This window comes from Pseudonocardia zijingensis, assembly GCF_042657305.1.
Lineage (GTDB): Bacteria > Actinomycetota > Actinomycetes > Mycobacteriales > Pseudonocardiaceae > Pseudonocardia > Pseudonocardia zijingensis.
This window is the reverse complement of the sequence record NZ_JBHSKO010000006.1, coordinates 171,601-227,660: the sequence shown is the minus strand read 5'-3', so window position 1 is coordinate 227,660 and position 56,060 is coordinate 171,601. Positions and strand designations below refer to the sequence as shown.

Genomic DNA, 56,060 nt, shown 5'->3' with positions numbered 1-56,060 from the left:
CCTTGGTGGCGAGCGGGTACTTGTCCACCGACGAGATCGGCGCGCATGCGTCGACCGCGACGATGTCGGCGCCCTCCTGCGCCAACCGCACCGCGTGGCTGCGCCCCTGCCCCCGCGCCGCCCCGGTGATGAACGCGACCTTTCCCTCGACCCGCCCGGTCATCGCGCGCCTCCTCATCCACCGGCTCATCTACCGGCCGTTTGGTTGCCGAAACGTAGCACCGCCGCGATCGACGCGACAAGGCCGCGTCGGCCTCACCCCCACTTGCCCGCACACCAGCAACGGCGCTCACACACCGACTGCAACCGGTGTGCGAGCCCCACAGCCGGTGCGTGAGGCGATCCGGGGCGCCGTCACCCCCACCTGCTCGCACACCAGCAGTGGTGCTCACACACCGACTGCGATCGGTGTGTGAGCACTCGAGGTGGTGTGTGAGCGCGCCGCCGCGGCCCGCGCGCGTGCGAGCCACGCGGCCTCAGTCCGGCGGCTCCTGCGACGCCGCCCTCCGGGCCGCCGACCGCGCGTTGCAGACCTTCGGCGGCAGCGGGTTCACCGCCGAGACCCTGGTGTTCGAGCGGTTCGGGTACCTGCGGCTGTTGCAGACCGCGCCCGGGACCCGCGAGATGGCGCTGAACCACATCGCGATGGCTGGGCTGGTGACCGGCGCCGCGCTCAGAGCAGCTCGAGGACGGTGGCGTTGGCCTGCCCGCCGCCCTCGCACATCGTCTGGAGCCCGTAGCGGATCCCGTTGTCGCGCATGTGGTGCACGAGCGTGGTCATCAGCCGGGCACCGGACCCGCCGAGGGGGTGGCCCAGTGCGATCGCGCCGCCGTTCGGGTTGAGCGCCTTCGGGTCCGCCTCGAGGTCGTGCAGCCACGCCAGCGGCACCGGCGCGAACGCCTCGTTGACCTCGTACGCGCCGATGTCGGCCGGCCGCAGACCCGAGCGCTGCAGCGCCTTCTGCGTGGCGGGGATCGGCGCCGTCAGCATGATCACGGGATCAGCGCCCGCCAGCACGGCCGTGTGCACCCGGGCGATCGGGGTGAGCCCGAGCTCGCGGGCCTTGTCCGACGTGGTCATCAGCAGCGCGGCCGACCCGTCGGAGATCTGCGAACTGTTGGCCGCGGTGATCACGCCGCCCGGCTTGAAGGCAGGCTTCAGCTGCGCCAGCCCGTCGACGCTGCCGCCGCGGCGGATGCCCTCGTCCTCCGCGACGACCGTGCCGTCCGGCAGGGGCACCGGGGCGATCTGGGCGTCGAACCGGCCGTCGTCCTGCGCGGCGGCGGCCTTCTCGTGGCTGGCGAGGGAGAACTCGTCGAGCTGCGTCCGCGAGAACCCCCACTGCTCGGCAATCATCTCCGCGCCGATCCCCTGGTTCGGGAACACGCCGTCGTAGCGCGCCATGAACCGCGGGCCGAACGGGTCGGCGTCGCCGATCGAGCTGCCCATCGGCACCCGGCTCATCGACTCGACCCCGCCGGCCACCACGACGTCGTACTGGCCCGCGACGAGGCCGGCCGCGGCGAAGTGCACCGACTGCTGCGACGAGCCGCACTGCCGGTCGACGGTGACCCCGGTGACGGTCTCGGGCCAGCCCGCGGCGAGCAGCGCGGTGCGGGCGATGTCGAAGGTCTGCTCCCCCACCTGGGACACGCAGCCCCAGACGACGTCGTCGACCACCGCGGGGTCGATCCCGGTCCGCTCGACCAGGCTGCCCAGCACGTGGGCCGACAGGTCCGCCGGGTGGATCCCGGCCAGCCCGCCGCCTCGCTTCCCCACCGGCGTCCGGACGGCTTCCACGATCACTGCATCGCGCACGCTCGCGCTCCTGTCCCGGCGCCCCGGGCGCCGCTGCTCGTCCCGTTTCCGCGGTAGCAGTCTACCGATCGTTTGATAGTGTTCGCTAGCCCGGCCGGTGACGACGAGGAGGACGGCGTGTTGGTCGACGGTTCGGTAGCGGTGATCACCGGCGGAGCCTCCGGTCTCGGCGCAGGTGCCGCGCGGCACCTGGCCGAGCGCGGCGGCCGCGTCGCGATCTTCGACCTGCCCACGTCGGACGGCGCCGCGCTCGCGGCGGAGCTCGGCGACGCGGGCGCGTTCTTCCCGGTCGACGTGGCCGACTCCGACCAGGTCGAGGCCGCCGTGGACGGGGCGGCGTCCACCTTCGGCCGCATCGACGTCTGCGTGAACGCCGCGGGCATCAGCCCCGCGGCCCGGGTGCTGTCGCGCAAGGGCGAGCTGCACCCGATGGACGTGTTCCGCAGGACGGTGGAGGTCAACCTCCTCGGCAGCTTCGACGTGCTGCGCCGCGCGGTGGCCGTGATGGCGCGCAACGAGCCCTCGGCCGAGGGCGAGCGCGGCCTGATCGTCAACGTCTCGTCGGCGGCGGCGCTCGAGGGCCAGGCCGGCCAGGCCGCCTACTCCGCCTCCAAGGGCGGGCTGGTCGCCCTCACCCTGCCGCTGGCCCGCGACCTGGCGCTGTGGGGGATCCGGGTGATGACGGTCTGCCCGGGGATCATGGACACCGCGATGCTCGCGGGCGTCGACGAGAAGCGCCGCGCGGCGCTGGTCGACCTGCACGTGTTCCCCAAGCGGCTCGGCACGCCCCGCGACTTCGCCCAGCTCGTGGCGAGCTTCATGGAGAACACCCTCCTCAACGGCGACGTCGTGCGCCTCGACGCCGCAACCCGGCTGTAAAGGAGGCGTCCGTGCGCCGCACGCTCTACGGCCGCGAGCACGAGGACTTCCGCTCGGCGTTCCGGCAGTTCCTCGAGCGCGAGGCCGTGCCGCACACCGACCGGTGGGAGGAGGCCGGGCTGGTGGACCGCTCGTTCTTCGAGGCGGCCGGCCGGGCGGGGTTCCTCGGCTTCGAGGCGCCGGAGGAGTTCGGCGGACTCGGCGTCGACGACTTCCGCTACAACGCGGTGATGAGCGAGGAGATCGTCGCCACCGGCACGGCGGGCGACGGCTTCACCCTCGGCAACGACATCCTCGCGCCGTACCTGATCGAGCTGACCACCCCCGAGCAGCGGGCGCGCTGGCTCCCCGGGTTCACCGCGGGCACGCTGATCCCCGCGATCGCGATGACCGAGCCCACCACCGGGTCGGACCTGCGTGCGATCCGCACCACCGCGCGCCGCGACGGCGACGAGTACGTGCTCGACGGCGCCAAGACGTTCATCACCAACGGCGCCCAGGCCGACCTCGTGCTCGTCCTGGCCCGCACCGGGGAGCGCGACGGTCGGGGCATGAGCCTGCTCGCCGTGGAGGCCGGCACCCCCGGCTTCACCCGCGGCCGCCCGCTGCACAAGATCGGCCGCAAGGCGCAGGACACGGCCGAACTGTTCTTCGACGGCTGCAGGGTGCCCGCCGCAAACCTCGTCGGCGAGCCGGGCGCCGGACTCCGACTCGTGCTGGGCAACCTGCCGCGCGAGCGGCTGTCGATGGCGGTGCTCGCCGTCGCCGCCGCGGAGCGGGCCCTCGACCTCGCCCTCACGCACTGCCGGGAGCGCACCACCTTCGGCGTGCCGCTCGGCTCACATCAGGCCGTCCGGTTCGAGCTCGCGGACGTGCACACCCAGGTCGGCGTCGCGCGCGTCTACGTCGACCGCTGCGTGCAGGCCCTCGTCGACGGCGAGCTCACCGCCGAGGAGGCCGCGGCCGCCAAGTACTGGACCACCGACCTGCAGTGCTCGGTGATCGACCGCTGCCTGCAACTGTTCGGCGGCTACGGCTACATGGAGGAGTACCCCATCGCGCGCATGTGGCGCGACGCCCGCGTCCAGCGCATCTACGGCGGCACCAACGAGATCATGAAGGAGGTCGTCGGACGCGCCGTCGTCGCGGATCCTTCATGACTGCCCGGCGTTGATCGAGGTCAGAGCGCGAGCGCCGCGTCCGCCCCGGAGTTGATCGCGCGGACGAAGTCCGCGGGGTGCTCGGCGTCCCCGAGCACCCGCACCTCAACCCCGGGCGGCGCCGCCAGTGCCGCGCCGGTGGGGCGCCAGCCGATCGCGAGCGCGACGACGCCGGCAGGCACCTCGTGCGCCGCGCCGTCGGCGTCGGTGTGGACGACCGCGCCCGGCTCGATCGCGATCACCGTCGCCCGGGTGCGGATCTCGACGCCGTCGTGGCGCAGCTGGCGCACCAACTGGCGGCGGGTGATCGCCTCGATGCCCCGCCCGATGCTGCCGCGCATCTCGATGATCGTGACGTGCGCGCCCCGGGCAGCGAGCAGCTCGGCGGTCTCGCAGCCGGTGGCGCTGCCCCCGATCACGACGACGCGCTGCCCCATCTCCACCGCGACCTCGCCGCGGAGCAGCTCCTGCGCGTCGTGCACGTGCGGGGAGTCGATGCCGGGCAGCGGCGGCACCAGCGGCTCCGCGCCGGTGGCGACGACGAGCACGTCCGGCGCCTCCCGCGCCACCACGGCGGTGTCCACCTCGACGCCGGTGCGGATCACCACCCCGAGCTCGGCCAGCCGCTCAGCCTGGTACGCGCGGAACCGCAGCACCTCGCGCTTGCTCGGCGCCAGCCCCGCGACCTCCAGCTTGCCGCCGAGCCGGTCGTCGCGCTCCCAGATCGACACGTCGTGCCCGCGCAGGCGCGCGATCCGCGCGGCCTCCATCCCGGCCGGACCGCTGCCCACGACCATCACCCGCCGGGGCGTGGCCGCGGGCTTCAGCTCCCAGGTGAGCTCCCGACCGGCCTCCGGGTTGACCGAGCACCGGGCCCGCTCGCCGCGCCCGACCAGGTCGACGCAGGCGTTGCAGGCGATGCACGGGCGCAGCTCGTCGAGCCGGCCTTCGCGCACCTTGTCCGGCCAGTCCGGCTCGGCGATCAGCGCCCGCCCGAGCAGCACCAGGTCAGCGTCGCCGGACGCGACGACGGCGGCCGCGTCGTCCGGGTCGTCGAGCCGCCCGACGGCCATCACGGGCACGTCGACGGCCCGCTTCACCGCGGCGGCGAGCGGGCGCATGTGCCCGCGGGGCACCGCCATCGGTGCGAGCGTGACCTGCAGCGACAGCCAGGTGCCCGCCGAGACGCTGATCGCCGACGCCCCGGCCGCGACGACCATGGCGGCCACCCGCGCGGCCTCCTCGATCGTCAGCCCACCGCTCGGGCCGTCGTCGCCGTTGAGCCGCCACACCAGCGGCAGCCCGGTCTGCTCGGTGATCGCGCGGGCGACCTCCACCGAGAAGCGGGCACGGTTCTCCAGCGACCCGCCGTACTCGTCGCAGCGCTGGTTGAACTGCGGGGACAGGAAGTTGGACGGCAGGTAGCCGTGTGCCCCGTGCACCTCGACGAAGTCGAACCCGGCCTCGGCCGCGAGCGCGGCGGCCGCGCCATAGTCGGCCACGATCCCGGCGATCTCGTCGGCGGTCAGCTCGTGGGGCACGGGTGCGGCGGAGTTCAGCGGGATCGGCGACGGCGCCACCGACGGCCCCTCGACCACCTGCCGCCCCGGGTGCATGAGCTGCACCCCGACCGTCACGTCGTAGGGGCGCAACGCCTCCACCAGCCGGCGCAACCCCGGCAGGTACTCCCGCCCGCAGATCTTCGGCTCCGGCCCCACCGTGTCGGCCGAGACGAGGCAGCCCTCCACCGTGATCGTGCCGACGCCACCGCGCGCCCGGCGCAGGTAGTAGGCGATCGTGTCGTCGGTGATGCGGCCACCGGCGTCGAGGCAGGTGCCCATCGGTGCCATCACGAGGCGGTTGCGCAGGGTGAGCCCACCCAGGCGCAGCGGCTCGAAGAGCACCTCGTGGCCGGTCATTCCGACAGCACCCGCAGCGCGCGCACCGGACAGGCGTCGACGCCGATCCGCGCCGTCCCCTCCTCGCCCGCCGGCACCTCGCGGTCCGGGCCGACCGCGCTGTAACCGTCGTCGTCGAGCGGGAAGAGCTCGAAGTCCACCACGGAGCACTGGCCGTGCGCCTCGCACACGTCCGGGTCGACGCCGATCCTCATCGGCCCACCTCGACGCGCAGCTCCTCCAGCGACCGCGACGCCAGGCTCGGCTTCCACCGCGGCTCGGCGGCGAGCGCGAGCCCCGGCAGCCGCTCGACGATCCGGGCGACCGCGATCCGCGTCTCCATCCGCGCCAGCTGCGCACCGATGCAGGCGTGGATCCCCTTGCCGAAGGCGATCTGCGGGTTGGGGCGCCGCGACAGGTCGAGGGTGTCGGGGTCGGCGAACTTCTCCGGGTCACGGTTGGCGGCCGACAGCACGAGGTGCACCCGCTCCCCCGGCGAGATGCGGCGCCCACGGATCTCGGTCTCCGCCACCACCCACCGGTTCAGGACCTTGATCGGCCCGTCGAAGCGCAGCAGCTCCTCCACGGCGGGCGCGATCAGCTCGGGCTCGGCACGCAGCCGGGCCAGCTGATCGGGGTGGCGCAGCAGCGCCAGCGTGGCGTTCGCGATCGAGTTCGTGGTGGTCTCGTGTCCGGCGAACAGCAGCAGCGCGCACATCGACACGAGCTCGTCGTCGGAGAGGCGGTCACCCTCCTCGGCTGCCATCAGCGCGGTGAGCATGTCCTCCCGGGGTTCCCGGCGGCGCAGCGCGATCAGCTCCCGGAAGTAGCCGTCCATCTCCCGCAGGCCGCGCAGCGCGCGCTCGTGCCGCTCGGCCCGCGCGTCGCCACCGGTGCCGAACGCGACCAGCGCGAGCTCGTCGGACCACTCGCGGAACCGGTCGCGGTCGGCCACCGGCGCGCCGAGCATCGTCGCGATCACGGTGGCCGGGAGCGGGTAGGCGATCTCGGAGATCAGGTCGCCACCGGTGAACCCCTCCACCAGCTCGTCGACCAGTTCCGTGATCTGCTCGCCCATCGCGGAGATCCGCTGGCCCTTGAACGCGCCCGCGGCGAGCCTGCGCAGCCGGGTGTGCGCGGGCGGATCGGAGACGACCATCCACTCACCGATGAGCTCGAGCACCCGGTCGGCGGCCGGGCGGCCACCCGACCCGCTCCCCTGCGCCCGGCGCGCGGCGAGCAGCGGCCGCACGCGGTCGTTGGACAGCGCCTTGTTCTGGAACGCCGCCGAGACGTCGTCGTAGCGGGTGAGCAGCCAGGCCCGGTGGCGCGCGCTCCAGCGCACCGGGTCGTGCTCGCGCAGCCGCGCGAACAGCCCGTACGGGTCGGCGGTGGCCTCCGGGGTGAGCAGGTCGTCCTCGATCTCCACGGACGTCACGCCGTCACCCCCACGGACTTCAGGCTGCGGGCCATGCCCAGCCGATCGCGGATGATCTGCCCGCTCGCCACCCGCCCGCCGGCCACGTGCACGATCCCGACGAGGTGCAGCGTGGAGCTCGTGCCGATCAGCGCGGGGTCGACGCCGTCGAGGCCACCGGCGTAGCGGCCACGGCGGGTGAGCCGGAACGCGACGGCCGAGCCTGCGGAGAACAGGTCGTCGACCTCGTCGGACGCCTCCTCCTGGGGCACCGACCGGTCGCCGTCGTCGACCCGCACCGCGCCACCCGGGGTGCCGGCGGCGATCCAGTCGCGCACCACCTGCTCGGCGGCCGGGTCGGGAGGCACCGCCGCCGTGTCCCACGGCGCGAGCGCGGGCGGGGCGACCGGGTCGGGCCTGCCGTCGGCCAGCTGGCGGCGGCGGGCCTGGTAGTCCTGCTCCACCAGGTTCGCGACGAGCCTCGTGCCGTTCCACCGGTAGAGCCCGATGCCCTGCCAGGACGCGACGGCGCCACCGTGGCGCAGGGAGGCGCCGTGCTCGGAGAACCGCATCGCCAGCCGCTCACCGTTGGTGACGATCTCGTGCACCGTCAGGCAGAGCCCGGGGAACTGGTCGAACTGCTTCCTCGCCGCCGGCACGTACTGCTCGTCCCGGCCGGCCACCACATGCGGGCCCATCCGCAGCGTGTAGTCCGGCTCCATCAGCTCCGCGCACACGCTCGTGTCGTGCCGGTTCGTGTAGTCGACGACGTAACGGCGCATCAGCGCGACGAACGGGTCCATCTCCTCGCCCCTAACGGCCGCGGAAGACCGGCGGGCGCTTCTCGGTGAACGCCCGGATGCCTTCCCCGACATCGGCGGATCCCTGCAACGTGGTGAGCGCGGCGGTCGAGTGGTCGAACTCGCCGCGGTCGACGCCGCGGTTGACCAGCCCCTTGCCCGCGGCGATGGCCAGCGGCGCCTGCGCCGCGATCCGCTCGGCCAGCGCGCGGGCGGTGGCCAGCAGCTCGGCGGCGGGCACGACCTTCTGCACGAGCCCGATCCGCAGCGCGGTCTCGGCGTCCACCCGCTCACCGGCGAACACCATCAGCTTCGTCCAGTGCCTGCCGATCACCGACGGCGCGCGCAGCACCCCGAACCCGGGCACCAGCCCCACCGCGGCCTCCGGCATCCCGAACACGGCGTTCTCGGCGGCGACGACGATGTCGCACGCCAGGGTCAGCTCGCAGCCACCGCCCATCGCGTAGCCGTTGACCGCCGCGATCACGGGGAGGCTGCACTCCTCGACGGCGGCGAACGTGCGCATGCACTCGCGCTGGAAGTCGCGCTTGGCCTGCACGGTGTCCAGCTGCGCGAAGCCGGCGATGTCCCCGCCCGCGGAGAACGCCTTCTCCCCCGCCCCGGTGACGATCACCGCGCGCGTGTGCCCGTCGGCCTCCAGCGAGGCCAGTGCGTCGCGCATCTCGGGCCAGAACGTGCGGCCCATCGCGTTGAGCTTCGCCGGGGCGTCGATCGTGATCACGGCGACGGGCCCGTCGGCGTCCACCCTGATGTTGCGCGGTGCGGCACCGTTGCGGCGCGCCGTGACCGTCTCGTCCATCCCGACCCCTTGCTCCAGTTCGCGTCGCATGCGCCGCTCAGCCGCCGAACCGGCCGTGCGCGGCGATCGCGATCGCGGTCGCCACCACGCGGCGGGTGTCGGCGGGCTCGATGACGTCGTCCAGCGACAGGTGCGCCGCCGCCTCCCAGGGCTCGGCGTCGGCGTTCCACTCCGCGGTGAGCTCTGAAACCAGCGCGGCGTGCGCCTCCGGGCCCTGCTCGGCGAGCACCGCCTCCAGCTTCCGCCGGTGGATGGTGCGGATGCCCGTCTCCGGGGCCATGAAGCCCAGCTCGGCCGACGGCCAGGCGAACAGGAAGTCCGGCTTCGTGGGGCGCCCGCCCATCGCGAAGTGCCCGCCGCCGTACGCCTTGCGCAGCACGACACCGACCTTCGGCACCGTGGCCTCGGCGATCCGCGACACCAGCGCCTCGTAGCCGTGCAGGATGCCGCCCCGCTCGGCCGCCCTGCCGATCATCAGGCCGGGCACGTCGTGGAGGAACACCAGCGGCAGCCCGAACGTGTCGCAGAGGTCGACGAACGCGCGCTCCTTCGCGAGCGCGGCCGGGTCCAGCGCGCCCGCGCGCACGATCGGCTGGTTGCCGATCAGCCCGACCGGGCGGCCCTCGATGCGGCCCAGCGCGCAGAGCACCGAGCCGGCCCACCCGTCGGCCCAGGGCAGGATCGAGGCCTCGTCCGCGATGCAGGCGAACACGTCGCGCATGTCGTAGCCGCTGCGCGGCCCCAGCGGGACGATCTCCTCCAGGTCCTTCGGGTCGCGCGCGGGTGCCAGCGGCGGCCCCCACGGCGGCTCCTGTGTGGAGTTGGGCGGCAGGTAGGACAGGAAGGCGGCGATGGCGTCCATCGCGTCGGCCTCGGTCTCGACGACGAGGTGCGCGTTGCCCGCCTCCGTGGCCGCGGCCGGGCCGCCCAGCTCCTCGTCGGTGACCTTCTCCCCGATCGCGGGCTCCACGACCGACGGGCCGGAGAGCGCGATCGACGAGCTCTGCAACATGACGACGAAGTGCGCCGTGGAGGCGTGCAGCGCAGAGTCGCCGTAGCTGGGCCCGAGCACCGCGGCCGCCCGCGGCACGACCGGCGCACCCGGCGGCGGCTTGAGGAAGGTCGTGAAGTCGAGGGGGAGACCGGAGAACCGCCAGCCGGAGACGTCCGGCATCCGGCCGCCGTCGGCGTCGCAGAGCAGCACGAGCGGGAAGCCGTGCCGCTGGGCGTGCTCGATCAGGCGGCCCTGCTTGCGCATGCTGATCGGGGCCGTGGTGCCGGCGAGCACGCTCGCGTCGATGCCGATCACGCCGACGCGCCTGCCGTCGAGCAGCCCGAAACCGGTCACGACGGCGTCGCCGGGGACGTGCTTGGCCGTGCGCCGCTCGGGCAGGGCGAGCGCGCCGATCTCGAACCAGGAACCCGGGTCCACGAGCATGTCGATGCGCTCCCGCACGGGCAGCCGGCCCGACTCGCGGTGCTTGCGCAGACCCTCCGCGCCACCCATCTCGAGCGAGTGCTCCTTGCGGGCGCGCAGTTGGGCGATCCGCTCCGCCATCGAAGCCGCGCCGGGCTCGGCGACCGACACCGGGCCTCCCTCGTCGTGGGGTGGAATGGTCTCCTGGGCTGACGCTAGACTACCAGACGGCCGATTGGTAGACAGGCGTCGGCGGAACGGTTTCGATCCCAGCAGAGCGGAGCAGCCCGTGCAGGACGCCGGTGGGCCGGTCACGGAGATCGGCAAGGTCCTCGTCGCGAACCGCGGCGAGATCGCGGTCCGGATCCTCCGAACCTGCTGCGAGCTCGGCCTGCGCACCGTCGCCGTGCACAGCGACGCCGACGCCGACGCGCTGCACGTCCGGATGGCCGACGAGGCGTACCGGATCGGGCCCGCGCCGGCGCGCGAGTCGTACCTGTGCGCCGGCGCGATCGTCGCCGCGGCCACGGAGGCGGGAGCCGACGCCGTCCACCCCGGCTACGGCCTGCTCTCCGAGGACGCCACGTTCGCGCGGGCGGTCACCGACGCGGGGCTGGTCTTCGTCGGACCGCCCGCCGAGATCATCGAGCGGATGGGCGACAAGGTCGCCGCCCGCGAGGCCGCGCAGTCGTGCGGGGTGCCGGTGCCGCCCGGCAGCGCCGGCACGATCTCCGACCCGGCGCAGGCACGGACGGAGGCCGAGCGGATCGGCTGGCCCGTCGTGGTGAAGGCGTCCTTCGGCGGCGGGGGCAGGGGCATGCGCATCGTGCACGGCCCCGCCGAGCTGGACGCCGCGCTCACCGCCGCCGCCCGCGAGGCCACGGCCGCGTTCGGCCGGCCCGAGGTGCACCTCGAGCGCTACCTGGAGCGGCCCCGGCACGTCGAGGTGCAGGTCCTCGCCGACGCCCACGGCGGCGTCGTGCACCTCGGTGACCGCGACTGCTCGGTGCAGCGGCGCCACCAGAAGCTCGTCGAGGAGGCCCCCGCGCCCGACCTGCCGGGGCACGTGCGCGACGGCGTGCGCGACGCCGCCGTCCGCCTGGCCGCCGCGGTCGGCTACGTGGGCGCGGGCACGGTCGAGTTCCTCGTGCTGCCGGCCACCGGCGAGTTCTTCTTCCTCGAGATGAACACCCGACTGCAGGTCGAGCACGGCGTCACCGAGCTGGTCACCGGGCTCGACCTGGTGGCCGCGCAACTCGCCGTCGCGAACGGGGAGAAGCTCTGGTTCACCCAGGACGACGTGCGCCTCGAAGGGCACGCCATCCAGGCGCGCATCGCCGCGGAGGACCCCTGGGAGTCCTTCCGCCCCGCACCGGGGCGGGTCACCACGCTCAACGCGCCGCAGGGACCGTGGGTGCGCTGCGACATGGGCATCGCGAGCGGCGACGCCGTGCCCGCCGAGTACGACTCGATGTTCGGCAAGGTCCTCACCCGGGGCGCCGACCGCGAGTCCGCCCGGCGCCGGCTCGTCGCGGCACTCGACGAGCTGCGCGTCGACGGCGTCCCGACCACCGTGCCCTACCTGCGCGGCGTGCTCACCTCGGCCGAGTTCGTCGCCGTCGCGCACGACACCGGCTCGGTGGAGCGGGACTGGGTGCCCGACCCCGCGCTGCGCCCGGCCGCGCCGCCGGCGACCCCTCCCCCGGCGGGCACCCGGCCGGCGCGGCGGGTGCGGATCGCGACCGACCGGGGCCCGGTCGAGGTCGCCGTCTACGGCGCGGTGCCGCCGCGGGGCACCGAGGTCACGGTGTCGGCCCGTCCCGGCCGGACGGGCGGGCCCTCGCACCGGCCCACCACCGGGCGCGGTGCGCCGCCCACCGCACCGATGGACGCCACGGTCGTCGCCGTCGCGGTCGAACAGGGCACCACGGTCGCACCGGGCGACGTCCTCGTCGTGCTGGAGGCGATGAAGATGGAGATCGAGGTGAAGTCCGACGTCGCCGGCACGGTCCGGGAGCTGTACGTGGCCCCGGGGGATTCGGTGGCCGCCGGCACGGTGCTGGTCGACGTGACCCCGGGTGCGGCCTGAACGCCCGTCTCCGAACGCCAGCATGGTGGCTTTACTGGCATATCGCGCCAGTAAAGCCACCATGCTGGCGTTGCGCTTTGGCGGCGCGCGGCTCAGGTGGCGACGATCCCGTGGTCCGGTCCCCCACCGTCGACCTGGATCCGCTGGCCGGTGACGTAGGCGGCGTCGGCGGTGGCGAGGAACGCGACGACGCCCGCGACGTCCTCGGGCCGCGCGACCCGCCCGAACGGGTAGCGGGCATCGAGGTCGGCGATCGTGGCACCACCCGCGGTCGCCGCGACGAGCCGGTCGCCCATGTCCGTGGCCACGAGGCCCGGCGCCACGATGTTGACCCGGATGCCGTGCGCCCGCTCCTCCTTCGCCAGCGTGCGGGCGGCCGCCTCCAACGCGGCCTTCGCCATCGTGTACGCCGCGCCGTTCGCGGGAGCGTCGGGGACGATCGCGCTGGAGATGACGATGACGTCGGCGCGGCCCGCCCGGCGCAGGTCGGGGAGCAGCCCGCGCACGAGCGCCAGCGGGCCGAGGGTGTGCACCCGCAGCAGCCGCAGGTACTCGTCGTCGTCGGTGTCGCCGATCGCCTCACCTCGGCTGGCGGTGCCCGCGTTGCTGACCAGGAGGTCGACCGGGCCGAGGTCGGCGTGCACGGCGTCGGTCATCTCGGCGACGGCGTCCGCGTCGCCGACAGAGGCCCGGTACGCCCGTGCCCGCCCGCCGGCCTTCTCGATCTCGGCGACGACCTCCTCGGCGGCGCCGGCGTCGCGCCGGTAGTTCACCGCCACCGCGGCCCCCTCCGCCGCGAGGCGGACCGCGATCGCCCGTCCCACGCCGCGGGACCCGCCCGTCACCAGCGCGGTCCGCCCCGCAAGTGCGCTCATCCCGATCCTTCCGGTCTCGTCCGGTGTCGCCGTTGCGCGCGGAACGCGGCCACGCGCTCCTTGTGCTCCGGCGTGGTGAACAGCAGCGCGGTCGCCTCGAGCGCCTCGCCGAACCCGTCCGTGGTGCCGCGGTTCGCGAAGACCTTGCCGACCTCCACCGCGAGCGGTGGCAGCTCCACCATCTCGACCGCCAGGTCCAGGGCGGCGTCGAGCAGCTCGTCGTCGGGGTGGACCTCCTGGACGAGGCCGGCCCGGTGTGCCGTCGCCGCGTCGATCGTCCGCCCGGTGAGGGCGAGCAGCCTCGTCCAGTGCCGCCCCATGACCTCGGGCCCGCGGATGATCCCCCACCCCGGCATGAGACCGACCGTGGCCTCCTTGAAGGCGAACGACGCCGACCGCCCCGCCAGGACGACGTCGCACGCCAGCGTGAGCTCGGTGCCGCCGCCGTAGGCGATGCCGTTGATCGCCCCGATCACCGGGACCGTGCACCGCTCCACCGCGCTGAACGCGTCGAACACGAGGCGGTTGTGCGTCCGGATGCGCGCGGTGTCGCCTTCCATGGCGTGGAAGCTGTCGATGTCACCGCCCGCCGAGAAGGCGCGGCCGGCCCCGGTCAGGACGGCCGCCCGCACGTCCGGCGCCGCCGAGAGCACTGCGGTGACCTCGATCAGCTCGCGGAAGAAGACCGGGTCCATCGCGTTGAGCTTGTCCGCCCGGTCGATCGTGACGAGCGCGACGCCGGGACGCGGACGGGTCACGGCGAACCGTTCGAAGGCGGTCACGACGGTCGGCCCTCCTCCGGCGGAGCCGCCAGGTGCAGGCAGAACGCCTCGACCGCGGCGACCTGGCGCTGCGCGGGCCAGTCGTCGAGGTCGAACACCGCGTGGCTCGCGATGCCGTGCACCATCGCCAGGAGCGAGCGCGCTTCCTCCTCGGCGCTCCGGCCGGGATGCACCTGCCCCGCCTCCTGCGCGGCCCGGATCGCCGCCGTGAGCAGCTCGCGGTGCCCGGCCACCCGCCGCCGCTGCAGAGCGGCCATCCGGGGATCGCTGATCGCCGCCCCCATGAACGCGAGCCACACGAGCCAGTTGGACCGTCGCGGCTCGTCGAGGGGGAGCACGGCCTCGCAGAGCAACCGGATCCGGTCCGGGTGCCCCTCCCCCGGCACCGCGTCGACCCGCTCCCGCGCGTCGTCCACGGCCGCCCCGTAGGCGGCCTCGAGCAGGTCGGCCTTGCCGGCGAAGTAGTGCGTGATCACGGTGGTGCTGGCGCCGACCTCGGCGGCCAGGGAGCGGAGCGAGACGGCGTCCGCACCGCGGGTCGCGACGAGCCGGGCGGCGATCCTGGCGACCTCGCGGCGGCGAACGCCGGCGTCGATCCGAGGCGGCACCGAGCCAACATACAACAGTTGCTGTACAACACGTGCTGCACAGACGACGGGAGGAGACGAAGCGATGGTCGAGCTCCGCGAGCTCCAGTACTTCCTCGCCGTCGCCGAGCGCCTCAGCATCACCGAGGCGGCCCGCGACCTGCAGATGGCGCAACCCGCGTTGAGCCAGGCGATCACGAAGATGGAGCGCAGGCTCGGCACGGTGTTGTTCGACCGCAGCAGGCGCAGGCTGCGCCTGACCGCCGCCGGCACCACCTTGGTGCCGGAGGCCCGCCATCTCGTCGGCCGGGTCCGGGTGCTGGAGTCGACGCTCGGTCGCGCCGGGGGTCAGCGCGCGTACCTGCGGATCGGCTGCATCGCCTCCGCCGTGTCGGGGTTGCTCCCCCGCGTCCTGCCGCGGTTCCGCGCCACGCACCCGCACGTCGTGCCGGTGGTGCAGGAGATGGGGCAGCGGGCGCAGCTGGCGGCGTTGCGCGACGGCGCGATCGACGTCGGGGTCTGCCGGATGCTCAGCGGCGGCGACGGCGTGGAGCTCACCCGCCTCGCCGACGAGCCGCTGCACTGCCTCCTACCGGCCGGCCACGCGCTCGCCGCCGCCGAAGCGGTCCGGCTCGTCGACCTCGCCGACGAGGACGTGGCCTGCTTCCCGCGCGAGCTCGCCCCGGTGGCCCACGACACGATCGTGAGCGCGTGCGTCCGCGCGGGCTTCTCCCCCCGCATCACCCAGGAGGCCGCCAACGACCAGGCTCTGCTGGGCATCGTGGCCTGCGGGCTCGCCGTGGCGCTGGTCCCGCGGTCGACCACCCGGCTGCACGTCGACGGTGTCGTCTCGAGGCCGCTCACCGATCCCGAGGCGATCACCCCGCTGTCGGTGGTCGTGAGCGCCACCGCCGACTCGCCGGTCGGGGCGGCGTTCCGGGACGCGCTCGTGGCAGCGGGAACCTGACGCTCACACGGCGACGTCGAACCGGGACGGGCTCATCCGCGCGACGTCGAAGGCGGTGCCGCCCTCGAGCGTCAGGTCCGCCGCGATGCTGCCGAACACCGGCGCCATCTTGAACCCGTGGCCGGAGAACCCGGCCAGCACCACCACGGACGGGGCAGCCGGCAGCGCGCCGACGACGGCGGTGCGGTCGGCCGTGTAGCCGTCCATGTAGACGTTGTGCCGGATGGGCTCGGGGTGCAGCCCGGGCAGGAACCGACGCACCGCGTCCGACAGTGGCCGCAGCGCGCTGTCGGGCAGGTCGCGGGTGAGGTCGCGCGCGCCGGGCAGCGGCTCCCGGACGTCCGCATAACCGCACTTCACCGACATGCCGTCGAGCACAGGGCAGCCGAACAGGTGCACGCCGTCGGTGTCGCGGATGAAGGCGGGGAACCGGTCGGGGCCGTAGGCGGACAGGTCCGCCGGGGCGAACCACGTGAGCACGATCGGCTTCACGGTCACCGCGACGTCCGGCACCAGCTCGCGGGTCCACGGCCCCGCGGTGACGACGGCCCGGCGCACCCGGTAGCGCTCCTCGTCGGTGACGACCGTGACCCCGCCGTCGCCGGGTTCGATCGCCCGCACCGCCGTGTGCTCGTGCAGCCGGGCGCCCAGCGCGCGGGCCTGCTGCGCCGCCGCGAGCACCGCCAGCTCCGGCCGGAGCATCCCGCCCGCGACGTCGTGGATGCCGATCTCGCCGTCGTGGAGGCGATGCTGCGGGTAGCGCGACGCCAGCTCGTCGTGGGCGAGGACCTCGTGCTCGAGGTCGTGGTCGGTGACCGAGCGGCGCACGTTGACCATCGGCGGGAGATCGGGCAGCCCGATCGAGAGGCAGCCGGTCGGGAGGAACAGCTCCCGTCCGGACGCCGCCGCGAGCTCCCCCCACAGCTCGCGTGCCCTGCGCAGCAACGGCACGTACTCCGGGCCCTCGTGGTAGGCCATGCGGAACAGGCGCGACTCCCCGCCGGCCGCGCCGCGGTCGTGCGCGATGCCGAACTGCTCGAACCCGAGCACCCGGGCACCTGCGCGTGCGAGCCGCCAGGCGCTCATCGAGCCCATCGCGCCGAGCCCGACGACGGCCACGTCGGCGTCCAGATGTGCGGTGGTCATGTGGTGCTCCCCGAGGTGTCCGGGGTGGTCCGCAGGGCTTTGCGGCGGGTCCACCCGAGAACGAACGGAAGGACGAGGGCGACGACGCCCAGCGCCGTCCAGCCCGCTGCGATCGCCCATGCGGCGCCGACGATCACGATGACCGGCGTGAGCGCGACGCTCGCGGTCTCCACGGGCGCGACCGGCAGGTACGCGATCCCGAACTCCTCGAGGGTGCGACTCTCCAGGTCGGGGTCGACCATGCGCAGGAGCGCGATCGAGGTGGCGACCGAGCCGGTCGCCCACCCCCACGTGAAGATCGCCTTCTCGAACCAGGCGCCGTGCATCAGGGCGGGCGCGACCCAGCGGAACATCACCAGGCAGAAGGCCAGTCCGAAGACGAAGAGCAGGACCAGCGGCAGCCAGTTGGCGGCGACGAACCTGGGCACGATCGAGGCGATCCCGCAGACGATCAGGATGTCCGTGGCCACACCGGAGATCCCGCGCATCGTGCGCGGGCACGCATAGGACCAGGCGGGGGTGCGCCGCAGGGCGGTCTTGACCAGCAACCCCACCACGAAGGCCAGCGCGAACACCGGCGGCGAGAACTGCGGGTACAGCACCGTGCTCAGCTCGGCCACCCCGTACGCCGCCGCGGACACGGCGGCCACCAGGCACACCTGCAGCCCGAGCGGCTCGATCGAGGACGCCGTGGTCGTCGCCGACCCGATCGACCCGCGCTCGGCGGGGTCGCGCACGAGCCCGGTGCGCAGCGAGTCCGGGAGGTCGGCGAAGTTCCCGCCCCGCTGCGTGTGGCCGCGCCGGGCACCCCAGTTCGCCCAGACGATCCCGCCGACCACCCCGACGAGCAGCCCGACGGTGGCCGAGGTGAACGCCAGCGACTCGGCCTCGGCCCACCCGGCGTCGGCGAACACGCTCCCGATCGCCGCGGCCGAGCCGAACCCGCCCGCCCATCCCGCGAACAGCAGCAGCCCGAACCCCGCCGGCGTGCCGAACGCCGGGGTGAGCACGAGCAGGGCCAGCAGCATGCCCAGCCCCACCTGCAGCGCGTACGCCCCCATCGAGTACAGCGAGAACGCGCCCGTCGACGGGCCGAACCCGCGCACGCCCATGTCGTCGGAGAGCGCCAGGCAGGCGAAGATCACCGCGATGAGCACGGAGGCGTAGGTGCCGAGCTGGTCGGAGAACGGCAGCACGCCCAGCACCTTGGGCCCCAGCAGGAGGCCGAGGAATCCCGCGATCACGCTCGCCGGCAGCATCAGCCGCTGGGCGAGCCCCACCCGGCTGCGCACGAACGTGCCCACCAGGAGCAGCACGCCGATCAGGCCTGCGTCCGTGAGCAGGGACCACGGGCTGTACGCCATCCGCACGCCTCCCGACCTCCGACGACGCCCCTTCGTACCAAGGTCGTCAGTCGGAGGAGAAGGCCGAGCGCATACGACTCGGGTACTGACGTCCTACGCGACGTCGATGCATCGCACCCGTCCGTTCACCCGCTGAGCCCGATCAGCGAGTCCCCGTCGCTGAGCACGACGGCGCCGGAGGCCCTGAAGATGTACGCGTCGCTGTGGCGGTCCTCCTCGGACAGGTCTCGGCAGTCGAACGAGCGTCGCCGCGTGCCGTCGTCCCGGTCGAGCACGACGAGCTCCAAGCCCGGTTCGCCGCCGGGACAGGCCCTGTCGTCGAGGATGACGACGGAGTTCCTGAGGAAGGTCGCCCGGGAGGCGACCGCGTCGGCCTCCGGTGCGGAGTCCTCGGCCTGCCAGCGCGGGCCGGTCTCGCCGAGCCGGAAGAGCTCCCAGTCGAACGTGAGGACGTCGTCGGAGTACCTGCCCAGGACGGAATGCGTCCGGTCGCCCAGCAACCGCGTCAGCTCGGCGTTCTCGCGTCCGGTGCGCGGGTCGACGTACGTGTATCCGGGGTCGTCCGGGGTGGACAGCGTCACCGAGCCGTGGGCCTGCGGCGATGCGTAGTCGTCGACGAGCTTGCGCCAGACCGGCTGCCCGGTCGACCCGTCCAGGGCGACGGCCTCGACGGTGCCGGGTGGGGAACAGGCATCACCCAGGAAGACGATGATCATGTCGTCGACGAACTGGGCGTCCTCGTCGCACTCCGGTGGCGGGCTGTACCGCCAGACCTCTTCGCCGGTCCGCGCATCGATCCCGGCGAGCTCGAAATCGCTGTAGATCGTGGTGCTCCGGATGACGGTCGTCTCGGTGGCGGCTATGCCGGCGCCGAAGGCCGGTACCGGGCCCGCCGGCGGCTCGTGCCGCCAGCGCAGCTCGCCGGTGAACGCGTCGAAGGCGTGCAGCCGGCCGTCGAACGAGGCGATCACCCCCCGGCCTCCCTCGACCACGGCCAGATCCATCCTCCGCGCGCCGTCGCGCCGGTAGTGCCAGCGTTCCTGGCCGGTGCTGCCGTCGAGCGCGACGACGCCGCGGGACGTGGCCGCGACGACCCCCGCGCCGGCGGGGACCGCGGCGAGGATCTCCTCCCCTTCCGACCACCGCCACGCCACCCGTGTGACGTCGGCTGGTGTGGGCGGCGGTGGCACCGCCGCGGTGGTGGTCGCGTCGACCCGGCTCCGCTCCCCGGCGAGGTCGACGACCACGCCCGCCACCAGCGCCACGACCACCACCCCGCCGACGAACCCGACGACGCCCCGTAGTGACCGGAGCCGGATCGCCTGCCGGAGCGGTGGAAGACGCAGCGCGGCGAGGTGCACCGAGGCGGTGCCCAGCAGCATGACGACGTACGCGGTGGTGACGAGCAACCTGCGCTCGCCGGGGAAGGTGGCGTCACGGAGGTCGAGCCACTGGACGAACGCGGTGACCACGGCCCCGGCCAGCGCGAGCGCGACGGTCACCAGAGCCGATGGCCAGGGGATCGAGTACGTGACGTCGGAGTCCCGCACCCATCCGGCCGCCACGTACGTCCAGATCACCGTGGCCGACGCGGTCAGCACGGTCGTGATCACCACGCCGTGGCCACCGTTCAGCATGTGGCCCAGCAGGCCGACGCCGACGACCGGGACGGCGGAGAGCGGCGCCGTCACCCACGGCGGGGGGAGCCGACGCCCCGAGACGCGCCGGAGAGCGAGGAACACCCAGGTGAGCGTCGCCGCCGTGGTGCCCGCGACCACGACCACGGTGAGCGGGAAGCCGGCCACAGGCTCCGGTGCCCGGTCCTCGATCAGGTATTCGCGATCCGCCACGGCGAGCGCGTAGCCCAGCACCCCGACCCCGGCGAGCAGCACGCCGACACCGGCCCACCAGACCGCCGTCCACCACGGCGTCCGCGGTGGCCCGCCCGATCCGACATCCGCCGTCTCCCCGCCCATGATCCCCCCCGTCCCAGCGCGTCCCGGTCCACCGGTGTAGATCCCGGCAGGAGCCGATGGGTTGGGGGGCAGCGTCGGCGGCCACCAGGACGCTGCCTCGCTTGGAGGGGCGGTGCCGGAGGTTTCACGGCGATCCAGGGACACAATTTCGGACCCTCAGCGGCTCATGATCAGAGATTTGGCGCATTCCCGGGTCGATTTCGCCCGATAATGCACCAAAGCCCTGATCATGGCCGCGGAACCGGCCGCAGCAGTCCCGCACGATGCGCGGCGCCACCGGCGGCCCTCCGGGCCGTTCAGCGCGGCGGGTCGATCCCACATCCAGGGCCGGAGAGACCCTGAATGTAGCTTTCCTGCCCTCATGAGGGCGCCGCCCCTGCGCTCATGCGCGGAAGTGCGACTTCGTGATCACGCCGTGCACGCCGACGGTGCGGTCCACCACCTGCGAGATCGTGAAGTCGGCCGCGGCCGAGAGGTAGGCGTAGGCGGTGGCGCGGTCCATCCCCTGGTCCTGCTCGAGGAAGTCCAGGGCGTTCACGACGGTGCGCCGCATCGCCACGTCCAGGTCGTTCACCTGCCCGCCCGCGGAGCCGTCGGGGTCGGAGAGGCCGATGGGCACCCACGCGTCGGTGGTCTCCGCGAACGGGTAGCGGTAGGCCACCGACGGCGCCTCGCCGGAGCCGGGCTTGCACACCGTCAGCCGGAACGTGGCCCGCAACGACCCCTCCAGCGCGGTGAGCGCCACCTCCCCGTCGCCCATCGCGAGGTGCGGGTCGCCGACGTAGAACAGCGCGCCTTCGCCGTGCACGGGCAGGTAGAACGCCGATCCCGCGCCGAGCAGCCGGATGTCGATGTTGCCGCCGCCGAGCGTCGGCGGGATGGAGTTCAGTTCGGGCGCGGTCTCGCTCGTCGCCGCGGTGTGCGCGACGCCCATCGTCCCCATGAACGGCCGCAGCGGGAACGCGACCTCGCGGTCGCCGAACGGCATCACCCCCAGCGGCCCGCCGTCGCCCTCCCGCACCGTGGTGAAGACCGAGACGTTGCCGTAGGCCTGCGGGTCCCCGCTCGCGCGCCCGTCGGTGGCGACGGCCGGCATCACCTCGTCCACCGTGATCCCGGCCGGGGCACCGCCGTCGGACGTGCGGGCCAGCGCTCCCTTCCCGTGCCGGCTGGACACCACGCCGTAGGGCACGCGCGGCACCGCCGAGAGCGTCTCGACCTTGAGCACGTCGCCCTGTTGCGCGCCCTCGACGAACACCGGTCCGGTGATCACGTGGGGGCCGTCGACGTCGAAGCTGCGCGGGGTGCGTGCGTAGTCACGAGCGATGGTCACGGCGTCGGTGAGCACGCCGTCCGGCGCCACGCCGTGGCCGCCGAAGTACGCGACGGGGTCGCGTCCCTGGTCCTCGAGGATCCCCTCGTGCGACACGGTGTCGATGGTGACCGTCTCGCCGGAGGCGATCGTGAGCGCCGGTGCCGCACCGATCGCCGGCACGTACCCCCAGCGGACGGTGTCCAACGTCGACTCGAGGTAGTGATCACCGTCGATCGGGCCGGAGCCGGGCTGCAACGGGGTGTCGGAGGCCGTCGCGCCACCCGCCGGGGCCGTCGCCGACGGTGTGGCGCTGCAGGCGGCGAGCACGCCTGCCCCGCCCGCGCCGGTCAGGGCGGTGGCGGCCCGGAGGAAGGCGCGCCTTCCCAGACCGTGGACGAGGAGTGCGCGGGCGAATGCCGGATCGGGGGAGCTCATGCGCTGGATCGTCAGGCAATCCTGTGTCGGCCGGGTTACCGCCGGCGTCCGGCAGATGACATGTGCCCGGTCTCACCCCGTCACCGGGCCGGACCACTGACTTCACGTCGTGCACGACCAGCCGGGAGCGTCTCCCCGCAAAAGGTGCTTCTGAATGCACGCGCCTCGGAGTTCCGCGCGGCGAAGATTCCTCGCTCGTCGGCGTGGACGATAGCCACCCGCGGCCGCGATAGGGTCGCGCCATGGCAGAGGGAATGCGGCCCCCGAGCGTGGACGAGTGGGATGACGGGGGTCGGTTCCCGGTGCTGCGGGGGATGTTGGAGAACTTCGCGCGCGTCGACGACGGGTTCGGGGTGGCGCTGTACGTCGACGGCAAGGTGATCACCGGGCACGCGGTGGGCCGATCGGCGTGGCTGCGCGCCCTGGCCGGGCAGACCGAGCACGGCAACGGCGCGATCAGCGCGGCGGTGCGGGTGGCACTCCGGGACGTCGCCAGCGGCTACGAGGACGAGGCCCCGGTGCACGCGACGCAGATCCAGCACGTGCACCTGGTCAACGTGACCGTCCAGGGGCCTGTGGAGACGGAGGTGGTCAGGATGCCGCAGCTGGAGGTCGCGCTGGCTCGCGTGTCCGGGTGGAGCCTGAGCAACACCCCGCGCCACCCGGGCTGACGGCCCGATCCACTCCGAGCCCCCACTTCCGAGATCGGTCAGCGGAGCTCGACCCCGTCGACCGGGAGCCGTTCCAGGCCGCGGACGGGGCCTCGATCCGCGCGAGCGCCTGCCCGGCGCAGGCGTGGGTGCCGTAGCCGAGGTGTTTTCCGCTCAGGCCCGCGCGGGCACGTCCTCGACCTTCGGCGCGGTCAACGCGCGGTGCGCCTCGACGGCACGCGACGTCCGGGGCACGTCGCCCGCCGCGATGGCCGCGACGAGGTCGGCGTGGACGTCCACCCGCGTGCCGAGGTACGCCGCGTCGTCGGCGGTGTCGGCGTCCGGCCGGCTGGGCAAACCCTCGACCTGGGCCATCGTGCCCAGGTAGACACTGCGGGCGATCTCGTTCGGGGTGATCTCGGCGATGCGCCGGTGCAGCTCCCGGTTCGCCTGCAGGAACTCGGCCCGCGACGTGGCCCGCTCCCGCATCGACGCCATGATCGCCTCGAGATCGCGGACGTCGCGATCGGTGCGGTGCTGCGCCGCGTCGACGTCGATCAGCTCCTCCAGCGCGTCCCGGACCGCGAGCGCATCCCTGACCCGCGCCGGGTCCTGCGACACCGACAGCAGGGTGTGCCGCATCCGCACCACCGCAGCGGGCTGCGCGACGAAGAGCCCACCGCTGCGGCCGAGCTTGACGTCGACGGTGCCGCGCTCGGCGAGCAGCCGGGCCGCCTCGCTGATGGTCGCGCGACCGAGGCCGGTCTGCTGGCGCAGCTCGTCCATCGTGGCGATGCGGCTTCCCGGGGCGAGCTCGCGCTCGACGATCCACCGCTCGATCTCGGTGGCCAGCGACTGGGCACGCGTCTGCGGCACGGAAAACACCCGACCACTTTACGACGCGGGGCTTGACATCCGAGGGCGTGAGGGGCGGCCCCGCACGATGCGCAGCGCCACCGGAGGCACCCCCGCCGGCCCGGACCGACAGAATCTACAGTCGCGGGAACAAGAAACATGGGTCGTGCGTTGCAGAGGGCGACCGGGGTCGGACCCCGGAACACCTGGCGAAGGAGGCGATGACGGTGCTGACACGTGCGAGACCCACCTCAGCGCCGGCGCTGCCGACCAGCTGATCGCGAGCGCGTGGCGCGCATTCGCCACGTGAGCGGGCGCCTGGTCCGGGAGCGGGCCGCGGTGGGCGCAGCAGGGGAACGCTGCGCGGGGTGACCTGATGATCATCGACCCGGCCCGGGTCGGCGCGCCCGCCTTGACGTTCTGTTCGTCGGGCACGGGAGGGAACATGGGGCGTAGATGGAGGAACGGTCTGAAGACCGCTGTGCTGCTGGGGGCGATGAGCGGGCTCGTCCTGTTCATCGGCTCGTTCTTCGGCCGGACGGGGCTGGTGGTCGCCCTGCTCGCGGCCCTCGCGATGAACGGCTGGGTGTACTTCAACTCGGACAAGCTCGCCCTGCGGGCGATGCGGGCCCGTCCGGTGGGCCCTGCCGAGCAGCCCGTGATGCACCGCATCGTCCGTGAGCTGTCCGCGGCTGCCGGGCAGCCGATGCCACGGCTCTACGTCAGCCCGACCGATGCGCCGAACGCGTTCGCCACGGGACGCAGCCCCCGCCACGCCGCGGTGTGCGTCACGAGGGGGCTGCTGCGGATCCTCGACGAGCGTGAGCTGCGCGCGGTGCTGGGCCACGAGCTCTCCCACGTGTACCAGCGCGACATCCTCATCTCGAGCGTGGCCGGTGCGCTCGCCGCCGCGGTCGGCTTCCTGGCCGATCTCGCGTCGTTCGCCGGGCTGTTCGGCGGCGCCGATGACGAGGACCACAACCCGCTCCAGCTCCTGCTGATCGCGCTCCTGGGGCCGATCGCCGCGGGCATCGTCCAGCTGGCCGTCAGCCGGTCCCGGGAGTACCAGGCCGACGTCGGCGGCGCCGAGCTGACGGGCGACCCGCTCGCCCTGGCCTCCGCGCTGCGCAAGCTGGAACGCGGGACCCGCGCGCTCCCGCTGCGGCCCGAGCCCGCGTTGGTCTCGCAGGCCCACCTCATGATCGCCAACCCGTTCCGGCCGGGAGACGCGCTCGGGGCGCTGTTCTCCACCCACCCGCCGATCGGCGAGCGCATCCGGCGGCTGGAGGAGATGGCCGGATCGCTCGCGGTGCGCGGGAGCGTCCGGCCGGTGCTGACGAGCGCGGCCGGACACCGGTTCTGACGGACGAGAACGACGCTCGGAAGGAGGTGAGACGACATGGAGTTCGGACTGTTGCTGCTGCGCGGGGTCGTCGGGCTGCTGATGGCAGGCCACGGCGCCCAGAAGCTGTTCGGCTGGTTCGGCGGCGACGGTATCGAGGGCACCGGTGGGTTCCTGGAGTCGCTGGGCTGGCGACCGGGCCGGATGTTCGCGGTGCTCCTCGGCGCTGCCGAGTTGCTCGCCGGGCTCGCACTGGCCTTCGGGTTCGCCACACCCCTGGCGGCCGGCATGCTGACCGGCGTGCTCGCGAACGCGGCGTGGACGGTGCACCGCCGCAACGGCCTGTGGAACACCGCGGGCGGGTACGAGTTCCCGCTCACCCTGGCCGCGGCCGCGCTGACCACGGCGTTCACCGGCGCAGGCGCGCTCAGCGTCGACGCGGCCCTCGGCTGGTCCCTTGCGGGCACGCACTGGGGCCTGGCCGCGCTGGCGATCGGCCTGGCCGGGTGGCTGGTCGGTGCGGTGTCCCGGACGTTGCGTCCGAGGTGGTCCCCCGGCACCACCACCCCCGCCGGGGCGGCCCGGGCGTGACCCGACGGCGACGGAGCCGCTCGTCCGGCGGAGGCGACGGCTCCGCGCCCCAACCGTGGAACGTCAAGACCTGGAGAAGGGGATGAAGACGATGGGCGAACACGACCCGATCCCGAGCCCGCTCGACGACCACGCCCGTGACGTGATCGGGCAGAGCCTGCAGGCCACGCTCGTCGACCTCCTGGACCTGTCGCTCGTGGCGAAGCAGGCGCACTGGAACGTCGTCGGGCGCCGGTTCCGGGACATCCACCTGCAGCTCGACGAGCTGGTGGACCTGTGCCGGAAGTACGTCGACGAGGTGGCCGAACGAGCTGCCGCGACCGGCGTGGCACCGGATGGGCGGGCGGCGACCGTCGCCGACAGCAGGGCGCTGCCCGCGTTCCCGGCCGGGTTCGTCCGGGACGACGACGTGATCAACCGCATCGTCGAGTCGGTCGACGGTGTGGCGCGGCGGCTGCGTCCCCGGGTCGACGAGGCGGGCAAGCTCGACCCGGTCACCCAGGACCTGTACGTCGAGATCCTGCGGGCGCTGGAGAAGACCCGCTGGATGTGGTCCGCGCAGTGCAACATCTGATGGGCAACATCTGACGGATCGGGACGGGCGGCCACCCGGCCACCCGTCCCTTCACCGCTCGACCAGCGCGCCGGCGAGGAGGTCGGCGAGCTCCGCGTGGGCATCCAGCGGCAGCACCTGTGCCACGTACTGGTCGGGCCGCACCACCACGAGGCAGCCGCGGTCGCGGTCGATCCCGCGCAGGTCGAACAGGTCCTGGCCGGGGCGGGGGCAGAAGACCTTCTCGTAGTCGACGAGCCCGAAGCGCCCCTTGTGCGGCAGCAGCACCGGGGGCAGGTCGGCGACGCTCACGTCGCGGTGGCCCTGCTGCAGGACCGCGCGCACGTCGATCACCGAGTCCGGGGCGGCCCCGGGCGGGGTGAACCGGGCGAGCAGCCCGGGCAGCTCGTCGCACAGCGCGCGCAGCCGCGACGTGGCGGCCGCAGGGTGGGCCCGGTCGGCGAAGGCGTGGAGCCGCCACGCGCCGTCCGCGCGGGCGACGTGCCCGAGGTGCATCGGTTTGGCGTCGGCCAGCCGCACCACCGGCGCGGAGTGCAACCGCATCCCCACCGGGAAACCCTCCGCGAGGTACTGGTGCGCCGGCTCCCCCACCAGCACCGACGGCCCGTAGCGCACCGCGACCCCGGCGGTGTAGCGGCCCTGCTCGCGGAAGTAGCGCTGGAACTTCTCCGGCTCGGCCTCCCGGTTGCTGAACAGCGCCGCGAACTCGCGGTCGAACTCGATCAACCGCTGCGCGACCGCCTGCCGCTCGGCGGAGTAGGTGCGCAGGATCTCCGGGCGGGACGTGCCGCGCAGGACGGTGCCCAGCTTCCACCCCAGGTTCCACGCGTCGGCCATGGACACGTTCATCCCCTGGCCGGCCTTGGCGCTGTGGGTGTGGCAGGCGTCCCCGGCGATGAACACGCGCGGCAGCCGCTCGTCGTCGCCTGCGTCGTCGAACCGGTCGCACAGCCGCTGGGCGATCTCGTACACCGTCCACCAGCCGACGTCCTTCACCTCGATCCGGTACGGGTGCAGGATCCGGTTGGCCACCGCCTCCAGCTTCTCCGGGGTGACGCTGCGCTCGCGCAGCATCTGCGCGTCCCGCTCGTTGTCCAGCTCGATGTAGAGCCGCACCAGGTAGCCGCCCTCGCGCGGGATGATCAGCAGGCTGCCCTGCTCGGAGCTGATCGCGGACTTGAGCCGGATGTCGGGGAAGTCGGTCACCGCGAGCACGTCCATCACACCCCACGACTGGTGCGTCGCGTCCCCGCGCAGGCACAACCCGATCGACTGCCGCGTGCTGCTGCGGGCGCCGTCGCACCCCACGGCGTAGCGGGCGCGGATCGTGGACGTCCGCCCGGTCGGCTCGCCCCCCTCGACGTGCGCCAGCGTGACCGTGACCGGGTACTCGGCCCCCGGATCGGGGTCGACGCGCACGTCGGTGGCCTGCAACCCGTAGAACGGCTCGGCCCGGGTGGCCGAGCGCGCCATGTGCTCGCGCAGGTAGGCGAGCATCCGGGCCTGGTTGACGATCATGTGGGGCATCTCGGAGATACCCTCCTCCACGTCGTCGATCCGGCCGGTGCGCACGATCGACGAGCCGTCCAGCGGATCCGGGCTCCAGAACGTGACCTCGTTGACCTGGTAGCCCTCGCTGATCAGCCGGTCGGCGAGGCCGAACGCCTCGAACACCTCCACCGTGCGGCACGCCACCCCGTCGGCCTGGCCCACCGCCAGCGGCCCGTCGCGCCGGTCGACCACCACCGTGCGCAGCTCCGGGAACTCGGCGAGCTGGGCGGCGAGCACGAGCCCCGCGGGGCCGCTGCCGATGACCACCACGTCGGCGGTCTCCGGCAGCCCTGCACCGCGCTCGAGCACCGACGGGTGCGGGTGGTGGACCAGCGGATCCCCGGGCTCGTAGCCGTCGAGGTAGAACTGCATGCGGTCGGCTCCTCCTCTCGCACCTGCTCTTGCATCCTGCGGCGTTTCCGCCGGATGGGAAACCGTGTCCTGCTAGCGAGGACGCACCGCGTCGGCAGGCACGCGGATGAACAGCGTGATGACCGCGCCGATCAGCGGGCCCGCGGCCAGCGCCGCGAACGCCGCGGCGAAGGAGCCGGTGGCCGCGAACACCGGGCCGATCGCGGCGGGCACGATCACCGAGCCGAGCTGCCAGAAGGCGTTCACCCCTCCGGCCGCGGACCCGGCGACCCGGGAGTCGACGAGCAGGGGGGTCATGGCGGCGGTGAGCGGGCTGTAGGCGTAGGCGCCGATCCCGAGCAGCGGGGCGACCACCAGGAACCACGTCAGCGAGTCCAGCGTGCCGAACACGAGCAGGACCACCCCGAAGTAGGCCAGCAGCACCGCGACCGGCAGCCGCAGCCCCAGCCCGAGCCGGTCGCAGACCCAGCCGACGACCGGCTTCACCGCGATCGCGATGCTCGCGAAGATCACCACGACCAGCCCGGCGTGCACCGGGTCGATCCCGCTGCCCTTGACCATGAGGGTGTTGGACCAGGTGACGAACCCGTAGGTGCCCCAGAGCCCGCCGAAGCCCGCGAGGCCGAGCAGCAGCAGGTCCCGGTTGCGCAGCAGGGGGCGGACGTCGGGCATCGCGCGCGAACCGGCGGCGGTCTGTGCCGACCCGTTGCGCACCAGCAGCAGGCAGAGCAGCGCGATGCCGACGGTGACCGCGCCGAACACGTGGTAGGACGTGCCCCAGCCGGACGCGGCGATCAGGCTCGGCACCACCGCGTTGGCGATCACGGTGCCCAGCGAGGTGGCCGTCATGAACACCCCGGCGGCCAGCCCGCGCTCACCCGGCTCGAACCAGACGGAGATCAGCTTCAACCCGGCGGCGTAGTCCACCCCGGCGAAGAGCCCGACGGCGGCCTGCAGCGCGAGCCCGACCGCGATCGAGGTGCTCGAGCCGAACGCGATCATCGCGAGCCCGGCCGCCGCCCCCGAGACGGCGAGGACCCGGCGGGGGCCGAGCCAGTCGGTGAGCACCCCACCCCCGGCGTTCGACACGACGTAGCCGAGGTAGTAGCCGGTGGCGAACACCCCGAGCGCCGCCAGGGGGACGCCGAGCGAGTCGCTCACCGCCGCCGAGGCGGGCCCCCAGGTCGAACGGTCGACCGAGGTCATCGTGAACGCTGCCCAGCTCATCGCGAGCACGACCCAGCGGTAGGCGGGCGAGGTGGTCCGGCGCACGCCGGGGTGGACGCTCGTCATCGAGGCTCCTGCGAAATGGGGAACGGGGGGTCAGACCAGGGCGTGCTGGCGCACCAGCTCGGCCCGGATCCGGCCGAGGTCGTGCGGGGTGCCGTGGGCGTAGTGGGCGGCGGCGATCCCGGCGGCGTGGCCGGTGGCGAACGCGGCGCCCATGACGCGTACGGACGCGAACGCGTCGTCGTCGCACGAGACGAGCCTGCCCGCGGCCCACAGGTTCTCGGTGTCGGCGGAGCAGATCACGCCGTAGGGGATGTCGTACCAGGCCTTGCCGGCGAGCGGCTCGTAGCGGGTGACGCCGGGGGCCACGTGGTCCTCGACGGGCCAGCCGCAGCGGCCGATCGACTCCTCGGGCCGCTTGCGCGAGCTCAGCACGTCCTCCGTGGTCAGGGTCGCCCGGCCGACCATCCGACGGGCCTCGCGGATCCCCATCTGCGGGCCGGTCTCGACGAGGTAGGCGTGCTGCCAGCCGTCGAGGTGCTTGCGGAAGGCGTCGAGGTAACGCCAGGCCTGCCTGCGTGCGCTCACCTCGTCCCGGGTGAAGGCGGCGGCGTCGAGGACGTCGGCCTGCTCGTCGACCAGCAGGGTCATCACCTGGCCGCTGACCGGCAGTCGGACGGTGATCCCCTGGTCGCGGGCCAGTGGCCGGCCCGTCTCCCGGCCGTGGGCGGCGACGGCGGCCCGCATGCCCTCGCGGGACAGGTCGGCGTCCGGCGCGATCCCGTCCAGCCGCATGACCAGCGTGCTCGTCTGCCGCTCGCCGAGCGGGGCCACGTAGACCCCCGCGCCGGCCGCGGCGAGCAGCGCGCCGTCGCCGCTGGCGTCGACGAAGGCGTCGGCGTGGATCCGCTCGATCCCGCCACGGCTCGCGACGTCGACCGCCGTCACGCGGTCCTCCGCACTCCGCTCGGCCGAGATGAGCGTGCTGTGCAGCCGGACGTCGACGTCCGCGTCGGTCACGAGGTCGTCGAGCACCACCTTGGTGCTCTCCAGGTCCAGCAGCACGATGTGGTTGCCGGTCCAGGCCATGGTGTGCTCCTGGTAGACGTCGAGGGCGCGCAGCCGCTCCAGCACCTCGGCACCGACCCCGGCGACGACCTGCTCGCGGCGCTGGTCGAAGAACCCGCAGAACGTCAGCACGGAGCTGTTCGTCGCGGCGCCACCCAGGTAGGGGTACCGCTCGACTATGCGCACGGTGGCACCGCAGCGCCGGGCGCCGACGGCGGCGGCCACCCCCGCTGCGCCCCCGCCGATCACCACCACGTCCACGCGCGTCTCCATCGCCGGCCTCCCTCGGTTCGTGTCCGCACAGTGAACGACCCGCGGCGGGGCTCGGGCCAATGCCGGTTCGCTGGCCCGGGTATACCTGTAACGCATGGAGCTCCGGCAGCTGCGCTACCTCGTCGCGGTCTACGCCGAAGGGTCGATCAGCCGTGCCGCAGCCCACCTGCTGCTCTCCCAACCGGCTCTGACCAGGCAGATCAGGGCGCTGGAGCGGGAGATGGGGGTCGTCCTGTTCGAGCGTACGTCCACCGGCGTGCGCCCCACCGCGTCCGGGACCGCATTGCATACCCACGCCGTCCAGATCCTCCGGCTGGCGGACCAGTCCCGGGAGGTCGCGCGGTCCGCGGCGCCGGTGCGGGAGCGCGTGGACGTCGGACTGCCGCCGGGGGTGCCGCAGCACTGGCTGCGGTCGGTACTGGCACAGATCCGCGCGTCGGTCCCCGCGGCGGGCGTGACCTTCCTCGACGCCGCGAGCAGCGACCAGCTCCGCATGCTGGCCGAGGGCACCCTGGACGTGGGGATCGTGCACCAGAACCCGCCGGACACCCTGCGCCACGTCCCGGTGCTCGCCGAGCCGTTCGGGGTGGCGATCCGGCCGGGGCACCGCCTCGCGGGCACCGAGCCCTGCCGGCTGGCCGACCTCGACGACGTGGTGGTGCTGGCCCACGGCCGGGACCAGGTACCGGCCGAGCACGACCGGATGGTGCTCGCCGCTCACGAGTCCGGGGTCCGCCCGCAGTGGCGGTTCGTCCGGTTCAGCGAGAACGCGCTGCTCTGCGCCGAGGCGGTCGACGCCGACGCGGTGCTGCTCAGCCACACCACGGCGGCCCGGCTGCTGCCGGACTGGCCGTGGCGCAGGCTGGTCGAACCGCAGGTCGACCTGCGCACCTGGGTCGCACACCCGGTGCTCACCCGATCCGTCGTCCGCGCCGTCGCGGGCGCGATCGTGGCGACCGCCCCCGGTTAGGTCGTACGCGGCCTCGCCCGCGGTGCTTGATCGCCAGTCGGGTGCGTTTTCCGACAGTAGGCGTCGGGGAACGCGCCAGACCGGCGATCATGGACCGTTCCGTGCCGGGACGACGATCCGGAACCTCGCTGGCCCTGCTCGGGGCGTGGACGCTCGCCGAGGAGCTCAGCCGGCACGGCGACGACCTGGAGGCGGCCTTCAGCGCCTACGAGCAGCGCCAGCGGCCTCACGCGGAGGCGGCCCAGGAGTTCGCCCGCGGCGGGCCGATCTCGTCGTCCCCTCGCTCGGGCGATGACGCGGTTCTCGGAACGGTCTCGCCGGCTCGACGTCGGCGTCGGCGTCGGCGGTGCTACGACCGCCGGGCCGGAGCACCCGGACGCCGGGTCGACCCCGAGGCTGCTGCCCACGACCCGCTCGTAGGTGCCGACCCGGCAGCGCGGTGCTGGTCGGCCCGCAGCTGCAGCGCCAGCGCCAGCCGCTGGTCCGGATCGTCGAGGTCGATCCCGGAGATCTCGCACAGGCGGGAGATCCGGTGCCGCAGGGTGTTCGGGTGCAGCACCAGCCGCTCGGACGCCAGTGACGTCGAGCCGAACGCCTCGAGGTACACCCGCAGCGTGGTCACGAAGTCCGTTCCGTTGCGCCGGTCGTGCACGACGAGCCGCTGCAGGTGCTCGCGCAGCGTGGGGTCCGCGTCGTCGACGGCTCGTTCGGCGGGCAGGAGCACCATCTCGGCCCACAGCGCCCGGGCGGTGCCCACGGCCGTCCGGGCTCCGCGGCGGCGCAGCACCAGCAACTGGTCGTCGACGTTCGACCGCGCGGCCGGGAGCTCGGCGAGGGCGGTCGTGCGCCGGCTCACCGCGGCGCACGCGTCCAGCTCCAGCCGCTTCAGCTGGGCGAGGGCCGGTTGCAGCCGGTTCGGCAGTCCCTCGTTGACGGCTTCGGAGGTCGTGGGCACGATCGCGTAGTAGGTACCGGAGCCGGAGACGACGCCCGCTGCCGGGTCGATCGCGCACATCTGCAATGACAGCAGGTGCACCAACCGTTCCGCGAACACCTCGTTGGCCTTCCGGTCGGCGTGCTCCTCACCGATCAGCGCGAAGCCGACCACGGTGAGGCCGCGGTCGGGGTCGACCCCGGCACGCCTGGCGTGGTCGTGGTAACCCGGATCGGCGGAGAGCAGGCCGTTCAGCATCTGCCAACGCGCCGTGCGCTCGGTGTCCTCGGCCACCCGGTGGCGCAGCATGTACGGCACGGCCATCGACGCCGCGCGGTACAACGCCGCCTCCGCCTCCCGGCCCAGCGGCGTCCGGCCTTCCGCCACCGATATCTCGCCCAGGATCTCGCCACCGGTGTGGACGGCGATCCGGAGCCGGGTCTTGAGGGTGGGGTACTTGTCGACCCGCACGACCTGGTCGGGGTTGCGGTAGGTCTGGTACGCCGAGCGATCGACGGTGAACCGTTCGATCCACTGCTCGGGGGTGCGCTTGCCCAGGATCGCGTCCCGCCGGACGTCGTCGATCTCGTGTCCCTGCACCGAGTAGGCGATCACCCGGTGGGCCCGGTCGTACAGCACCACCGACCCGCCGACCATCACCGCGATCGCATCGGCGAGGCCGTGCATGCCGCTGGGCACGGGACCGTCCGGGGAACCGGACTGCGTCTCGTCCTGCACCGCCGAGGTCAGCGTGCGCAGCAGGAGCAGGAGCTGTGCCCAGCCGATGCTGGGATCGGTGAACAGGACCGACGTCCGTGCCTCCCGATACGGGTCGGGCGGCGACGGGCTCGGGCCGGGCGATCGGAGGACGACCGCACCGGCCCCGGCCTCGTCGGCGCGGCGCACCAGGTCGCGCGCGGCCTGCGTGCCGTGGGCGACGCCGACGGCGAGGACGACCTGGCCCGGCTCGAGGGGGATCGCGTCGTCGAGGATCACCACGTCGGTCACCGTGGCGAGCCCACCGTCGCGCAAGCTGTGGACCTGCAACGCCGCCGGACCGGCGGCGTCGAGCAGATCGCAGAGCTTCATCACGACCTCGGCGCGTCGCCGTCGAGCAGCTGGGCCAGGTGCAGCCCGCGCCGCTCGCTGAGCGCCGCGAGCTGGGTCCGGCACGAGAACCCGTCGGCCAGCACCACCGCTCCCGGGGACGCCGCGCGCACGGCGGGCAACAACGCGGTCTCGGCGACCGCGACCGACACGTCGTAGTGGCCGCGCTCGGCGCCGAAGTTCCCGGCCAGCCCGCAGCACCCGCCGACCCGCTGCACCTCGGCGCCCGCCGCATCGAGCAGCGAACGGTCGGCGTCCCAGCCCATGACGGCGTGCTGGTGGCAGTGTGGCTGGGCCACCACCTGGGTGCCGGCGAGGTCCGGCGGCGTCCAGCCGGGCCGGTCGAGCAGCAGTTCGGACAGGGTGTGGAACCGGTCCGCCACGCGATGGGCCTGGTCGCGGTGGGCGGGGGCGACCAGCTCCTCGGCGTCCCCGCGGAACACGGCGGTGCACGAGGGCTCCAGCCCCACCACGGGGCGGCCGTCGGCGGTGCGGGCGCCGAGCTCGTCGAGGGCCCGGGTCACGCGGCGGCGAGCCACGTCCAGCTGGCCCGTGCTGATCCAGGTCAGCCCGCAGCACTGCCCGGGTGAACTGATCTCGACGCGGTACCCGGCCGCTTCCAGCACCCGCACCGCCGCCGCACCGACCTCGGGGGTGAAGTGCTCGGTGAAGGTGTCCACCCACAACAGCACCGGATCGCCGCCGGTGGGCGGGGTGCGGCGGTCGAACCAGCGGCGGAACGTCTCCCGGGCGAACTCCGGGACATCGCGGCGGGCGTCGACACCGGCCACCCGCTTGCCGATCGCCGCGAGCCCGGGGGCACGCAGCAGCGCGTTGGTCAGCCTCGGGACCCGGGAACCGACCCGCGCCCACGTCGGAAGCCAGCCGAGGCTGTAGTGGGAGGCCGGACGCAGCCGGCCACGGTATGCCTGGTGCAACACGGTGGCCTTGTAGGAGGCCATGTCCACGCCGGTGGGGCAGTCCGAGGCGCACCCCTTGCAGGACAGGCACAGGTCGAGCGCCTCGTGCACCTCCGGTGCCCGCCACCCGCCGGTCACCAGGGTGCCGTTCACCATCTCCTGCAGGACCCGCGCGCGCCCGCGGGTGGAGTCCTTCTCGTCGCGGGTGGCCATGAACGACGGGCACATCACCCCACCGGACGCGGCGCTGTTCGGCGTGCGGCACCTGCCCACACCGGTGCACCGGTGCACCGCCTTGGTGAAGTCGCCCGCGTCGTCGGCGAACGCCATCGGCAACCCGCTCCGGTGGGCACGGGCGGCCGGCACCCGCAGGTCGGCATCCAGGGGACGCGGGTCCACCAACACCCCCGGGTTCATCAGGTCATCCGGGTCGAAGGCCGCCTTGACCGCCCCGAGAGCCGCGATCGCCTCCGACGAGTAGAGGTAACGCAGCAGCTCGGAACGGGCCCGCCCGTCGCCGTGCTCACCGGACATCGACCCGCCGTGCGACGCCACCAGCTTCGCCGCCGCCTCGATGAACGACCGGTAGGCGGAGCCGCCCTCGGGCCGGTCGAGCGGGAAGTCGATGCGCACGTGCACACAGCCGTCCCCGAAGTGGCCGTACGGCGCGCCGTGCAGGCCGTGCGCGTCCAGCAGCTCGTCGAAGTCGCGCAGGTAGGTGCCGAGACGCTCCACCGGGACGGCGGCGTCCTCCCACCCGGCGTGCGCCATGTGGCCCCCCGACGGCCGCGCGGCCAGGCCGGCCCCGTCCTCGCGGATCCGCCAGATCGCGGCCGTCTCCGCGGCTCCGGTGATGATCCGGTGGCCGAGCGCGCCGCTGTCGGCAGCCAGCGAGCGGGCCCGCCGGTGCAGCTCGGCCTCGTCGTCCCCCGCGAGCTCGACGAACAGCCAGCCCTGGCCGGGCGGGAGCTCCGGGACGTCGGACCGGCGGGCCCGCACGACGTCGACGATCCTGGAGTCCAGGCCCTCGACCGCGACGGGGCGGTGCGGGAGCATGGCGGGGCACGCGTCGGCCGCCGCGGCCATGTCCGGGTATCCCAGCGCCACCAGCACCGTGTGCGACGGCAGCGGCAACAGTTCCACTGTGGCGTCCAGGAGGATGCCCCAGGTGCCCTCGCTGCCGACCGCGGCCCGAGCGACGTCGAACCCCCGCTCCGGCAGCAGGTGCTCCAGCGCGTAACCGGAGACCTGCCGGCCGAACCGCCCGAACTCGGTGCGGATCACGCCCAGGTTCTCGCGCACCGCGCGGCGGGCCAGGTCCAGCGAGACGGCCTGCTCGTCCGTGCCACCGCGGCGCAACTCGAGCAGCTCGCCCCGGCCCGTCACCATCCGCAGCGCGGCGACGTTGTCGGAGGTGCGCCCGTAGCCGAGGGCGCGGGAGCCGCAGGCGTTGTTCCCGATCATCCCGCCGATCGTGCAGCGGCCGTGGGTGGAGGGGTCCGGGCCGAACCGCAGCCCGTGCGGGCGGGCCCGGGCCTGCAACGAGTCCAGGACGACCCCGGGCTGGACCCGGGCGGTGCGCGCCTGCGGGTCGAGCTCCAGCACGGCGTCGAGGTACCGGGAGAAGTCGAGCACGAGGCCCGTGCCGACGGCGTTGCCCGCGATCGACGTGCCGGCGCCGCGGCCGGTCACGGGGACCTTCTGCTCGCGGGCCACCTGGAGCGCGGCCACCACCTCGTCGGTCGACCGGGGGAAGGCCACCGCCATCGGCACGACCCGGTACAGGGAGGCGTCCGTCGAGTACTCGGCTCGGGCCCGGGTCGAGTCGTCCACCTTCTCGACTCCGGCCGCCCGCAACGCGGTGACCAGGTCCCGGATCCTCGCGGTGGCGGGCTCGTTCACAGACTTCTCCTCGTTCGCGCCGTCCGGGACGGTCAGCCCTGGACGCGATGCACGATCTCACGCGCCAGGTGGGCGAAGTCGTCCACCACCAGGGTCGGCGGGTAGTGCTCGTTGCCGAACGGGCGCTTGCGGCGGTCGACGAACGCTGTGTGCATCCCGGCGGCCTTCGCGCCGACGCAGTCGAAGGCGTGGTTGGCCACGAACAGCACCTCGGCCGGGGCCAGGCCGACGGCCTTCGCGCCGGTCGCGTATGTGGTGAAGTGCGGCTTGAACGCACCTGCCTCCTCCACCGAGACCACCCGGGTCCACAGGTGCTCGGTACCGGAGAACGCCACCCCCGCCTCGAGCATGTCGGGGTCGCCGTTGGAGAGGATGACGAGCGCGAACCCGGCGTCCTTCAGCGTGGTCAGGGCCTCGATCACGTCCGGGAACGGCTCGAGGCGCTCGATCGCCGCAACGAGGTCGCGGACCTCGTCCATCGTGTGCGGGATGCCCGCGCGGGTGAGGGTGTGGTCGACGGCCTGGCGCCCGATCTCGCGGTACGGGATGTGCTCGCGCCCGAGCAGGGCGTCGATCATCGAGTTCTCGAAGTGCGTGCGGCGCCACCACGTGACGACGCGGGTGGCCGGCTGGGCGGTGTAGTTCTTCGACTCCAGGTAGGGCGTGATCGCCTTGACCAGGCTCCCCTGCATGTCGACCACGGTGCCGTAGAAGTCGAACATGAGGGCCTTCACACCCGACAGATCGGTCTGCTCCGTCATTCCTCGCCTCATCGTCGCTGGTTGCTGGGCTGTGCGAGACGCTATTCAGAACCGGACCGGCGCCGCTTCGGACGAAACCCCCACGTCTGCGGGGCGAGGTTGGTGGGATGCACGTCGTCCGCCGTACCGGGGTCCGGCAACGTGGCACGCGTGAACGACCACGACGAGCTGGACTGGGGACTGCGCGCCGTCGCCCTCGCGCGCCGCACGGGTGCTCCCTTGCTGGCCTGCACAGCCGGCATCCGGACGACGCCGGGCGGTGCCACCGGGGCGGACCTCGGCTTCTCCCCCGCTCCGGCACCGCAACGGATCGGTGATCTCGAGGCCGCCATGCTGGCCGACTTCGTGCTCGGCGGGGCTCTGCGCGCCCGCACGTCCCGCGAGAAGCCGATGCCGACCCTGACCCTCAGCCTGGAACTGGTGCGCCCGGCGCGCTCGGCCGCCCGGTTCACCGCACACGCGACCGAGACGGCCGTCGACGGCGGCCTGGGTACCGCGGCCGCGGTGCTCCGCGACGAGGGCGCCGCCATCGGCCACGCCTCCGCCACTTTCGCGGTGCCCTCGCGGGGCCGCCAGCCGGTGCTGCCGTGGGACGACCCGGAGGGGATCCCAGCCGTGGAACCGCTGCCTCGGGCAGATCTCGACGAGGTCGAAGCCGGCGCCCTCGGCGCCATGCTCGGAACAGCGGCGGATGGCGGGGCCGGGTCCTCGCTGTCGTGGGGGGACCGCGTGGTCGAGGCCGCTACGACGACGGCAGCCGGCGACGGCCGGGCCACCCTGCGGTTCCGCCCAGCCGGCTCCGTCACCAACCGTGCCGGCGCCGTGCAGGGATCCGTCCTCGTCGCGCTCGCCACCCGGGCCGCACGCGCGGCGGCCGGCGGCCCGGTGGACGTGCGTTCGGTCGGTGTGCGGTTCGCCGACGCCGCCCACACCAGGACCGTTCTGCACGTCGCCGCCCGGGTCGAGCACCGCACCCGCCGCACCGTGTTCGTCGACGTGCAGGTCACCCAGGACGAGGCGGTGCGTGCCGCCGCCGGGGTGGTCTGCCGCGTCCCGGCCACCTGAGCCCGGGCGCGGGCCGGGCCCGGTCGCCGCAGGTCAGAAGGAGGACGGCAGGACCAGCGCCGCCCAGGTGACGACCGGCGCGATGACGACCAGCGACATGCCCCAGACCATCAGACCGCGGAACACGCGGTCGGCCTGCTCCTTCGGGGAGTTCGCGACGGCCAGCGCGCCCATGGTCGACAGGGGGCTGCAGTCCACGACCGAGCTCGCGATGCACAGGGCGACGATCACCCCGATCACCGAGATGTTGCCGGTGAGCAGGAACGGCGTCGCCAGCGGGATCACCGCACCCAGCAGGGCCGTGGTCGAGGCGAACGCCGAGACGACCGCACCGATCAGCAGGAGCACGAACGCGGCCAGCAGCGGCGTGCTGATCCCCGCGATGCCGTGTCCCAGCCACTCGACCGTGCCCTGGTCCTCCAGCATCGCGATGTAGGTCATGATCCCGCCGATCAGCAGGACGGTGGGCCAGGCGATCCGGTCGACCGCCCCCTTCGCGTTCTGCGGGAATGCGATGGTCAGCAGCACCGCGATCGCCAGCGCGACCAGACCCACGTGCAGGTCGAACACCAGCGTCGCGATCACCAGGCCGACCAGGCCGCCGAGCGTCAGCAGCCGCTGGGTGTCCAGTTCCGGCACCCCGTCGGTCTCGACGTCGTCCGGGGCCGTACGGGGGCGGGTCACCGTTCCCGTCGAGCCGTCGGCGGAAGCACCTCCGGTCGGGGCCGGCGCGGCGACCATGGCAGCGGGGGTGTCGTCGGCCCGGGCGGCCTCGGAGACGACCGCACGGCGGCGGCCGATCAGCTGCCGGCCGCCGAGGGCGAAGTAGGCGACGGCGCCCAGCGCCGCGGTGGTGCAGAAGGTGCCCAGGAACAGCATGCCCGGAGCGGTCGGCAGGCCCGCGTCGCCGGTGACCCCGTTGACGATGACCCCGTAGATGCCGATCGGGGAGAAGCCGCCCGCCGTCGTCCCCTGGATCACCATCATGCTCATCAGCAGCGGGTTGATGGCGTAGCGGCGGGCGAAGCGCAGGGCGATCGGAATGATGATCGCGCACGCTGCCGGGGCCGCGGCCCCGATCGCGGTGATCGCCGCAGGCACCAGGAACATCACCACCGGCACGGCGGCGATCCGTCCGCCCGCCACCCGCACGGAGGCGTGCACCAGCCAGTCGACCGTGCCGTTGTTCTTGGCGAGCGCGAAGAGGTAGGTGACCCCGACCAGGATCACGAACATGCTGCCCGGGAAACCGGCGAGCACCTCGTCGGCGTCGATGCCGTAGACGAGCCCGCCGACCAGGAACGCGGCGACCAGCGCCAGCGCACCCATGTGCGCCGACGTGACGGTGGCGACCAGGAACACCACCGCCAGTGCCAGCAGCGCGATGACTTCGGGGGACATGGGACCTCGATTCGTCGTTGAAGCGGGGCGGAGCGGCCCGGGGGGATCCGGTGCTCAGTCCGCGGCGGGGATGGTCTGGCCCAGCTCGGCCAGCACCGTGTCGGTGTGCTCACCCAGCCCCGGCACCGCGACGGGGCGCTCGACGAGCCCGTCGATGTTGAACGGCGACCGGAGAACCCGGACGGGGCCGCCCGGAGATCCGGCCTCCGCCCACCGGGCACGGGCCTCGTGTTGCGGGTGGTGCACCAGACCGTCGAGATCGTTCACGGCTGCGGTAGGGATGCCCGCGGCGAGCAGCAGTTCCGTCGCCCGCGCGGCGCCGAGCGCAGCCAGCCTCTCCTCGATCAGCGGTTCCAGCTCGGCGCGGTTGCGGACCCGCAGTTCGTTGGTGGCGAACCGGGCGTCCCCGACGAGGTCGGGGCGATCGAGGACGTGCCCGCACAGCCGCGCCCACTGCGCGGCTGTCTGCACCGCGAAGACGACGTGCTGCCCTTCGCCCGCGCGGTACACCCCGTACGGCACCATCATGTTGTGCCGCGCGCCGGCCCGTGGGAGCTGCGTCCCGGCGTAGAGTTGGTGGTATGCGGGCGCCATCATCCACTCGCTGAGGCACTCCAGCATCGAGATGTCGATGAAGGCGCCCGCACCGGATCGCTCGCGGCGCAGGACCGCGGCGAGGATCGCCGACATCGCGTAGACCCCCGCGCACATGTCGGCGACCGAGATCCCCACCTTCGCCGGGTGTTCCGGCTCACCCGTGACCGAGAGCAGACCGGCCTCGCTCTGGATCAGCAGGTCGAACGCCTTGCGGTTCCGGTAGGGCCCGTTCGCGCCGTATCCGGAGATGGCGCAGTTGATCAGCCGGGGGAACCGCTCCCGCAGCGTGTCGGGTCCGAACCCGAGACGGTCCACCGCGCCGGGGCCGAGGTTGTGCACGAACACGTCGGCCTCCTGGAGCAGACCGCCGAAGGCGGCGCGCCCCTCGTCCGACTTGAGGTCGAGGACGACGCTGCGCTTGCCACGGTTGGCCCAGACGAAGTAGGCGGACTGCCCCTCCACCACCGAGTCGTAGTGCCGAGCGAGGTCCCCACCGTCCGGGCTCTCCACCTTGACGACGTCGGCGCCCAGATCCGCGAGGTGGCGCGAACAGAGCGGGGCCGCCACCGCATGCTCCAGCGCGATCACCCGGATCCCGGTGAGCGGGAGCCCGGCGGCTCGGTGCGCGGTCATCTGACACCCCTCCACATCGCGGTTCCGGCGCCGGACCAGCGGCCGCTCGTCGAGCAGCACCGGCGCGTTCACGCTATGGAGGCAGAGCTCTCACGTCCTCGAACGAAGCCACGATCTGACGGGACGCTCGTTGGTGCTTCGCACAACGCCGTGTTGCCGGAGACCGGCCCCGGTGGAGCGGATTCGCGCCGGGCCCGGAGCGTGCCGGAGTGCGGGCGGGCTCGAGTTCAGGAAAGCCACATTCAGGGCCGCTCCGGCCTTGAATGTGGCTTTCCTGAACCTCGGGAAGCCCGCCCTGGTACGGACCGGGGTCACCGATCCTGATCGAGCCCGCCGTGGGCCTCCGCGGACAGGTCCTGCCAGTCGGCCCAGGTCTTGAGCCGGTCGGCGTAGACCTGCTGGAGCATCGGGTAGAAGCCTCGGCCGAAATCGTGCGCTCCTACGAGCCCGGCATGTTCGCCGCGCTGCTCCAGGACTGATCGGGGGTCGTCGCCCCCGGGTCGTAGGGTTCGCTCGACGTTCCCGACCTGGAGTGGTGGCGTGATCAACTCGTCGGCACGGCTCCTGCGGCTGGTCGCGCTGCTGGCAACCCGGCCCTCGTGGACCAACAGCGAGCTGGCCGCCCGGCTGGAGGTCACCGAACGCACCGTCCGCCGGGATGTGGCGAAGCTGCGCGACCTGGGTTACGGCGTCGAGTCCGACCCCGGGCCCTGGGGCGGCTACCGGCTGGGTGGCGGCGACCGGGTGCCGCCGTTGAGCCTGGACGACGAGGAAGCCCTCGCCGTCGCCGTCGCGCTGCGGGAGGCGGCGCTGAGCGGGGTGCTCGGCGGCGACCAGGCCGCGCTGTCCGCGCTGCTGAAGCTCCAACGGCTGCTCCCGGCCCGCGTCTCGGCCCGACTCGGTGAACTGGACGCGACGATCGAGCACACGCCGCGAGCCGACCAACGGCACGTCACCACCAACGTGCTGTCGGAGCTGGCGAGCGCGTGCCGCCGGGGCGAACGCCTCCGGATGACCTATCGCGACCGCGCGGGCCGGGAATCGACCCGGGACGTCGCCCCCCACCGGCTCGTCCGCACGAGCCACCGGTGGTACGTCGTGGCGCTCGACCTCACGCGCGGGGAGTGGCGGACCTTCCGCGCAGATCGGGTCGTGTCCGCCCGGCCGACCGGCGAGCCGGTGGAGCTGGCGGACCCGCCGGACGCCGCACAACTCGTCGCCCGGATGCTGACCAGCGACTACCCGCTCTACGTCACGATCAGGCTGCCGATCCCGACGGCCGAGGCGCAGCGGCTCGTTCCACCGGGCCGCGGCATCCACGAACCCGCAGGCGCCCACGCCACGGACGTCACGATCGGCGGCACCGACGTGGCCGGGCTCGTGCGGTTCCTGATCGGACTCGCCACCCCCCTGGAGGTGCTCTCGCCTCCCGAGGTCCGCACCGCGTACCAGCAGCACCTGCGCACGCTGCTGGAGGCGGCGGACGCGGCCGCTCGTCCCGGGAACCGGCCATGATCGGCAGTTTGCTCACACCGTCCGGAGGCTCCCGCCGTCGATGACGTACTCGGCGCCGGTGATCCCCGATGCGCGGTCGGAGCTGAGGAAGGCGATCAGCTCGGCCACCTCCTCCGGACGGCTGGGCCGCCCGAGGGGGATCCCACCGATCGAATCCATGATCTGCTGACGTGCGGTGGCCTCGTCGACCCCGTGGGCGCGGGCGAGCGCCCTGACCATCTCCTGGGCGGCGGTGGTCTCGACGTAGCCGGGGGCGACCGAGTTGACGCGCACGCCCCGGGCGGCGACCTGGTTCGACAGGTTCTTGCTGTAGTTCGTGAGCGCGGCCTTGGCCGCCGCGTACGGGACGGTGGAGGGCAGCGGGTTGCGCCGCTGGATCGAGGTCACGTGCGTGACCGCGCCACCGCCGTGCTCGATCATGAGCGGCAGGATCGCCCGGTCCAGGCGCACCGCGGCGAGGAGGTTGGTGCGCAGGGCGAGGTCCCAGTCCTCGTCGCCGACGGCGAGCGCGCCACCGGGCTCCTGACCGGACCCGCCGACGACGTGCACCAGGATGTCCACGCCGCCGAGCAGGTCGAGGGCGGCCGTCGCGACCGTCCGCACGCCTGCTGCGGTGCTGATGTCCGCTTCCACGAAGAACTTGGGCTCGTCGAGGCGTTCCGGCGTGGATCGGGCGGTGGTCACCACTCTGATGCCATCCGCCCTGAGCCGTGCGGTGACGGCAGCCCCGATTCCCTTGGTGCCGCCGGTGACGAGGGCGCGCCGGTCTGCGAATTCGGGAGCCATGATTTCGTCGTTCCTGTCGTCCGTTGTCATCACGGGCAGATGGTGAGTGCCGTGATCAGGTCGTCGGTGAGCGTGAAGTGGTGGTGCAGGACCACCGGGCTGCCCGGGAAGTTGCCGGCCACCTCGACCTCTACGAGTGTGGCGTTGCCGATCGTGCGGACGGTGCGGGTCGTGCGGGTCAGGTCGTAGGCGGCCACCACGCCCTCCACCCAGTCCCGGATCGCCGCGACGCCGATGTGATCCTTGCCCTCGTCGTGGACGACGGCGTCGGGGGCGAAGCAGCCCGCGGCCGTGTGGGCGTCGGCCTTGGCCTGCAGGTACGTCGCGACGACCGGCGGGAGGTCGGCGCCGCCCGCGACCGCGCCGGGCCCGCCGAGCGCACTGAGGACCGCGAGGGGGTCCAGGTAGTCGCGCCACCAGACGACCTGCCGGTTCTCGATCCCGATCACCGAGATGTAGCGGTTCTCGTACGTGGCCCCGGTGGCCACCGCCACCCCGTGGGCGCCGTACTCCAGCACGGCGACCGACCTGTCCCGGTCGTAGTGCGAATCCAGAAGGGTTGCACCGTGCAGGTACAACCTCTCGCGATAGGTGCGATAGAGCTCGGCGAGCGCCGCCCGCCCCTCGATCCGGCGAGGGTAGTCGGGGGTCACGACCACGTACTCGATGACGGCGTCCTCGGCGAAGAAGTCGAAGAAGTGGTCGCCGTCCACGAGCCCGTCGAGCCCCGCGGAAATCACGTCGAAGAACGGGTTCAGCGCCTCGAATTCGTGCAGGTTCGCCACCGTCATGATTCACCTCCGTGGGTTGGGGAGGCTCAACGTAGGTGGCGACCAGGACACCTACTGTCCTGGTCACACCTCCGGTTCGGTGTGATGAGCAGCACGGCAGCGACGTTCGACCTCACCGGCAGCGTTGTGGTCAGTCATCGTGCGACCTCCCCCTCGTCGGCACCGAGGACCCGCAGGATGTCGACCAGCGTCGACATCTGCTGAGAGGTGAGCGGCCGGAACAGCTCCTCCGCCGCGAGCTCGTACCCGGTCGTCCAGTCCTGAGCCAGCGCAGCCCCCTGCTCCGTCACCCGCAGGAGCACGGAGCGGCGGTCGTCCGCGCTGGCCTGGCGTTCGAGCAGCCCGTCCCGGACGAGGGCGTCGACCAGGGTGGAGGCGGTCCCCTGTGAGATGCCGACGGCGCGGGCGAGCTCGGTGATCCGGACGGGCTGGGAGCGCGCCACCTCGGCCACGAGGCGGGACCTCGGTGTCGACACCCCGTGCTCGCCCAGCCGCTCGTCGAAGCGCCGCACGAGGACCTTCGCCGTACGACTGAACTCGTCCGCGACCTGCGCTGCGGTCATGCTCTGCCCGGCACGCGGCACCGCCCACCTCCTGCTTGACGCACCCATCCTACGGGAGGTTACATTGACGCCAATGCATCTACATCAAACTAATCGACGTCAATGCGTCCAGGAGGACGGCCCGCATGAAGATCTTCGTCACCGGCGGCAGCGGTTTCGTCGGCAATGCCCTGGTCCACCGCCTCGTGGCCGACGGGCACGAGGTCCGGTCGCTCGCCCGCTCGGACTCGAGCAGCCGGCGCGTCCGGGCCGCCGGCGCCGACCCGGTTCCCGGCGATCTGACCGACCTCGGCCGGGCAGGCTCGCCGGCACCGGCGTGGCTCTCCGTACTACGTGAGGTCGACGCGGTCGTGCACGTCGCGGCTCACATGGAGTTCTGGGGGCCCGGCTCGCTCTTCGAACGGGTCAACCACGTGCCGACCGTCGCCCTGCACGCCGCGAGCGTCGCCGCGGAGGTGCGGCGCTTCGTGCTCGTCAGCGCCGCATCCGTCTCCACGGGCAGCCTGCGTCGCCCCGTGGTCGACGAGTCGACACCGGAGGGCCGGCCCAACATCGCCTACAGCCGGGTCAAGCTGGCCACCGAGAGCGCGCTCCGGAACGCCGACAGCGGGAACACCGCGCTGGTGGTGCTCCGCCCGCCGTTCATCTGGGGTCGCGGGATGACGACGATCGACGCCTTCGTCGAGGCCGCCGAGTCCGGCCGGTTCTCCTGGATCGACCACGGCCGCCACATCGTCGACTTCGTGCACGTCGAGAACCTGGTCGGCGCGATGATCCTCGCGCTCACGCGCGGCCGCCACGGCGGGATCTACTACGTCACGGACGGCACGCCCATGCCCATCCGGGACTTCCTCACGCCCCTGCTGGCGACCCGCGGCGTGGACCTGTCCACGAGCCGCAGCGTTCCGCTCGCCGTGGCAGCGCCCCTCGCGGCGGTGACGGACGCCGCGGCGCGCCTGCTCCGGCGGAAGTCGGCGCCGCCGCTGACCAACTGGCTCGTGAGCTTCGCCGGCCGGGACCGGTCCTACGACATCACCGCCGCGAGGACGGACCTGGGCTACTCGCCCGACGTGACGCCGGAGAAGGGCCTGGCGCAGATGTGCTCGCCGTGATCCCGGGATCGCGGCGGTGGTCGCCTTCCTCGGCCGCGTCGAGCACGTTGTCGAGCCCGCGGCTGAACGCCTCCCACTCGCGCCGTCGCGTCGCGAGGACCCGCATCCCGAGCGGGGTCGCGGAGTAGCGGCGAACGCGTCCGCCTCCGCCCCCCGTCACCTGCACCAGCCGGTTGGTCACGAGCCGGTGCAGCGCGCGGATGACGACGCCCAGGGGCAGCTCGAAGAGCCCGTCGCTGCGCTCGCGGACACGATCGATCATCTCGTACCCGTTCGCAGGCTCCGTCGTGGCGGCGGCGAGGAGGAGCAGGTCGACGTGCTGGCGGTCGCGGACCTTCACGACGCCGGAGCGTCGTCGTGCGGGGGCGCCGGGGAGACGCCTCGTGTGTTCAGCCACGTCGTCCTCCACGATCTCCGACTCGACCGGATCGGGCTCCCGAGGCCGCCGCCTGCGCATGCGGGGCCGCGACAGTGCGGCCGCAGCAGCGCCGAAGACGGACGACAGGTCGCCGGCAGCTCGCCGTCGCTCTCGTCCGTCGCGGGCAGCCGGGTCGCTCGAGGTCATGCCGGCGCCGCTGTGCCGTCTGCGGTTCCGGCCCGCTCCGCTTCCTCGGCCGCCTGCAACGCGGTGAGCACCTCCACGCCAAGGGCGCGGTAGTCACCCGCGACGCTCGCGGCGGTCTCGGACACCCGCGGCGTGCGGACACCCGAACGCAACGCCTCCCACCACGCCGGCTGGGCCGCGGCCTCGATCTCGAGCTCGTGGGCCAGCTTGCCGAGGCGCCGCGCATCCTGGGCGGTGCGTTCCGCGTGCCGGATGGACGTCTCGAATCGCGGCGAGTTGCCGCCGAACGCCCGGTCGATCGCCGCCCGGGCCTCGCCGTGGATCGCCCGGGAGCGCGAGCCGGTCCCGAAGAGGACCACCCCGAGCAGACCCAACCGCGGGTTGATCTCCTGCGCGAGCGCGAACCGCTCGGCGACGAGGGTCATGCCCACGAGGCCACCGACGTCCGACTTCGTCGGCATCAGCACCCACCGCGCAGCGGCCAACGCCAGGTCGGACAGGATCGTCGACTCCGGTGGGCAGTCGATGAACACGACCTCGTAGTCGGTCGCGATCGGGGCGAGAACGTCCCCGAGGACCCGGAACGCCTTACGCCCCCGGTGCTGCAGGCGCGAGACCATGACGGGGGTCAGGTCCTCGAGCCGCGCTCCCCCGCACACGACGTCCAACTTCGGGCGGACGTCCGCCACCGGGGTGAGCGGGGTGCCGGCCAGGACGCTGCCCAGCAACCCCGCACCCTGGTCGTCGGCGTCCGCGTTGCGGTAGCCGAGGTCGTCGGCCAGGTTCGCCTGGCGGTTCAGATCGATGAGCAGGCAGCGGTAGCCGGCGCCGGCGAACTGGCCCGCGAGGTTCGCGGCGATCGACGTCTTACCGACGCCACCCTTGTCGTTGACGATCGCGATGACCCGCCCCAACGCGAAATCGCGTTCCTGATCCGTCGAACGCTCGACCATCGGCACCTCCCACTGGTCGGTGAGCGGACACCGGCCCCGCATTGCAGCGCCAGGTACCCGCGGGCAGGGATCTCCATGCCTGGCCCGGACGGGCTCGGCCACTCCGCGCAAGACCCGCCTACGGTTGCGCGCCGGGACTGCGCCGAACGCCCGGGCAACCGGTCAGCGGCGCCTCCGTACCGCGCCCTCCCTGCTGGTCCGCCCGCGCGATCGGTCATCGTCGGCCGGCCGGGCCGGTTTCCCGGCCGACGGCTCGTCGGGCCTCGCCCGGCGTACCCTTCCCCTCCCCTGCCGGTCGTCGCGGTCCGACGACCCGGACCCGCGGGTACGCCTCTCCCGGCTCTCGGAGGACTGGCCGGCGTCCCGACGGCGGGGGCGACCTCCGCCTTCCCGGTTCCCGCTCTCCTCGCGGCGGGCCTCCGGCCGTCGCCGGGGCCGAGGGCGCAGCAGGTCGCGAAGATCGGCCTGCGCGGGGTCCTGGTCGTCGGCGTCGTCGGCGCCGTCGTCGTCGGCGGCGGCGTCGTCGTCGTCGGCGGCGTCGTCGAGCTCGTCGTCGCCTTCGTCGAGCTCATCGTCTTCCTCGACGTCGCCCTCGTCGTCCTGCTCGACGTCGCCTTCGTCGAGCTCGTCCTCGTCGTCCTCGTCCTCGTCGAACTCCGCGTCCTCGTCGTCGAACTCCGCGTCCTCGTCGTCGAACTCCGCGTCCTCGTCGTCGGGTTCGCCGTCCTCCGCGTCGGCTTCGTCGTCGAACTCGTCATCCGCGTCGTCCGCGGTCTCGACGTCGCTGTCGGTGTCGGCGTCGGTGGTGTCGTCGAGGGTGATGCGGATGTTCAGCCGCTTCCCGCCGAGGACGATGTAACCGCTGATGTCGACCGCGTCGATCGGTGATTGATGGCTCACGGTGGGGTCGCTCCTTCGCGGCGGTGGAAATGCACTGCGATCGCATCGGGCTGCCGGTCCTGCGTGACTACCCGACCCGCGAACGCTGAACCCGCAGGTGAGGCGGTCGTTGCCGACAGCGGCCCCGAGAAGGCTCGCGGTACTCCGAACGCCGGAGCGGCAGTAGGACTTCTGCGCACCGCGAGTTCTCCGCCACGTGCCGCACGGGCACGACCGACCCCACGGGCCCTACTTCACGATGCCGACGGTCCCCCGGTTCAGCGTGAGCGCGACCGCAGACACGATCACCGCGCCGTACACGATCTGCTCGTAGCTCGGGTCCACGCCCATCACCGACATGCCGACGCGCAGGACCGCGATCAGCAGCGCGCCCACGAGCGTGCGCAGCGGGCCACCGACACCGCCGGTGATCGCGGTGCCTCCGACGACGACCGCGGCGATCGCGGGGAGCAGCAACGAGTCGGCCAACGTGGGTGCTCCGCTGAACTGCGACGCGGCCAGCACGACGGCGGCGAGGCCCGCGCACAGCCCCGACACGGCGAACGCGAGCACCCGCAGCCGCGGCGTGCGCGCGCCCGACATCAGTGCCGCGCGCTCGGCCCGGCCCACGGCGTGCAGCAGGCGGCCGCCGGCCAGCGCCGCCATCAGGCCCGCCGCGACCAGCACTGCGGCGACCGCCAGCACAGCGGCGATCGGCAGTCCGGCCACGCGCAGATCACGGATCCAGAAGATCGTGTCGTAGCCCTCGGTGATGGAGATGGTCGAGGCGCCCGACACAGTGAGCGCCACACCGGACCACAGGCCCATCGCGCCGAGGGTCACCACGAACGACGGGACCTGGGCGTAGGCGCTCACCGCCCCGCTGAGCGCGCCGGCGAGGGTCGTGGCGGCGAGCGTGGCGAGCACCGCCAGCACGCCCGCCGACGGCAGCCACGACGCGAGCAGCACCGTGCCGAGCGAGGCGAGCACGGCGACCGAGAGGTCGATGCCGCCGATGAGGATCACGAACGTCTGGCCGAGGGCGAGCAGCAGGAGCGGCGCGGCCCCCTCCAGCAGGGCGCGCACGCTCGCCGCCCCCAGGAACGACGGCTCGCGGCTCGCGACCGCGAGCACGAGCGCCACGAGGACCGCGGCGGGCACGGCGGCGACGACCCGCTCGCGCACGTCGTCGCGGCGGAGGAACGACACGCTGGTCATGGGGTCACACCATCTGCTCGACGAGTTCGACCTGGGTGGGTTTCGCGCCGGGAGGCGCATCGAAGCGGGCGGTCACCCGGCCGTCGCGCATGACGACGACGCGGTGGCTGAGCGCGATGGTCTCCTCGAGGGTGTCGGCGAGCAGGACGATCGCCAGCCCGCGTTCGCAGAGCTCACGCACGAGGCGGTAGACGTCCTCCTTCGCGCCGACGTCGAGGCCGCGGGTGGGGTGGTCGAGGACGAGCACCCGCAGCCGCGGCGAGACGAGCCACTTGGCCAGGGCCACCTTCTGCTGGTTGCCGCCCGACAGCGTCGCGACGTCGGTGGCCGGGCCGGGCGTGCGGATCCGCAGCCGCTCGATCCACCGCGCCACGAGCTCGCGGCGGCGGCGGGGGTCGACGAACGGCCCGGCGGAGACCGGGGAGCGGTCGGCGAGCAGGATGTTGTCGGCCACCGACAACCCCATCGCCACGCCCTCGAAGCGGCGTTCCGCCGGGATGTAGCCGATGCCGGCCCGCACGGCGCCGGCCGGTGACCGGAAGCGCACCGGCTTGCCGGCCAGCCGCATCTCACCCGCGTCCACGGGTTCCGCGCCGAACAGGGCGCGCGCGAGGTCCTCCCGCCCGGACCCGACGACGCCTGCGACGCCGAGGACCTCGCCGCGGCGCACGGACAGCGACACGTCGGTGAAGCCGCCCGCCCGGGTGAGGCCGGTGACGCCGAGCACCTCCTCGGCGCCGTCGACGTCGCCCTGGGCGTCCTCGCGGTAGTAGCTGCCGGTGCTCTCCCGGCCCACCATCAGGCGGTACAGCTCCTGCACGTCGACGTCGGCGGGGTCGCGCTCGGCGACGCAGCGCCCGTCCTTGAGGACGTAGACGCGGTCGGAGACGCGCAGCACCTCGTCGAGCCGGTGGGAGACGATCACGACCGACGCCCGGGCGCGCAGCCGCTCGATCTGCGCGAACAGCACCTCGGTGTCGTCGTTGTCGAGCACGGAGGTCGGCTCGTCGAACACGATGACCGGCTCCGTGCCCGCAGGCCCGTCGAGGTGGTCCTCGACCGAGAGGGCCTTCGCGACCTCCACCATCTGGCGTTGCGCGAACGTCAGCGCCTCGACGCGGGCCGTCGGCGGTATGGGCGATCCGATCTTGTCCAGCTGCGCCTGCGCCCGCCGGTTCAGCTCCGGCCAGCGGTAGATCCCGCCGCGCACGGCCGGGCCCTCGAAACCGAGCACGAGGTTCTCGGCCACCGACACCGACCCGACGAGCGACTGCTCCTGGTGCACGATCCCGACGCCCGCCCGGGCCGCGTCCCGCGGCCCGGTGAACCGCCGGGCCTGCCCGCGCACGAGCAGCTCGCCCTCGTCGGGCTGGTACACCCCGGAGAGGATCTTCAGCAGCGTCGACTTCCCGGCCCCGTTCTCCCCGATCAGGCCGATGACCTCGTGCGGCCGCACGGTGAGGCTCACGTCGTCGAGGGCGACGACGCCGGGGAAGCGCTTGGTGACCCCGCGCAGCTCCAGGGCGGGCGTGCTCATTTGACCACCCGGGTGCGCCGCCGCTGGGTCCACACGGTCGCGGCGATCGCCACGACGATCACCACGCCCTGCACCGAGCGCTGGATCGCCGGGTCCACCCCGGCCAGGATCAGCCCGTTGGCGAGCACGCTGATCAGCAGGGCGCCGACGAGCGTCTGCAGCACCCCGCCGCGGCCCCCGGAGAGCAGCGTGCCGCCCACGACGACCGCGGTGATGGTGGCGAACAGCTGACCCGATCCGATCTGCACGTCGCCGACGCCGAGCCGCGTCGCGGCCAGCACGCCGGCCAGGCCCGCGGCCGAACCGGCGAGCACGAACGCCCACACCTTGTAGCGCGCGGCCGGGAGCCCGGCGAGCCGGGCGATCTGCTCGTCGCCGCCGACGAGCAGGATCGTGCGTCCCACGCGGGTGTAGTGCTGCACGAAGTAGCCGAGCAGCAGCACGGCGAGGGCGAGCAGCGCCAGGCGGGAGACGCCGAGGACGCGGTCGGTGCCCCACAGCCGCAGCCCCTCGTCGAGCATGCGGGGCGGCTGCCCGCCGAACAGGACCGTGGCGATGCCGATGCCGATCGCGCCCGTCCCGAGCGTGACCATGAACGACGGGATCCGCAGCCGGGTGTGCAGGATGCCGTTGACCAGTCCGAACAGCGCACCCACCCCCACCCCGCCGAGCACCGCGAGGTAGCCGAGGTCGTTGCCGTTGCGGTCGTTGGCCGCCAGCAGGACGGCGACCAGGGACGAGGTCGCCATCACGCCCTCGACGGACAGGTCGATGCTGCCGAGCAGGATCACGAACGTCGCGCCGACGGCGAGCACCAGCAGGATCGCCGCCTGATCGGCGATGCTGCCGGCGTTGCCCACGGTCAGGAACCGGTCACTCACCAGCGAGAACACCACGATCAGAGCCACCAGGGCGAGCACCGGCCCGGCGTCGATCACCCGGCGGGCCAGCGGGGTGGGGGCCAGGGCGGGCCGCCTCTCCGCCACCGTGGCCGTGCCCGGCCCGGCAGCGCTCATTCGAGAGCGCCCGTGTTGCGCGCGAGCGGGTCGGCGATGTCGTCGGCGAGGTCGGCCTCGGTGGGCGGGGTGGTGAAGTCGCCGACGTTGTCCTTCGTGATGACGAACTGCTCGCCGTAGAACGCGCGGTCGCCGGGGCTCGCGGCGGCGACGTCGTACTGACCGGTGGCGGCCCGGTACGCGAGCGCGAGACCCGCGGCGCCCTGCCAGTAGGCGTCCGAGGACACCGTCGCGACGTAACCGCTGTCGCCCGCCTGGATCGCCTCGAGCGCCTCGGGCACGGCGTCGTTGCCGACGATCGGCACCTGCCCGGCGAGCCCGGCCGCGCGCAGGGCCTCCAGGGCGCCGAGCGCCATGTCGTCGTTGGCGGCCCAGATGCCCTTGACCTGCCCGCCGTGCTTGGCGAGCAGCGTCTGCGTCACCTGGAACGCCTTGTTCCGGTTCCACTCCGCGGTCTGCTGGTCGAGCAGCTGCACACCCGGGTTCTCCTGCAGGGCCCGCTCCAGCCCGGCGAAGCGCTGCTTGGCCGGGACGTTGTCGAGGATGCCCTGCAGGGCGATGATGCCGCCGCCCCCACCCATGGCGGAGAACAGCGCCTTCGCGGTCTCGTAGCCGCCGACGCGCCCGTCGAAGGAGACGTGCGCGACCCACCCGTTGCCGACGTCGGCGGGCGCGAGCTCGTCGGGCTTGTTCCAGTGCGTGACGACGTGTCCGCCCGCCTCCTGCACCGCCCGGACGATCGCCTGCGTGTCGGACGAGGTGTTCGGGTCGACGTTGAGCACGACGGTGCTGCCGCCGCTGAGGACCGACTTGATCTGGTTGAGCTGCTGCTGGGAGTCGCCCTCGTTGGCGAGCGTCTGCACCGGCAGGCCGACCGACCGGGCGAACATCTCGCCGCCCTTGGCCCAGTTGGCGTGGTAGGGGTTGGACAGGCTGCGGATCGACTGCACGAGCACGACGTCCTGGGGCGCCGCAGGGGCCGTGTTGCTCGCCGCCTCCTCGCTGGCCGAGGAGCAGCCCGCCGCGAGCAGGGCGAGCAGGGCCGCACCGGCGGCGGCGACACGCGATCCGCGCAGGGCGGAGCGCTTCGGGACACTCATCTTCGAGCCTCTCGGGGTTGGCCGGCACGACGCCGGACGGGACTGCTGGGGGGCGGCGTCGTCAGGCGTGGTCGCCGACCGAGACGAGCACCTTCACCTGCTGGGGGTCCGCCGACGCCGCGAACGCTTCGGCGGCGCGGTCGAGCGGGTAGACGGCGGTGACGAGCTCGTCGGCCGCCACCACCCCGGAGGAGAGCAGCGCGATCGCCCGCTCCACGTCCTCCCGGACGTACATGAGGCTGCCGATCACCGCGATCTCCCGGTCCTGCACCAGGTGCAGCGGGATCGAGGTGGGACCGGCGGCGATGCCGACGACCATCACCGTGCCGCCCTTGTCGACGAGCTCGACGGCCTGCGCCATCGACCCCGCGGAAGCGACGCAGTCGAACACGACGTCGGCGCCCTTCAACACCGCCGCGGCCCGGTCGACGAGGTCGGGGACGTCGGCGCGGAGCGCCTCGGCGGCGCCCAGGCGCCGGGCCCGGTCCAGCTTCTCGGGCAGCACGTCGGTGACGACCACGACCTCGGCGCCCGCGGCCCGGGCCGCCACCAGCACGAGCAGCCCGATCGGGCCCGCGCCGAGCACCGCCACCCGGCTGCCGGCGCGAACACCGGCCCTGCGCACGGCGTGCACGGGCGTCGCGAGTGGCTCCACGAGCGCGGCGAGCTCGTCGGACATGCCGTCGGGGATGCGGTGCAGGCGGTCGCGGGCCACGGCGAACGCGTCGGCCATCCCGCCGGGCGTCTGGCAGCCGAAGACGGCGAGCGCGCGGCAGATGTTGTAGCGGCCGTCGCGGCACTGCGGGCACTCGCCGCACGTGAGGTTGGGTTCGAGGACGACCCGGTCGCCCGCGGCGAGGTCGGCGACACCCTCCCCCACCTGTTCCACGACGCCGACCACCTCGTGCCCCGGCCGGTAGGGCCGGTCGATGAACGGGTGGTGGCCGGCCGCGGCGTGCACGTCGGTGCCGCAGATGCCGACGAGCCGGCTCGCGACCAGCACCTGCCCCGGCGCGGGCGGCCCCGGCCGAGGCACCTCCACCACCTGGATGTCCTCGGACGAGGTCACGACCACCTGGCGCATGTTGCTCATGGCACTTCCCTCCGCGGTCAGAAGACCGAGTAGCCGCCGTCGACGACCAGCACGGAACCGGTCATGAACGACGCGGCGTCGCTGGCGAGGAACACCACGCTCGGCGAGATCTCCTCCGGCTCGGCGTAGCGCTGCTGCGGCGCGTCCTCGATCCAGTAGCGCCGCAGCTCCGGCCGGTGCACGGGCGACATCTCGGTCTTGACGTAGCCCGGGGCCACGGCGTTGACCCGGATGCCGTCCGGGGCCCATTCCGCAGCGAGTGACCGCGTCAGGTGGTGCACCGCGGCCTTCGACGCGTTGTAGGCCGGCTGCCACTGCGGCCGGTTCACGACGAACCCCGACATGGAGCCGACGTTCACGATCGACCCGCCGCCGTGGGCGCGCATGTGCCGGCCCGCCGCCCGGCTGCACTTCCACAGCGCACGCACGTTCAGGTCGAACACCGTGTCCCACTCCTCGTCGGGCACGTCCCAGGACGGGTTGTGGAAGCAGGCGCCCGCGTTGTTGACGAGGATGTCGAGACCGCCGAGGCCCGCCACCGTCTCGGCGACGGCGCGGTCGACGTCGGGCGCAACGGTGATGTCCCCGGTGATCGCGAGGACGTCGACGCCCAGGGCCGCGAGCTCCTCGACGGTGGCGGCATTGCGGTCGGCGTCCCGGGCCACGAAGGCGACCCGGGCACCTGCCTGCGCCAGCGCGAGGGTGAACGACTTGCCGAGGCCGCGGTTCCCGCCGGTGACGAGCGCGGTGCGGCCGTCGAGCCGGAACGTGTCGAGGACGCCCATCAGAAGATGCTGCTCGGGTCGTAGTACTCCGACACGTTCTCGCAGCCGATGCCCGCAGCCTCGGTCAGCGAGGTCTTCTCCACCGTCGCCGGGTCGAGCTTCCCGGTGGCCACGCCGACCGCGATGTCGAAGACCTGCTCCGCGGCCAGGCTCGGCGAGTTCAGCCCGGTGGAGACGTACTGCCCGGTGCAGCCGCCGTCGGCGATCTCGGCGAGTGCCTCCTTCTGCCCGTCGGCCGCCGCGGCCACGAGGACCGTGCTGTTGCCCTGGTTGCGCAGCACGCTCAGCGCGCCGAGGGCCATGGAGTCGTTCAGCCCGAGCACCAGGTCGGTCTCCGGGTGGGCGGCGAGCATCGACTCGGTGGCCGGGACCGCCTCCTCCTGGGTGTAGGTGGCCGTCGCGGAGGCGACGACCTCCGGGGTCGCCCCACCCTCGGTGAGCCCGGCGAGGAAGCCCTCCTGACGGGCCGGGCCGACGATCTCGTCGTTCGGGCCGCCGTCGAGGATCGCCACCTGGATCGTGGTGCCCGAGCCGAAGCGCTGCGCCGTGAGCAGGCCCGACAGGCGCCCGATCTCCTTGTTGTTCGACTGCACCGCGGTGAGACCGACGTCCGGGATCGAGGTGTCGACGAACAGCACGGGCACCTCACCCGCGGCCTGCTCCAGCTGGACGCGCTGGGTCTCGGGGCTGATCGCGTTGACGACCAGCGCGTCGACGCCCTGGGCGAGCATCGCCTGAACCTGGTTGAGCTGGGTGACGGGGTCGCCGCCCGCGTTCTGGAACAGCAGGGTGAAGCCCTCGGCTCGGGCGCGCTCCTGCGCCATCGCCTCCATGGCCGCGTAGTACGGCGCGTCCATCTGGCGCTGGGCGAAGCCGATCGTCACCTCGGTGATCGGCTTCGGCTCCTGGGCCTGGTCGGGTGCGGAGTTCGAACCGACGGTGCCGCAGGCGGACAGCAGCGCGAGCGACGCGGCCGCCGCGACGGCGAGGAGGCGGGGTGTGCGCATGGGTTCTCCGGGTTCTCGGGTTCGTCAGTGACCGCGCCGCGTGCCGGTGCGGCCGATGGTGGCGAGCGCCACCGCGAGCAGGATCAGGGCGCCGCGGAAGGCGTCCTGCAGGAATGTCGAGACGTTCAGCAGCACGAGCAGGTTCGTGATGACGCCGAAGATCGCGGTACCGACGACGGCGCCGAACACGCGGCCCTGCCCGCCCGCCAGCCGTGCCCCGCCGATGACGACGGCGGCGATCGCGTCCAGCTCGAAGAGGGTTCCTGCGGTCGGCGTGCCCGCCCCGACCCGGGACGCCAGCAGGAACCCGCCGAGGCCGACGAGCAGCCCGGCGATGACGTAGACGGCCAGCAGGGTGCCGCGCACCGGCACGCCCGAGGCGTGGGCGGCCTCCCGCGTGCTGCCGACGGCGTACACGCGGCGGCCGAAGACCGTGCGGCGCAGCAGGAACGCCATGCCGACGGCGACGGCGATCCAGAGGATGCCGAGCACCGGCACCCCGAGCACGGTGGCGGTGCCGGCCACCATGAACGCGGGATCCGCCGGCCGGACCGGCACGCCCTCGGTGTAGGCGTACACCAGCCCGCGAGCCAGCGCG

At 73.2% G+C, this 56,060-nt stretch carries 50 protein-coding genes and 1 pseudogene (2 of these 51 only partly in view); 13 read left to right on the top strand and 38 right to left on the bottom strand.

All coding sequences use genetic code 11. The features are described from left to right. Window positions 1–163, bottom strand: partial view of a mycofactocin-coupled SDR family oxidoreductase gene (locus ACFPL3_RS15245; RefSeq protein WP_343941699.1) — the 5' portion only. 671 nt of this gene lie to the left of the window's left edge; only the first 163 of its 834 coding nucleotides appear in the window; the start codon lies at window positions 161–163; its stop codon lies off the left edge, out of view. A 146-nt stretch (window positions 164–309) separates the two neighbouring features. Here ACFPL3_RS15245 and ACFPL3_RS15240 point away from each other — a divergent pair. Continuing rightward, a pseudogene (locus tag ACFPL3_RS15240) lies at window positions 310–639 on the top strand (hypothetical protein); the annotation flags it as partial. Between the two features lie 34 nt (window positions 640–673). Here ACFPL3_RS15240 and ACFPL3_RS15235 read toward each other — a convergent pair. After that, a complete protein-coding gene (locus ACFPL3_RS15235) occupies window positions 674–1,819 on the bottom strand; it encodes a thiolase family protein (RefSeq protein WP_343941700.1) in 1,146 nt (381 codons plus the stop codon). Between the two features lie 78 nt (window positions 1,820–1,897). On the opposite strand from ACFPL3_RS15235, the gene ACFPL3_RS15230 reads away from it, so the two are divergent. Both ACFPL3_RS15230 and ACFPL3_RS15225 read left to right on the top strand, forming a co-directional pair. Beyond that, complete coding sequence (locus ACFPL3_RS15230; RefSeq protein WP_343941701.1) at window positions 1,898–2,698, top strand: SDR family NAD(P)-dependent oxidoreductase; 801 nt, start codon at window positions 1,898–1,900, stop codon at window positions 2,696–2,698. Between the two features lie 11 nt (window positions 2,699–2,709). Further along, window positions 2,710–3,858, top strand: a complete 1,149-nt coding sequence (locus ACFPL3_RS15225) for an acyl-CoA dehydrogenase family protein (protein WP_343941702.1) — start codon at window positions 2,710–2,712, stop codon at window positions 3,856–3,858. A gap of 20 nt (window positions 3,859–3,878) precedes the next feature. On the opposite strand, the gene ACFPL3_RS15220 is transcribed toward ACFPL3_RS15225, so the two are convergent. The 6 genes from ACFPL3_RS15220 to ACFPL3_RS15195 are packed head-to-tail and all read right to left on the bottom strand — an operon-like array spanning window position 3,879 to window position 10,381. Next, the gene (locus ACFPL3_RS15220) at window positions 3,879–5,777 is read right to left on the bottom strand and encodes an oxidoreductase (protein WP_343941703.1); all 1,899 of its coding nucleotides are present in this window, start codon (window positions 5,775–5,777) and stop codon (window positions 3,879–3,881) included. Next, window positions 5,774–5,971: a ferredoxin gene (locus tag ACFPL3_RS15215; RefSeq protein ID WP_343941704.1), complete on the bottom strand. Its 198-nt coding sequence runs from the start codon at window positions 5,969–5,971 to the stop codon at window positions 5,774–5,776. Before ACFPL3_RS15215 ends, ACFPL3_RS15220 begins: the two co-directional genes overlap by 4 nt. Then, window positions 5,968–7,194, bottom strand: coding sequence for a cytochrome P450 (locus ACFPL3_RS15210; protein WP_343941705.1), 1,227 nt, complete (start codon window positions 7,192–7,194; stop codon window positions 5,968–5,970). Before ACFPL3_RS15210 ends, ACFPL3_RS15215 begins: the two co-directional genes overlap by 4 nt. Next, complete coding sequence (locus ACFPL3_RS15205) at window positions 7,191–7,976, bottom strand: ester cyclase (protein ID WP_343941706.1); 786 nt, start codon at window positions 7,974–7,976, stop codon at window positions 7,191–7,193. Before ACFPL3_RS15205 ends, ACFPL3_RS15210 begins: the two co-directional genes overlap by 4 nt. Window positions 7,977–7,986: 10 nt before the next feature. Further along, window positions 7,987–8,793: an enoyl-CoA hydratase/isomerase family protein gene (locus ACFPL3_RS15200; RefSeq protein ID WP_343941707.1), complete on the bottom strand. Its 807-nt coding sequence runs from the start codon at window positions 8,791–8,793 to the stop codon at window positions 7,987–7,989. Between the two features lie 37 nt (window positions 8,794–8,830). Beyond that, window positions 8,831–10,381, bottom strand: coding sequence for an acyl-CoA carboxylase subunit beta (locus tag ACFPL3_RS15195; RefSeq protein WP_343941708.1), 1,551 nt, complete (start codon window positions 10,379–10,381; stop codon window positions 8,831–8,833). A gap of 118 nt (window positions 10,382–10,499) precedes the next feature. On the opposite strand from ACFPL3_RS15195, the gene ACFPL3_RS15190 reads away from it, so the two are divergent. After that, entirely contained in the window at window positions 10,500–12,299 is a 1,800-nt protein-coding gene (locus ACFPL3_RS15190; RefSeq protein ID WP_343941709.1) for an acetyl/propionyl/methylcrotonyl-CoA carboxylase subunit alpha, read from the top strand. A gap of 92 nt (window positions 12,300–12,391) precedes the next feature. Here ACFPL3_RS15190 and ACFPL3_RS15185 read toward each other — a convergent pair whose 3' ends face one another. Genes ACFPL3_RS15185 through ACFPL3_RS15175 form a run of 3 tightly spaced genes read right to left on the bottom strand, consistent with a single transcriptional unit; the run spans window position 12,392 to window position 14,564 of the window. Then, on the bottom strand, window positions 12,392–13,174 hold the full coding sequence (locus ACFPL3_RS15185) for an SDR family NAD(P)-dependent oxidoreductase (protein WP_343941710.1): 783 nt from the start codon (window positions 13,172–13,174) through the stop codon (window positions 12,392–12,394). Next, window positions 13,171–13,956: an enoyl-CoA hydratase/isomerase family protein gene (locus ACFPL3_RS15180; RefSeq protein ID WP_343941711.1), complete on the bottom strand. Its 786-nt coding sequence runs from the start codon at window positions 13,954–13,956 to the stop codon at window positions 13,171–13,173. Before ACFPL3_RS15180 ends, ACFPL3_RS15185 begins: the two co-directional genes overlap by 4 nt. Then, window positions 13,953–14,564 carry a TetR/AcrR family transcriptional regulator gene (locus ACFPL3_RS15175; protein ID WP_343941712.1) on the bottom strand — a complete coding sequence of 204 codons (612 nt, stop codon included), beginning with the start codon at window positions 14,562–14,564 and terminating at the stop codon, window positions 13,953–13,955. Before ACFPL3_RS15175 ends, ACFPL3_RS15180 begins: the two co-directional genes overlap by 4 nt. Before the next feature lie 64 nt (window positions 14,565–14,628). On the opposite strand from ACFPL3_RS15175, the gene ACFPL3_RS15170 reads away from it, so the two are divergent. Next, a complete protein-coding gene (locus ACFPL3_RS15170) occupies window positions 14,629–15,510 on the top strand; it encodes a LysR family transcriptional regulator (RefSeq protein WP_379589147.1) in 882 nt (293 codons plus the stop codon). Between the two features lie 3 nt (window positions 15,511–15,513). Here the strand turns inward: ACFPL3_RS15170 and solA are convergent, their stop codons facing one another. The 4 genes from solA to ACFPL3_RS15150 form a co-directional block, all read right to left on the bottom strand. Beyond that, window positions 15,514–16,656 carry an N-methyl-L-tryptophan oxidase gene (gene solA / locus ACFPL3_RS15165; protein WP_343941714.1) on the bottom strand — a complete coding sequence of 381 codons (1,143 nt, stop codon included), beginning with the start codon at window positions 16,654–16,656 and terminating at the stop codon, window positions 15,514–15,516. After that, the gene (locus ACFPL3_RS15160) at window positions 16,653–18,020 is read right to left on the bottom strand and encodes a sodium/glutamate symporter (RefSeq protein ID WP_343941715.1); all 1,368 of its coding nucleotides are present in this window, start codon (window positions 18,018–18,020) and stop codon (window positions 16,653–16,655) included. The genes solA and ACFPL3_RS15160 overlap by 4 nt, the downstream gene beginning before the upstream one ends. Before the next feature lie 125 nt (window positions 18,021–18,145). Next, the gene (locus ACFPL3_RS15155; RefSeq protein ID WP_343941716.1) at window positions 18,146–19,996 is read right to left on the bottom strand and encodes a PQQ-binding-like beta-propeller repeat protein; all 1,851 of its coding nucleotides are present in this window, start codon (window positions 19,994–19,996) and stop codon (window positions 18,146–18,148) included. A 382-nt stretch (window positions 19,997–20,378) separates the two neighbouring features. Next, window positions 20,379–21,746: an acetamidase/formamidase family protein gene (locus tag ACFPL3_RS15150; protein WP_343941717.1), complete on the bottom strand. Its 1,368-nt coding sequence runs from the start codon at window positions 21,744–21,746 to the stop codon at window positions 20,379–20,381. A gap of 242 nt (window positions 21,747–21,988) precedes the next feature. Here ACFPL3_RS15150 and ACFPL3_RS15145 point away from each other — a divergent pair, with 242 nt between their 5' ends. Next, window positions 21,989–22,417 carry a hypothetical protein gene (locus ACFPL3_RS15145; protein WP_343941718.1) on the top strand — a complete coding sequence of 143 codons (429 nt, stop codon included), beginning with the start codon at window positions 21,989–21,991 and terminating at the stop codon, window positions 22,415–22,417. 153 nt (window positions 22,418–22,570) lie between these two features. On the opposite strand, the gene ACFPL3_RS15140 is transcribed toward ACFPL3_RS15145, so the two are convergent. Continuing rightward, window positions 22,571–23,272, bottom strand: coding sequence for a FadR/GntR family transcriptional regulator (locus ACFPL3_RS15140; RefSeq protein WP_343941719.1), 702 nt, complete (start codon window positions 23,270–23,272; stop codon window positions 22,571–22,573). A gap of 424 nt (window positions 23,273–23,696) precedes the next feature. Between ACFPL3_RS15140 and htpX the strand changes: the two genes are divergently transcribed. From htpX to ACFPL3_RS15125, 3 genes are all read left to right on the top strand, one after another. After that, window positions 23,697–24,614 (top strand): zinc metalloprotease HtpX, encoded by a 918-nt coding sequence (gene htpX / locus ACFPL3_RS15135; protein ID WP_343941871.1) that lies wholly within the window; start codon window positions 23,697–23,699, stop codon window positions 24,612–24,614. A gap of 36 nt (window positions 24,615–24,650) precedes the next feature. After that, a complete protein-coding gene (locus ACFPL3_RS15130; RefSeq protein ID WP_343941720.1) occupies window positions 24,651–25,184 on the top strand; it encodes a DoxX family protein in 534 nt (177 codons plus the stop codon). A 91-nt stretch (window positions 25,185–25,275) separates the two neighbouring features. Next, window positions 25,276–25,758, top strand: a complete 483-nt coding sequence (locus ACFPL3_RS15125) for a Dps family protein (RefSeq protein ID WP_343941872.1) — start codon at window positions 25,276–25,278, stop codon at window positions 25,756–25,758. 51 nt (window positions 25,759–25,809) lie between these two features. On the opposite strand, the gene ACFPL3_RS15120 is transcribed toward ACFPL3_RS15125, so the two are convergent. From ACFPL3_RS15120 to ACFPL3_RS15110, 3 genes are all read right to left on the bottom strand, one after another. Then, window positions 25,810–27,681, bottom strand: a complete 1,872-nt coding sequence (locus ACFPL3_RS15120) for an FAD-dependent monooxygenase (RefSeq protein ID WP_343941721.1) — start codon at window positions 27,679–27,681, stop codon at window positions 25,810–25,812. Window positions 27,682–27,753: 72 nt separating this feature from the next. Then, window positions 27,754–28,974, bottom strand: coding sequence for an MFS transporter (locus ACFPL3_RS15115; protein WP_343941722.1), 1,221 nt, complete (start codon window positions 28,972–28,974; stop codon window positions 27,754–27,756). Between the two features lie 30 nt (window positions 28,975–29,004). Then, complete coding sequence (locus tag ACFPL3_RS15110; protein WP_343941723.1) at window positions 29,005–30,252, bottom strand: FAD-dependent oxidoreductase; 1,248 nt, start codon at window positions 30,250–30,252, stop codon at window positions 29,005–29,007. A gap of 94 nt (window positions 30,253–30,346) precedes the next feature. Here ACFPL3_RS15110 and ACFPL3_RS15105 point away from each other — a divergent pair, with 94 nt between their 5' ends. Beyond that, on the top strand, window positions 30,347–31,222 hold the full coding sequence (locus tag ACFPL3_RS15105) for a LysR family transcriptional regulator (RefSeq protein ID WP_343941724.1): 876 nt from the start codon (window positions 30,347–30,349) through the stop codon (window positions 31,220–31,222). 349 nt (window positions 31,223–31,571) lie between these two features. On the opposite strand, the gene ACFPL3_RS15100 is transcribed toward ACFPL3_RS15105, so the two are convergent. The 3 genes from ACFPL3_RS15100 to ACFPL3_RS15090 are packed head-to-tail and all read right to left on the bottom strand — an operon-like array spanning window position 31,572 to window position 36,846. After that, window positions 31,572–33,245 carry a PucR family transcriptional regulator gene (locus tag ACFPL3_RS15100; protein ID WP_343941725.1) on the bottom strand — a complete coding sequence of 558 codons (1,674 nt, stop codon included), beginning with the start codon at window positions 33,243–33,245 and terminating at the stop codon, window positions 31,572–31,574. Next, window positions 33,245–36,085, bottom strand: a complete 2,841-nt coding sequence (locus ACFPL3_RS15095) for an FAD-binding and (Fe-S)-binding domain-containing protein (protein WP_343941726.1) — start codon at window positions 36,083–36,085, stop codon at window positions 33,245–33,247. The genes ACFPL3_RS15100 and ACFPL3_RS15095 overlap by 1 nt, the downstream gene beginning before the upstream one ends. A gap of 32 nt (window positions 36,086–36,117) precedes the next feature. Continuing rightward, a complete protein-coding gene (locus ACFPL3_RS15090; protein ID WP_343941727.1) occupies window positions 36,118–36,846 on the bottom strand; it encodes a haloacid dehalogenase type II in 729 nt (242 codons plus the stop codon). Between the two features lie 150 nt (window positions 36,847–36,996). Here ACFPL3_RS15090 and ACFPL3_RS15085 point away from each other — a divergent pair, with 150 nt between their 5' ends. Continuing rightward, a complete protein-coding gene (locus ACFPL3_RS15085) occupies window positions 36,997–37,911 on the top strand; it encodes a PaaI family thioesterase (RefSeq protein WP_343941728.1) in 915 nt (304 codons plus the stop codon). 33 nt (window positions 37,912–37,944) lie between these two features. On the opposite strand, the gene ACFPL3_RS15080 is transcribed toward ACFPL3_RS15085, so the two are convergent. Both ACFPL3_RS15080 and ACFPL3_RS15075 read right to left on the bottom strand, forming a co-directional pair. After that, window positions 37,945–39,312, bottom strand: coding sequence for an SLC13 family permease (locus ACFPL3_RS15080; protein ID WP_343941729.1), 1,368 nt, complete (start codon window positions 39,310–39,312; stop codon window positions 37,945–37,947). A 54-nt stretch (window positions 39,313–39,366) separates the two neighbouring features. Beyond that, window positions 39,367–40,542, bottom strand: coding sequence for a CaiB/BaiF CoA transferase family protein (locus ACFPL3_RS15075; protein ID WP_343941730.1), 1,176 nt, complete (start codon window positions 40,540–40,542; stop codon window positions 39,367–39,369). Window positions 40,543–41,082: 540 nt separating this feature from the next. Here ACFPL3_RS15075 and ACFPL3_RS15070 point away from each other — a divergent pair. Next, window positions 41,083–42,057, top strand: coding sequence for a helix-turn-helix transcriptional regulator (locus ACFPL3_RS15070; protein ID WP_343941731.1), 975 nt, complete (start codon window positions 41,083–41,085; stop codon window positions 42,055–42,057). A gap of 12 nt (window positions 42,058–42,069) precedes the next feature. Here the strand turns inward: ACFPL3_RS15070 and ACFPL3_RS15065 are convergent, their stop codons facing one another. From ACFPL3_RS15065 to ACFPL3_RS15055, 3 genes are all read right to left on the bottom strand, one after another. Then, complete coding sequence (locus ACFPL3_RS15065) at window positions 42,070–42,843, bottom strand: SDR family oxidoreductase (RefSeq protein ID WP_379589142.1); 774 nt, start codon at window positions 42,841–42,843, stop codon at window positions 42,070–42,072. A 29-nt stretch (window positions 42,844–42,872) separates the two neighbouring features. Continuing rightward, a complete protein-coding gene (locus tag ACFPL3_RS15060; protein ID WP_343941732.1) occupies window positions 42,873–43,634 on the bottom strand; it encodes a nuclear transport factor 2 family protein in 762 nt (253 codons plus the stop codon). Between the two features lie 134 nt (window positions 43,635–43,768). Next, window positions 43,769–44,197, bottom strand: a complete 429-nt coding sequence (locus ACFPL3_RS15055; RefSeq protein ID WP_343941733.1) for a MarR family winged helix-turn-helix transcriptional regulator — start codon at window positions 44,195–44,197, stop codon at window positions 43,769–43,771. 125 nt (window positions 44,198–44,322) lie between these two features. Between ACFPL3_RS15055 and ACFPL3_RS15050 the strand changes: the two genes are divergently transcribed. Further along, a complete protein-coding gene (locus ACFPL3_RS15050; protein ID WP_343941734.1) occupies window positions 44,323–45,309 on the top strand; it encodes an NAD-dependent epimerase/dehydratase family protein in 987 nt (328 codons plus the stop codon). Here the strand turns inward: ACFPL3_RS15050 and ACFPL3_RS15045 are convergent. The 11 genes from ACFPL3_RS15045 to ACFPL3_RS14995 all read right to left on the bottom strand — a co-directional run. Further along, window positions 45,230–45,766 (bottom strand): PadR family transcriptional regulator, encoded by a 537-nt coding sequence (locus ACFPL3_RS15045; RefSeq protein WP_379589205.1) that lies wholly within the window; start codon window positions 45,764–45,766, stop codon window positions 45,230–45,232. The genes ACFPL3_RS15050 and ACFPL3_RS15045 overlap by 80 nt on opposite strands. Before the next feature lie 104 nt (window positions 45,767–45,870). After that, window positions 45,871–46,827, bottom strand: a complete 957-nt coding sequence (locus ACFPL3_RS15040; protein ID WP_343941735.1) for a ParA family protein — start codon at window positions 46,825–46,827, stop codon at window positions 45,871–45,873. A gap of 162 nt (window positions 46,828–46,989) precedes the next feature. Continuing rightward, the gene (locus ACFPL3_RS15035) at window positions 46,990–47,727 is read right to left on the bottom strand and encodes a hypothetical protein (protein WP_343941736.1); all 738 of its coding nucleotides are present in this window, start codon (window positions 47,725–47,727) and stop codon (window positions 46,990–46,992) included. Window positions 47,728–47,955: 228 nt separating this feature from the next. After that, window positions 47,956–48,924, bottom strand: coding sequence for an ABC transporter permease (locus ACFPL3_RS15030; protein WP_343941737.1), 969 nt, complete (start codon window positions 48,922–48,924; stop codon window positions 47,956–47,958). A gap of 4 nt (window positions 48,925–48,928) precedes the next feature. After that, on the bottom strand, window positions 48,929–50,461 hold the full coding sequence (locus ACFPL3_RS15025) for a sugar ABC transporter ATP-binding protein (RefSeq protein ID WP_343941738.1): 1,533 nt from the start codon (window positions 50,459–50,461) through the stop codon (window positions 48,929–48,931). Then, on the bottom strand, window positions 50,458–51,477 hold the full coding sequence (locus ACFPL3_RS15020; RefSeq protein WP_343941739.1) for an ABC transporter permease: 1,020 nt from the start codon (window positions 51,475–51,477) through the stop codon (window positions 50,458–50,460). The genes ACFPL3_RS15025 and ACFPL3_RS15020 overlap by 4 nt, the downstream gene beginning before the upstream one ends. Continuing rightward, the gene (locus ACFPL3_RS15015) at window positions 51,474–52,577 is read right to left on the bottom strand and encodes a sugar ABC transporter substrate-binding protein (protein WP_343941740.1); all 1,104 of its coding nucleotides are present in this window, start codon (window positions 52,575–52,577) and stop codon (window positions 51,474–51,476) included. Before ACFPL3_RS15015 ends, ACFPL3_RS15020 begins: the two co-directional genes overlap by 4 nt. Window positions 52,578–52,638: 61 nt before the next feature. After that, window positions 52,639–53,670, bottom strand: a complete 1,032-nt coding sequence (locus tag ACFPL3_RS15010; protein ID WP_343941741.1) for a zinc-dependent alcohol dehydrogenase — start codon at window positions 53,668–53,670, stop codon at window positions 52,639–52,641. Between the two features lie 17 nt (window positions 53,671–53,687). Beyond that, window positions 53,688–54,455: an SDR family NAD(P)-dependent oxidoreductase gene (locus ACFPL3_RS15005; protein WP_343941742.1), complete on the bottom strand. Its 768-nt coding sequence runs from the start codon at window positions 54,453–54,455 to the stop codon at window positions 53,688–53,690. Then, window positions 54,455–55,462: a substrate-binding domain-containing protein gene (locus ACFPL3_RS15000; protein WP_343941743.1), complete on the bottom strand. Its 1,008-nt coding sequence runs from the start codon at window positions 55,460–55,462 to the stop codon at window positions 54,455–54,457. Before ACFPL3_RS15000 ends, ACFPL3_RS15005 begins: the two co-directional genes overlap by 1 nt. Window positions 55,463–55,486: 24 nt before the next feature. Continuing rightward, window positions 55,487–56,060, bottom strand: the 3' portion of a protein-coding gene (locus tag ACFPL3_RS14995) for an ABC transporter permease (RefSeq protein ID WP_343941744.1). The gene runs 434 nt beyond the window's last position; the window shows 574 of its 1,008 coding nt (coding positions 435–1,008); its start codon lies off the right edge, out of view; its stop codon occupies window positions 55,487–55,489.

Coding starts and splice junctions, on each gene's coding strand:
- ACFPL3_RS15215 (WP_343941704.1), bottom strand. CDS start 5,971: ATGAGGATCGGCGTCGACCCGGACGTGTGCGAGGCGCACGGCCAGTGC.
- ACFPL3_RS15120 (WP_343941721.1), bottom strand. CDS start 27,681: ATGCAGTTCTACCTCGACGGCTACGAGCCCGGGGATCCGCTGGTCCAC.
- htpX (WP_343941871.1), top strand. CDS start 23,697: ATGGGGCGTAGATGGAGGAACGGTCTGAAGACCGCTGTGCTGCTGGGG.
- ACFPL3_RS15115 (WP_343941722.1), bottom strand. CDS start 28,974: ATGACGAGCGTCCACCCCGGCGTGCGCCGGACCACCTCGCCCGCCTAC.
- ACFPL3_RS15065 (WP_379589142.1), bottom strand. CDS start 42,843: ATGGCTCCCGAATTCGCAGACCGGCGCGCCCTCGTCACCGGCGGCACC.
- solA (WP_343941714.1), bottom strand. CDS start 16,656: ATGACCACCGCACATCTGGACGCCGACGTGGCCGTCGTCGGGCTCGGC.
- ACFPL3_RS15130 (WP_343941720.1), top strand. CDS start 24,651: ATGGAGTTCGGACTGTTGCTGCTGCGCGGGGTCGTCGGGCTGCTGATG.
- ACFPL3_RS15125 (WP_343941872.1), top strand. CDS start 25,276: ATGGGCGAACACGACCCGATCCCGAGCCCGCTCGACGACCACGCCCGT.
- ACFPL3_RS15170 (WP_379589147.1), top strand. CDS start 14,629: ATGGTCGAGCTCCGCGAGCTCCAGTACTTCCTCGCCGTCGCCGAGCGC.
- ACFPL3_RS15220 (WP_343941703.1), bottom strand. CDS start 5,777: ATGACCGGCCACGAGGTGCTCTTCGAGCCGCTGCGCCTGGGTGGGCTC.
- ACFPL3_RS15090 (WP_343941727.1), bottom strand. CDS start 36,846: ATGACGGAGCAGACCGATCTGTCGGGTGTGAAGGCCCTCATGTTCGAC.
- ACFPL3_RS15110 (WP_343941723.1), bottom strand. CDS start 30,252: ATGGAGACGCGCGTGGACGTGGTGGTGATCGGCGGGGGCGCAGCGGGG.
- ACFPL3_RS15055 (WP_343941733.1), bottom strand. CDS start 44,197: ATGACCGCAGCGCAGGTCGCGGACGAGTTCAGTCGTACGGCGAAGGTC.
- ACFPL3_RS15205 (WP_343941706.1), bottom strand. CDS start 7,976: ATGGACCCGTTCGTCGCGCTGATGCGCCGTTACGTCGTCGACTACACG.
- ACFPL3_RS15200 (WP_343941707.1), bottom strand. CDS start 8,793: ATGGACGAGACGGTCACGGCGCGCCGCAACGGTGCCGCACCGCGCAAC.
- ACFPL3_RS15030 (WP_343941737.1), bottom strand. CDS start 48,924: ATGACCAGCGTGTCGTTCCTCCGCCGCGACGACGTGCGCGAGCGGGTC.
- ACFPL3_RS15160 (WP_343941715.1), bottom strand. CDS start 18,020: ATGGCGTACAGCCCGTGGTCCCTGCTCACGGACGCAGGCCTGATCGGC.
- ACFPL3_RS15015 (WP_343941740.1), bottom strand. CDS start 52,577: ATGAGTGTCCCGAAGCGCTCCGCCCTGCGCGGATCGCGTGTCGCCGCC.
- ACFPL3_RS15060 (WP_343941732.1), bottom strand. CDS start 43,634: ATGACGGTGGCGAACCTGCACGAATTCGAGGCGCTGAACCCGTTCTTC.
- ACFPL3_RS15050 (WP_343941734.1), top strand. CDS start 44,323: ATGAAGATCTTCGTCACCGGCGGCAGCGGTTTCGTCGGCAATGCCCTG.
- ACFPL3_RS15005 (WP_343941742.1), bottom strand. CDS start 54,455: ATGGGCGTCCTCGACACGTTCCGGCTCGACGGCCGCACCGCGCTCGTC.
- ACFPL3_RS15150 (WP_343941717.1), bottom strand. CDS start 21,746: ATGAGCTCCCCCGATCCGGCATTCGCCCGCGCACTCCTCGTCCACGGT.
- ACFPL3_RS15100 (WP_343941725.1), bottom strand. CDS start 33,245: ATGAAGCTCTGCGATCTGCTCGACGCCGCCGGTCCGGCGGCGTTGCAG.
- ACFPL3_RS15010 (WP_343941741.1), bottom strand. CDS start 53,670: ATGAGCAACATGCGCCAGGTGGTCGTGACCTCGTCCGAGGACATCCAG.
- ACFPL3_RS15185 (WP_343941710.1), bottom strand. CDS start 13,174: ATGAGCGCACTTGCGGGGCGGACCGCGCTGGTGACGGGCGGGTCCCGC.
- ACFPL3_RS15000 (WP_343941743.1), bottom strand. CDS start 55,462: ATGCGCACACCCCGCCTCCTCGCCGTCGCGGCGGCCGCGTCGCTCGCG.
- ACFPL3_RS15155 (WP_343941716.1), bottom strand. CDS start 19,996: ATGGGCGGGGAGACGGCGGATGTCGGATCGGGCGGGCCACCGCGGACG.
- ACFPL3_RS15105 (WP_343941724.1), top strand. CDS start 30,347: ATGGAGCTCCGGCAGCTGCGCTACCTCGTCGCGGTCTACGCCGAAGGG.
- ACFPL3_RS15020 (WP_343941739.1), bottom strand. CDS start 51,477: ATGAGCGCTGCCGGGCCGGGCACGGCCACGGTGGCGGAGAGGCGGCCC.
- ACFPL3_RS15045 (WP_379589205.1), bottom strand. CDS start 45,766: ATGCGCAGGCGGCGGCCTCGGGAGCCCGATCCGGTCGAGTCGGAGATC.
- ACFPL3_RS15025 (WP_343941738.1), bottom strand. CDS start 50,461: ATGAGCACGCCCGCCCTGGAGCTGCGCGGGGTCACCAAGCGCTTCCCC.
- ACFPL3_RS15145 (WP_343941718.1), top strand. CDS start 21,989: ATGGCAGAGGGAATGCGGCCCCCGAGCGTGGACGAGTGGGATGACGGG.
- ACFPL3_RS15080 (WP_343941729.1), bottom strand. CDS start 39,312: ATGTCCCCCGAAGTCATCGCGCTGCTGGCACTGGCGGTGGTGTTCCTG.
- ACFPL3_RS15040 (WP_343941735.1), bottom strand. CDS start 46,827: ATGGTCGAGCGTTCGACGGATCAGGAACGCGATTTCGCGTTGGGGCGG.
- ACFPL3_RS15075 (WP_343941730.1), bottom strand. CDS start 40,542: ATGACCGCGCACCGAGCCGCCGGGCTCCCGCTCACCGGGATCCGGGTG.